Origin of the sequence: Streptosporangium sp. NPDC002524 (genome assembly GCF_040295985.1) — a bacterium.
Lineage (GTDB): Bacteria > Actinomycetota > Actinomycetes > Streptosporangiales > Streptosporangiaceae > Streptosporangium.
In genome coordinates this window covers 1-57,671 of record NZ_JBEOWK010000004.1, presented here as the reverse complement: position 1 = coordinate 57,671, position 57,671 = coordinate 1, and the positions used below count along the sequence as shown (strand labels likewise).

At 71.0% G+C, this 57,671-nt stretch carries 36 protein-coding genes; 15 read left to right on the top strand and 21 right to left on the bottom strand.

Annotation, left to right across the window (positions count from 1 at the left end):
• Positions 1 to 239 precede the first annotated feature (239 nt).
• Positions 240 to 2,420: an elongation factor G gene (locus ABT053_RS07320; RefSeq protein ID WP_350968016.1), complete on the bottom strand. Its 2,181-nt coding sequence runs from the start codon at positions 2,418 to 2,420 to the stop codon at positions 240 to 242.
• 1,065 nt (positions 2,421 to 3,485) lie between these two features.
• Between ABT053_RS07320 and ABT053_RS07315 the strand changes: the two genes are divergently transcribed.
• Positions 3,486 to 4,613: a pectinesterase family protein gene (locus ABT053_RS07315; RefSeq protein ID WP_350968015.1), complete on the top strand. Its 1,128-nt coding sequence runs from the start codon at positions 3,486 to 3,488 to the stop codon at positions 4,611 to 4,613.
• A gap of 172 nt (positions 4,614 to 4,785) precedes the next feature.
• On the opposite strand, the gene ABT053_RS07310 is transcribed toward ABT053_RS07315, so the two are convergent.
• From ABT053_RS07310 to ABT053_RS07290, 5 genes are all read right to left on the bottom strand, one after another.
• Complete coding sequence (locus ABT053_RS07310; RefSeq protein WP_350968014.1) at positions 4,786 to 6,084, bottom strand: erythromycin esterase family protein; 1,299 nt, start codon at positions 6,082 to 6,084, stop codon at positions 4,786 to 4,788.
• A gap of 327 nt (positions 6,085 to 6,411) precedes the next feature.
• The gene (locus ABT053_RS07305) at positions 6,412 to 7,479 is read right to left on the bottom strand and encodes a hypothetical protein (RefSeq protein ID WP_350968013.1); all 1,068 of its coding nucleotides are present in this window, start codon (positions 7,477 to 7,479) and stop codon (positions 6,412 to 6,414) included.
• A gap of 402 nt (positions 7,480 to 7,881) precedes the next feature.
• A complete protein-coding gene (locus tag ABT053_RS07300) occupies positions 7,882 to 9,252 on the bottom strand; it encodes a carotenoid oxygenase family protein (RefSeq protein ID WP_350968012.1) in 1,371 nt (456 codons plus the stop codon).
• Positions 9,253 to 9,355: 103 nt separating this feature from the next.
• Positions 9,356 to 9,568: a hypothetical protein gene (locus ABT053_RS07295; RefSeq protein ID WP_350968011.1), complete on the bottom strand. Its 213-nt coding sequence runs from the start codon at positions 9,566 to 9,568 to the stop codon at positions 9,356 to 9,358.
• Complete coding sequence (locus tag ABT053_RS07290) at positions 9,565 to 9,804, bottom strand: hypothetical protein (RefSeq protein ID WP_350968010.1); 240 nt, start codon at positions 9,802 to 9,804, stop codon at positions 9,565 to 9,567. The genes ABT053_RS07295 and ABT053_RS07290 overlap by 4 nt, the downstream gene beginning before the upstream one ends.
• A gap of 264 nt (positions 9,805 to 10,068) precedes the next feature.
• On the opposite strand from ABT053_RS07290, the gene ABT053_RS07285 reads away from it, so the two are divergent.
• A complete protein-coding gene (locus ABT053_RS07285) occupies positions 10,069 to 11,391 on the top strand; it encodes a sensor histidine kinase (protein WP_350968009.1) in 1,323 nt (440 codons plus the stop codon).
• Positions 11,379 to 12,038, top strand: a complete 660-nt coding sequence (locus ABT053_RS07280) for a response regulator (protein ID WP_350968008.1) — start codon at positions 11,379 to 11,381, stop codon at positions 12,036 to 12,038. The genes ABT053_RS07285 and ABT053_RS07280 overlap by 13 nt, the downstream gene beginning before the upstream one ends.
• 136 nt (positions 12,039 to 12,174) lie before the next feature.
• On the opposite strand, the gene ABT053_RS07275 is transcribed toward ABT053_RS07280, so the two are convergent.
• Both ABT053_RS07275 and ABT053_RS07270 read right to left on the bottom strand, forming a co-directional pair.
• Entirely contained in the window at positions 12,175 to 12,780 is a 606-nt protein-coding gene (locus ABT053_RS07275; protein ID WP_350968006.1) for a DUF6461 domain-containing protein, read from the bottom strand.
• 217 nt (positions 12,781 to 12,997) lie between these two features.
• A complete protein-coding gene (locus tag ABT053_RS07270) occupies positions 12,998 to 18,688 on the bottom strand; it encodes a DNRLRE domain-containing protein (RefSeq protein ID WP_350968005.1) in 5,691 nt (1,896 codons plus the stop codon).
• A 1,143-nt stretch (positions 18,689 to 19,831) separates the two neighbouring features.
• Here ABT053_RS07270 and ABT053_RS07265 point away from each other — a divergent pair.
• From ABT053_RS07265 to ABT053_RS07250, 4 genes are all read left to right on the top strand, one after another.
• Entirely contained in the window at positions 19,832 to 20,194 is a 363-nt protein-coding gene (locus ABT053_RS07265; protein WP_350968004.1) for a GntR family transcriptional regulator, read from the top strand.
• Positions 20,191 to 21,114, top strand: a complete 924-nt coding sequence (locus ABT053_RS07260) for an ATP-binding cassette domain-containing protein (RefSeq protein ID WP_350968003.1) — start codon at positions 20,191 to 20,193, stop codon at positions 21,112 to 21,114. Before ABT053_RS07265 ends, ABT053_RS07260 begins: the two co-directional genes overlap by 4 nt.
• Positions 21,111 to 21,815 carry a hypothetical protein gene (locus ABT053_RS07255; protein WP_350968002.1) on the top strand — a complete coding sequence of 235 codons (705 nt, stop codon included), beginning with the start codon at positions 21,111 to 21,113 and terminating at the stop codon, positions 21,813 to 21,815. Before ABT053_RS07260 ends, ABT053_RS07255 begins: the two co-directional genes overlap by 4 nt.
• Positions 21,816 to 22,291: 476 nt before the next feature.
• On the top strand, positions 22,292 to 24,397 hold the full coding sequence (locus ABT053_RS07250) for a hypothetical protein (RefSeq protein ID WP_350968000.1): 2,106 nt from the start codon (positions 22,292 to 22,294) through the stop codon (positions 24,395 to 24,397).
• Position 24,398: 1 nt separating this feature from the next.
• On the opposite strand, the gene ABT053_RS07245 is transcribed toward ABT053_RS07250, so the two are convergent.
• Positions 24,399 to 24,803, bottom strand: a complete 405-nt coding sequence (locus ABT053_RS07245) for a hypothetical protein (protein ID WP_350967999.1) — start codon at positions 24,801 to 24,803, stop codon at positions 24,399 to 24,401.
• 124 nt (positions 24,804 to 24,927) lie between these two features.
• Between ABT053_RS07245 and ABT053_RS07240 the strand changes: the two genes are divergently transcribed.
• On the top strand, positions 24,928 to 25,218 hold the full coding sequence (locus tag ABT053_RS07240) for a hypothetical protein (protein WP_350967998.1): 291 nt from the start codon (positions 24,928 to 24,930) through the stop codon (positions 25,216 to 25,218).
• A gap of 490 nt (positions 25,219 to 25,708) precedes the next feature.
• Here ABT053_RS07240 and ABT053_RS07235 read toward each other — a convergent pair whose 3' ends face one another.
• Complete coding sequence (locus ABT053_RS07235; RefSeq protein ID WP_350967997.1) at positions 25,709 to 25,972, bottom strand: Scr1 family TA system antitoxin-like transcriptional regulator; 264 nt, start codon at positions 25,970 to 25,972, stop codon at positions 25,709 to 25,711.
• A gap of 291 nt (positions 25,973 to 26,263) precedes the next feature.
• Between ABT053_RS07235 and ABT053_RS07230 the strand changes: the two genes are divergently transcribed.
• The 3 genes from ABT053_RS07230 to ABT053_RS07220 all read left to right on the top strand — a co-directional run bounded on the left by ABT053_RS07230 (position 26,264) and on the right by ABT053_RS07220 (position 35,076).
• Positions 26,264 to 29,713, top strand: coding sequence for a HelD family protein (locus ABT053_RS07230; RefSeq protein ID WP_350967996.1), 3,450 nt, complete (start codon positions 26,264 to 26,266; stop codon positions 29,711 to 29,713).
• 227 nt (positions 29,714 to 29,940) lie between these two features.
• Entirely contained in the window at positions 29,941 to 32,175 is a 2,235-nt protein-coding gene (locus ABT053_RS07225; RefSeq protein ID WP_350967995.1) for an N-6 DNA methylase, read from the top strand.
• 870 nt (positions 32,176 to 33,045) lie between these two features.
• A complete protein-coding gene (locus tag ABT053_RS07220) occupies positions 33,046 to 35,076 on the top strand; it encodes a hypothetical protein (protein ID WP_350967994.1) in 2,031 nt (676 codons plus the stop codon).
• Between the two features lie 257 nt (positions 35,077 to 35,333).
• On the opposite strand, the gene ABT053_RS07215 is transcribed toward ABT053_RS07220, so the two are convergent.
• From ABT053_RS07215 to ABT053_RS07205, 3 genes are all read right to left on the bottom strand, one after another.
• Positions 35,334 to 35,477, bottom strand: a complete 144-nt coding sequence (locus ABT053_RS07215; protein ID WP_350967993.1) for a hypothetical protein — start codon at positions 35,475 to 35,477, stop codon at positions 35,334 to 35,336.
• Positions 35,478 to 35,726: 249 nt separating this feature from the next.
• A complete protein-coding gene (locus ABT053_RS07210; protein ID WP_350967992.1) occupies positions 35,727 to 37,631 on the bottom strand; it encodes a LamG-like jellyroll fold domain-containing protein in 1,905 nt (634 codons plus the stop codon).
• A 288-nt stretch (positions 37,632 to 37,919) separates the two neighbouring features.
• The gene (locus ABT053_RS07205; RefSeq protein ID WP_502991713.1) at positions 37,920 to 39,440 is read right to left on the bottom strand and encodes a protein kinase domain-containing protein; all 1,521 of its coding nucleotides are present in this window, start codon (positions 39,438 to 39,440) and stop codon (positions 37,920 to 37,922) included.
• A gap of 331 nt (positions 39,441 to 39,771) precedes the next feature.
• On the opposite strand from ABT053_RS07205, the gene ABT053_RS07200 reads away from it, so the two are divergent.
• Together ABT053_RS07200 and ABT053_RS07195 are read left to right on the top strand one after the other, a co-directional pair.
• A complete protein-coding gene (locus ABT053_RS07200; protein WP_350967991.1) occupies positions 39,772 to 40,719 on the top strand; it encodes a D-isomer specific 2-hydroxyacid dehydrogenase family protein in 948 nt (315 codons plus the stop codon).
• Positions 40,720 to 40,833: 114 nt separating this feature from the next.
• Complete coding sequence (locus ABT053_RS07195; protein ID WP_350967990.1) at positions 40,834 to 42,609, top strand: serine/threonine-protein kinase; 1,776 nt, start codon at positions 40,834 to 40,836, stop codon at positions 42,607 to 42,609.
• A gap of 262 nt (positions 42,610 to 42,871) precedes the next feature.
• Here the strand turns inward: ABT053_RS07195 and ABT053_RS07190 are convergent, their stop codons facing one another.
• The 7 genes from ABT053_RS07190 to ABT053_RS07160 form a co-directional block, all read right to left on the bottom strand.
• On the bottom strand, positions 42,872 to 43,960 hold the full coding sequence (locus tag ABT053_RS07190) for an AraC-like ligand-binding domain-containing protein (RefSeq protein WP_350967989.1): 1,089 nt from the start codon (positions 43,958 to 43,960) through the stop codon (positions 42,872 to 42,874).
• A 436-nt stretch (positions 43,961 to 44,396) separates the two neighbouring features.
• Positions 44,397 to 45,560, bottom strand: a complete 1,164-nt coding sequence (locus ABT053_RS07185; RefSeq protein ID WP_350967988.1) for a M20 metallopeptidase family protein — start codon at positions 45,558 to 45,560, stop codon at positions 44,397 to 44,399.
• Positions 45,561 to 45,775: 215 nt separating this feature from the next.
• Entirely contained in the window at positions 45,776 to 47,056 is a 1,281-nt protein-coding gene (locus tag ABT053_RS07180; RefSeq protein ID WP_350967987.1) for an amidohydrolase family protein, read from the bottom strand.
• Between the two features lie 202 nt (positions 47,057 to 47,258).
• Positions 47,259 to 48,578, bottom strand: a complete 1,320-nt coding sequence (locus ABT053_RS07175) for an MFS transporter (RefSeq protein WP_350967986.1) — start codon at positions 48,576 to 48,578, stop codon at positions 47,259 to 47,261.
• Between the two features lie 377 nt (positions 48,579 to 48,955).
• A complete protein-coding gene (locus tag ABT053_RS07170; RefSeq protein ID WP_350967985.1) occupies positions 48,956 to 49,426 on the bottom strand; it encodes an ATP-binding protein in 471 nt (156 codons plus the stop codon).
• A gap of 454 nt (positions 49,427 to 49,880) precedes the next feature.
• Complete coding sequence (locus ABT053_RS07165; RefSeq protein ID WP_350967984.1) at positions 49,881 to 50,837, bottom strand: TIGR03885 family FMN-dependent LLM class oxidoreductase; 957 nt, start codon at positions 50,835 to 50,837, stop codon at positions 49,881 to 49,883.
• Positions 50,838 to 51,055: 218 nt separating this feature from the next.
• The gene (locus ABT053_RS07160) at positions 51,056 to 52,141 is read right to left on the bottom strand and encodes a hypothetical protein (protein ID WP_350967983.1); all 1,086 of its coding nucleotides are present in this window, start codon (positions 52,139 to 52,141) and stop codon (positions 51,056 to 51,058) included.
• A gap of 238 nt (positions 52,142 to 52,379) precedes the next feature.
• Here ABT053_RS07160 and ABT053_RS07155 point away from each other — a divergent pair, with 238 nt between their 5' ends.
• Positions 52,380 to 53,354, top strand: a complete 975-nt coding sequence (locus ABT053_RS07155) for an SCO6745 family protein (RefSeq protein WP_350967982.1) — start codon at positions 52,380 to 52,382, stop codon at positions 53,352 to 53,354.
• Between the two features lie 6 nt (positions 53,355 to 53,360).
• Here ABT053_RS07155 and ABT053_RS07150 read toward each other — a convergent pair whose 3' ends face one another.
• The gene (locus ABT053_RS07150; protein ID WP_350967981.1) at positions 53,361 to 56,306 is read right to left on the bottom strand and encodes a glycosyl hydrolase; all 2,946 of its coding nucleotides are present in this window, start codon (positions 56,304 to 56,306) and stop codon (positions 53,361 to 53,363) included.
• A gap of 529 nt (positions 56,307 to 56,835) precedes the next feature.
• Between ABT053_RS07150 and ABT053_RS07145 the strand changes: the two genes are divergently transcribed.
• Positions 56,836 to 57,222 (top strand): hypothetical protein, encoded by a 387-nt coding sequence (locus tag ABT053_RS07145; protein WP_350967980.1) that lies wholly within the window; start codon positions 56,836 to 56,838, stop codon positions 57,220 to 57,222.
• Positions 57,223 to 57,671 lie beyond the last annotated feature (449 nt).

The following is a 57,671-nucleotide window of genomic DNA, read 5'->3' as shown; positions in this document are numbered from 1 at the left end:
CCGACATGTCGGCATACCTGGCTTCTCGTGGCTTTTCCGCGCTTCGTAGGACCTGGCCTGAGTTCGAGCCTTTTCGCGTGGGTCTTCGGGATCTCGCACAGCCGCGCCCCTGCGCGTGCGGCCGGTGCCAGGACGATCGCGGCGGAGGCGGACGGACGACACGGCACGTCACCGGGCGACGGCCCCGCCCGAAGACGGGACCGTCGCCGGTTCCTACTGACTCCTGCCGGGACGGCGTCCTACCGGGACGGCGTCCCGCCGGGCACGGTGCCCGGCGGTACCGGGGCGTACCCGGTGGGCCGGGTGGTGAAGGTGCCCCGGCCCTGGGTACGGCTGCGCAGCCGGGTCGCGTAGCCGAACAGCTCGGCCAGCGGCACGGTCGCGGTGATCACCACCGTCCCGGCCCGCGCGGCCGAGCCGGAGACCCGGCCGCGCCTGGCCGCCAGGTCACCCAGCACCCCGCCGGCGGCGTCGGCGGGCACGGTGGCCGTGACCTCGACCACCGGTTCCAGCACCACCATGGCACTGGCCCGCAGCGCCTCGCGCAGCGCGAACCGGCCGGCCGCGCGGAACGCCATCTCCGAGGAGTCCTTGGGGTGGGTGGCCCCGTCGGTCAGCGTGACCCGCAGGCCGGTCACCGGGTACCCGCCGAGGGGACCCTCGGCCAGCGCGTCCCGGCACCCCGCCTCCACCGCCCGCACGTACTCCTTCGGCACCCGGCCGCCGACGACGGCCGAGCCGAACACGAACCCCGTCGCGTCCGGGGCGGCGCCCGACGGCTGCGGCGACTCCGGCGACTCCGGCGACTCCGGTGACTCCGGCGAGTCCGGCGGCCCCGGCGTCCCCTGCGGCTCCAGTGGCTCCACGTCGAGGACGACGTGGGCGAACTGGCCGGCGCCGCCGTCCTGCTTGACGTGCCGGTACAGCAGGCCGGACACCCCGCGCACGACCGTCTCGCGGTAGGCCACCTGCGGCCGTCCGACACCGACGTCCAGCCCGTGGGCACGGCGGATCTTCTCCACCGCGACCTCCAGGTGCAGCTCGCCCATCCCCGACAGCACCGTCTGACCGGTCTCGGGGTCGGCCCGGACCGCCAGCGAGGGATCCTCCTCGACCAGCCGCGCCAGCGCCGACGCCAACCGGCCGGTTTCGGTGCTCCTGCGGGCCTCGACCGCGACGGAGACCACCGGATCGGCCACGACCGGCGGTTCGAGGACCAGCGGCGCCGAGGGGTCGCACAGGGTGGCCCCGGTGCGGGCCGCCTTCAGCCCGACGACCGCGACGATGTCCCCGGCCACCGCCAGGTCCACCTCGGTGTTCCGGTCGGCCTGTACCCGCAGGATCCGGCCGATCCGCTCGGTACGCCGCGCGCCCGCGTCCAGCACCGTGTCTCCCTTCCGGATCGTTCCCGAGTAGACGCGCAGGTAGGACAGCCGCCCGGTGGTGGTCGAGTTCACCTTGAACACCAGGGCGGCGAACGGCGCCGCCGGGTCGGCGGTGCGCTCCCGCACCGCGCCTTCCCCGGTACCGTCCTCGGTGCCGCGTACCGGCGGCACGTCCAGCGGTGAGGGCAGGTAGGCGACGACGGCGTCCAGCAGCGGCTCGATCCCCCGGTCGCGGTAGGCCGATCCGCACAGCACCACCACGCCCTCGCCCGTACGGGTCAGGTCGCGCAGCGCGGCGGCGAGGGTCGGCGCGGAGATCTCCGACTCCGCGCAGAACTCCTCCAGCGCGCCCGGGTGCAGTTCGGCCACCGACTCCTCCAGCAGCCGCCGGCGCCGGCGCGCCTCCTCCAGCAGGGCGTCCGGCACCGGCCCCTCCTCGAACGTGTCGCGGCCTCCGGCCCAGACCAGCGACCGCATGCGCACCAGGTCCACCACGCCGGTGAACCCGTCCTCCCGCCCGATGGGCAGCTGGACGACGAGCGGGACGACCCGCAGCCGCTCGCGGATCGACGCGACCGCCGCGTCGAGGTCGGCGCCGGCGCGGTCGAGCTTGTTGACGAAGGCGATCCGCGGCACGCCGTGCCGGTCGGCCTGCCGCCACACCGACTCACTCTGCGGCTCGACGCCCGCGACGGCGTCGAACACCGCGATCGCGCCGTCGAGCACCCGCAGCGAGCGCTCCACCTCGTCGGAGAAGTCGACGTGGCCGGGGGTGTCGATCAGATGGACGCGGTGGCCGTCCCAGGAACAGCTCACCGCCGCGGCGAAGATGGTTATCCCACGGTCGCGCTCCTGGGAGTCGAAGTCGGTGACGGTCGTCCCGTCGTGCACCTCGCCACGTTTGTAGGTGGCGCCGGTGACGTACAGGATCCGTTCGGTGACGGTGGTCTTGCCCGCGTCGACGTGGGCGAGGATGCCCAGGTTGCGGACGCCGGTCAGCGATTCGGTGATGTGGTGACGCAGGTCGGTACGCACGGCCCGTGGCCTTTCGGAGTGATCCGGACAGGACGGCGCGATTCCCGGACGTCACGACCCGAGGCCGGGTCGTGGAGAGACCCCTGGCATGGCACGGCCACACCGGACCCCCGGGGTGGCACGGCCACACGGGACACGTCCCACCGGCGAGGCGGGCGTGGGCTCCCGGGGGACGGCCACCGGGGGACACGCCCGACCGGCGAGGCGGGCGCGGGGCGCGGGAGTGCCCGCTCGGCCCCGGCGTGACGCGGTCACGCGGGGACACGCCCTACCGGGCGGGGGTCAGGGGTTCGTCACGGGTGTTCGACGCGGGCCGCGCGGCCGGCGTCGAGGACCGACGAAGACACCAGGATCACGTCATAGCGTGACGGGGGAATGACCACGGCGGTGCGGTGACGCACGGCATGCTCCCCTCACTGGTACGAGACGCGCACCGCGATGTCGCGGCTACGCGTGATCTGTGGCGAGTGTACTGAGACCGCCACGAGCGGGAAAGCGATTTTCTCCCCGGCGCTACCCCCGGCCTGACCGGCGCGCGAGGCGTTCCGGCTCACACGGCACTCCTGACCTGACCGGTGCGCGAGGCTCCCAGCTCACGCGACACCCCTGGCCTGACCGGCGTACGAGGCTCCCAGCTCACGCGTTGGCCTTGGCCTGACCGGTGCGCAAGGCTCCCGGCTCACGCGGCACCCCTGGCCTGGCCGGTGCGCGAGGCGTTCCGGCTCACGCGGTGGCCCGCCGAAAGCGATCCACCGTCAGCCTGACCGGCTTCACCGGCTTCACCGGCTTCACCGGCGCGTGAGGGGCATTCCGGCCGTCCCTGAAAGTTTCATGTCTCAGGCGGCCGATGTCGCGGCCAGGGCCGTTTTCTCTGGTACCTCCGATTCCTCCGGGGGTGACATCGGCGTCGTACATCCAGCTGTGATCACTCGCACGGCTCGACTCCCCCTTGAATCGCGTCATCAGCGGCAAATCATGACTGTTGACACCTCTTTCTGATTTATCTAACTTCCAGGTGTTGCTTCGAAGGAAGCTTCTCCGCACAAGTGAACACGGGAGTGTGGCATGTCGCCCCAGAGTCCACTGTTCGGCCGGCGCCGGACGCTGGCCGGAGCCGCGGGCGCGGCCCTCGGCCTCGCGCTCGTCCCGGCGGTCGGAACGGAGGCCGGGGCCGCCACCCGTCACCCGTTCGGGCCGTACGGATCACCGCGGCACCGGCGGAACGAGCGCACGCTGTACGTCGACTCCCGGGGCCGGGGCGACCACCCGACCGTCCAGGCCGCTGTTAGCGCGACGCCCGACGCCCCGGAGCGGGGCTGGACCCTGGTGATCGCGGCCGGGACCTACCGCGAGACGGTCCTCGTACCCCAGGCCAAGACCGGCCTGACCCTCCTCGGCGCCACCCGCGACGCCCGTGACGTCGTCATCGTCTTCGACAACGCCGCCGGGACGCCGAAACCCGGCGGCGGCACGTACGGGACGAGCGGCAGCGCCACCACCACGGTCCAGGCCGACGGGTTCACGGCGGCGCACGTGACCTTCGCCAACGACTGGCTGCGCGCCGGCCACCCGGAGATCACCGCGACGCAGGCCGTCGCCGTGAAGGTCATGGGCGACCGTTCCGCCTTCGAGGCGTGCCACTTCCTCGGCCATCAGGACACGCTGTACGCCGACACCCTCAACCTGGCCACCTTCGCCCGGCAGTACTACCGGCGCTGCCACATCGAGGGCGACGTCGACTTCGTCTTCGGCCGCGCCACCGCGGTCTTCGACCGGTGCGAGCTGCGCGCCCTGACCCGCGACGTGTCGTTCCTGCCCTACGGTTTCGTGTTCGCGCCGAGCACCGCCGCCGCGAACCCGTACGGCTACCTGGCCACCAGGTGCCGCGTCACCGGCGAGGCCCCCGGCGGCTCCTACGGACTCGCCCGCCCCTGGCGGCCGAGCAGCGACCCGACCGCCGTCCCGATGCTGACCGTGCGCGAGACCTGGCTCGGCCCCGTGATCGACACCACCGCGCCGTACGTGAACATGAGCTCGGGTTACCCCTGGCAGGAGGCCAGGTTCGGGGAGTACCGCGACTCCGGTCCGGGCGCGGCGATCCCCGTCCCGGAGAACAGGCCGCAGCTGACCCCGGGACAGGCGGCCGGGCTGACCATCCGCGCCCACCTCGGCGACTGGAGCCCGCCGATCTAGACCGGCCCGGCCCGCGCGGTCAGGTCACACGCCCGGCCAGGACCGGCACAGGCCAGCGTCGTCCGGAACAGGCCGAGTGATCAGCTCACGAGCCCGGCACGGACCGGCCCGCGCGGTCAGGTCACGAGCCCGGCACTGACCGGGACAGGGCGGCGTCGTCCGCGCGATCGGGTCACGCGTCCACTCCAGGGGCGATGTGCTTGACGAAGAGGAGCCCGTCGGTCTCGCGCAGACGGCCGGGGTCCAGCGGGAAGTAGCCGTAGTCCGCCGACGTGTCGGTACGCGGGACCGGTTCGGTCCCCGTGGCGCCGAGAGCCTCGGCCAGGCTCGTCGAGCCGACGACGTAGCGGTTCCCCGGGAGGGTGGACAGGATCCCCTCAAGGGTGTCGGGGCGCGGAGCGTCGAGCCCCTGGTGCGGCGCGGCCCCCAGGGCCGACGCCACGAAGGCGTACTCGTCGCCCAGCCGCGCGGCGACGACCGCGCCCGCGCTCCACCAGCTCAGCGTCCGCCCCTCCAGCGGCCCCCACCCCGGCGGGAGGAGCCAGTGGCTCTCGTCTCTCTGGAGGTGACGGTTGTGGGCGTAGACCAGTGTCGGCCCGCGTCGCTCCCGCCGCTCCCGCTCCTCGACGGCCCACAGGTTGTCGGCCATCATCGCGTCGCGCAAACCCATGAGCCGTACCAGGCGCGCCTCGGACGTGTCGGCCATCACCGCGTGGTAGCGGAGCAGCCCGGTCGCGGTGCGCCCGTACAGGTGCGCCCGCCACCACTCGTCACGCGACGTCGCGCGGATCAGGCGCGGCGACTCCGCGGTGAGCAACGCCAGGAGGTCGTCCGCGATGAGGCGCAGCTCCCCGGCGTCGGCGGACAGTCCCACGGACAGGGAGGGATCCATCGTCACCGCGGGGTCGGTCCACCGGTCGTCGGAGCCGACCAGGTGATCGATGGTGCCCACGGTGTACGGGAGGAGGCCGATCTCCAGCCGGGCCGCGAGGTAGCCGTGCAGCGCGGTGAGGGCCCGCCGGGGACTGCCCGCGCCGGTCATCTCGAACGGGCCGTCGAACCCGAAGAACCGGACCCTGTCCGGCGCGGGACGGTCCCGGTTGTGCTCCCTCATCCACCGCACGAGCTCGCGGCTCGTCTCCAGTCCGCCCAGTCCGTGGCTGAAGCCGTCGCGCATGACGTCGTCGAACGTCCCCACGCCCTCCGTGACGTACTCGTCGACGATCAGGCCCGCGAGGCAGTCGCTCTCCAGCGCGATCGACCGGTAGCCCTCGTGCTCGACGAGGTGCCGGAGGACCTCGTTCCGCGCGCGCGGGAGCGCCTCCTCACCGTGCATGGCCTCCCCCAGGCCGAGCAGGCGGGGCCTGGCGGGCAGCGACCGGAGAAGTCTCGTCATCGCGGAGCCGAGATCGGCGGCGCTCTCGCCGCCGAACGCCCACGCGTCGTCCCGGACCGGCGGATCGGTGGCCATGGCGACTCCTGTCTTCTCGGTGATCCAAGCAACCCCTTAAACCGTATCGTTGAACCGACTGTGTAAACTTTCCCTCGCTCCTGCTCGATGGCGAGGTGGAAACCTTCAACATCGCGGTTCAGCCCCAAGCTTGGCGGACGCCCTCGCCCGACCATCTCGGTCCGACCCGCGAACCACGACCGGGCCGATCCGGCCCGTGAGCCGCGGCCCCTCGACGACCGCCTCCCCCTCCCCGCTCCCTCGCTCTTCCGGCCGTACCGGATTCGTCGGTGAAGCCAGAAGAGCGGTGAAGACCGGGAGGGCGGGAAGGCGCGGGAAGGCGCGGGATCAGTAGCCGATCCAGCCGAAGGAGATCGGCCGGTCGGCCACGCCGTGGTAGCCGGTCGTGACGTTCTCGTTCACGCCCCACCAGTGCCCCTGCGGCCGGTTCGCCGCGTCGGTGCGGATGAAGATCCAGCCGCGTCCCACCCCCGGGTTCTCGTCCGCGCCGTCCGCGCGGGAGTCGCGGAAGTTCTGGTACGGCGAGCTCGCCGAGGTGACCGCCACCCCGTGCGGGTTGCTGGTGGTGTCGACCACCGGGACCGCCCACTCCACGGTGGAGGCGTTGCCGTCCCTGTCGTACCGGACGGGGGCGCCCGCCACGATCATCACGTGGCCGGTGGAGTCACCGGTGCCCGGGGAGGCGCTGTTGTACTTGATCGCGATGATCACCCCGGCCCCGATCTCGGTGAGCTGGTCCAGGCCGGAGTCGGCGCTGGTGGTGAAGTACTCGGCGCCGGTGGTGAAGGTGTCGTGATACTGCGCCGCCGTCGGGCTGATCGACCCGAAGTTGCCGGTCAGGTACTGGTCGGTGGCCCCGGGCAGCACCCGCTTGATCACCTTCGTCACGAAGCTGCCGCACTTGCTGCGGTTGAAGTAGGTGGTCGGCGAACCGGGCGTGCCCCAGACCACGGACGTGCTCTGACCGCCGGTGAGGTAGATGTTGTAGGAGGCCTGCCCCGGCCAGCTCATGCTGTTGAGGTTGTCGGCGATCTCGGCCGCCGCCTGGTAGGTGCTGACCTCCATGGCGGCCCCCGCCGCGCGTGCCGCCGACACGGCGGCCGGCGTTCCCGTCGCCCCCGATGCCGACGCGATGGCCGTTGTTCCCGCCTCCGCCGTTCCCGCCCCCGCCCCCGCCGTTCCCGTTCCCGCTCCCGCCGTTCCCGCTCCCGATGCCGACGCCGACGCCGACGCCGACGCGGTGGCCGGCGTTCCCGCCGTTCCCGCCAGCACCAGTGCGACGGCCCCCGCCGCGGTGGCCGCGCGCAGCGGCCCGCGCCCGCCCCGGCGGGCGTGGGTGTCCCGGGTCGTCCCCCCGTGGCCGCCGGACGCGGCCATGATCGATCTCGTACGCATCGCGATGTCTCTTCCTAGATCGCGGACGGCGCGCACCGGCGCCGCCCTGCCCGTGACGCGGGACGGCGCGCGTCGGCGCCGTCCCGCGTGTGGTCTCGTGCCACCGCCCCGGGTCAGCCCCCGTGGACATCCCGGCGACGGGCACTCGGCAGAACCTACGCGGGGGCAGAGGAACGTTCTGCGCGATGCGCCGCAGACCGAACGTGCCCTTCTCCCTGGACGTACGGAGCCCCTGGACGTACGGAGCCCCTGGGCCTGTCGGACTCCTCCGGCTTCGTCTTCGGCCGTCGCCACCACCATCGCGATCCTCGACCGGCGACGGCCGTCACCCTCGGATGACCGGGGCGGCTCCGCTCGACGGCCGCCCCGGTCACCCCGACCACCTCGGCCACCCCGCGGCCGTCACAGGTCGGGGAGCCAGCTCCCGTGGAAGCCGAGCGGAACCCGGACCGGTAGGTGGATCCGCGCGACGGGCTCGCCGGTGAAGTCCTGGGCGGAGAGGACGACCAGGTCCGCCGCGCCGCGGTCCGGGTCGTGGACGTAGGCCAGGACGTAGCCGTCGTCCTCGCCGGCCCCCGAAGCGGCCCCCGCGGCGGCGAAGACGCCCTCGCCCACGGTGGCGTGGCGCCCGAAGCGGTGCACCTCGGCGGCGCCCCGGTCGTAGTCGTGCTTGATCAGCGCGTTGTCGAACGCCTCGTCGGGGAGCGGCCCGTCCACCGGGGGCATCGCGACCGCGTTCATCTCCCCGGTGACGGCGGCGTAGCCGTACCGGTGGCGGCGCGACAGGACGTTCTCGTTGACGCGGGGGAATTCCTGCGGGCGGTCGTCGACCGTCCGCCGGCTCATCGTTCCCGCCCCCGGGTCGATCGTCCAGCGTTCCAGCACGGCCGGTTCGGCGGTGTTGGTGCGGACGTCCATCCGCGGATACCTGACGAGGTCGAGGATCACGGAGGAGCCCTCGTCGTAGGCGTTGAGGGTGTGGGCGACGTAGCACGGCTCGATGTCGATCCACCGGACCTCCCCGCCCTCGCGCGGCATGACCCCGACCCGTGCCTGGTGCGCCTCGTTCCAGAGGTAGGGAACCGCCTCCCCGGCCTGCGCGAGTTCCATGCTGAACGTCACCGGCTGGTCGATCAGCACGACGTGCCGCTCGGTGAGCGCGAAGTCGTGCATCATCGGGGCGTCCGGGACCGGGATCCTGGTCGTGCCGATCGTCGTGCCGGTCCCGTCGATCACCAGGTGCCGGACGTGGTCCCACAGCGGGAAGTACGCGACGGCGTGCAGCTCGCCGTTGATCGGGTCGATCTTGGTGTGCGCGGTGAACGCGCCGTCGAGGGCCCCGCCGAAGTCGTACGGCCCGACGGTGCCGAGCTCGTCGTCCAGCTCGTACGGCCGCGGCCCCGACTCGATGAGCGCGAGCGTGCGACCGGCGTGCCGGATGACGTGCGTGTTCGGGGCGAGGTCCATCGCCGGGTCGACGTCGCCGGTCCGGCCGGGGCGGCGCGGCTCGCCGAGCCGGTCGGTCACGCCGGCCGAGCGCACCCACCGGTTGCGGTACCACTCGGCGCGGCCGTCGCGGAGCCGGACTCCGTGGATCATGCCCTCGCCGAGCATCCAGTGGTGGGCCGCAGGGTCCTCGATGTCCAGCGGGTTGGGGCCGTTGCGCAGGTACCGCCCGTTGAGCTCCGGCGGGATACGCCCGGACACGGGCAGGTCGTACGCGGTGACCTCCTCCTTCACCGGGGCGAAGGGGCCTTCCAGGTAGGGATTCATGGCGAACGTCCTTTGGTGGGAGTGACGTGACCGACGTGACCGACGTTCGCCGAGATGGCTGACGGCCCGCGTACCGGCCGCTGACGAGGGTCGCCACTCCCCGTCAGCCGTCGGACACGTCCACCGCGAACCGCGTCGACCGGGACGGTGCGGGGGCCGGAGCGGGCCGGGGCACGACGAGGCGGAACACGGGGACGGCGGCGGCGAGGCGAAGCAGGGGGACGGCGACGGCAGCGGCGACGGCGAGGATGGTGGCGACGGCGAGGCCGTAGGTGACCATCACCGTCGTCCGGCCGAACCCGGCCAGGGCGCTCACCGGCGCCGGTTCCGGTAGTGGTGGGCGATCAGGGCGGCGACGCACGCGAGGGTGGCCAGCCCGAACCCGATACCGGCGAGGACATTGGTGCCGCTGGACGAGAACACCATGTTGAGAACCGCGCTGACCATCAGCAGGAACCACAGCACGGGACGGACCATGCGGCCCCGGACGCCGGCGGGCCGTACCGGGCGTGGCGCCTCGGCGGCCTCTGGAATGGGGTGGAGATCGGTCACGGTGCGCTCCTCGCTCGACGGGCTGTGACAGGTTCGACGGTGGTTCGACAGGTTCGACAGGTTCGACGGGGTCGACGGGGTTCAACGGACTCGACAGGCCCGGCAGGCCCGGCAGGCCCGGCAGGCCCGGCAGGCCCGGCGGATCACCCCGTATCTGTCATGTGCCGACGCTACGAACGATCACCACCGACGGCCATCCCGCCCGCCGGACAACCGAGGTAGTGCAGGCTGTACTCCTTGGCCGATGATCTGACGATGGCCCGAATGGTGCCCTATCGTCTGCTCCAGGAGGTTCGCCTGGTCCAGGAGGTGCGGATGCCGGCCCCTGACCCCGCGGCCGTACGGAAACCGGCACGTCGGTGGGACGTGTTCGCCCGCGCCCGCGCCACCCTGGACGCGTTCGAGCACCTCGTCGGCGGGCTGGGCACCACGGTCCTGGCGCTGGTCGCGTTCCTGCTGGTGGCCGCCACGGCGCTGGCCTGCCTCTTCGGCGTGGGCGTGCTCCTGGTGCCCGCCGCGCTGCGCGGGCTGCGGGCCGTCGCCGACCGGGAACGCGCCCGGCTCTCCCGCTGGGGCCCGGAGATCATCGGTCCGGAGCCGGTGCCGCCCGGCCTGCGCGCCGCCCTCACCGATCCGGCCGTCCACCGGGAACTGGGCTGGATGGTCACCCACGCCACCCTGGGGCTGTTCCTCAGCCTGACCGGTCTCACGGTGTCCTTCAGCGCGGTGACCAACACCACCTTCCCGCTGTGGTGGCGGCTGCTGCCCCCGGAGGAGGCGTCCACCTCGGCCATGGGGCTCTGGACCGTACGCGACCTGCCCGGCGCCCTCGGGGTCAGCCTGCTCGGCCTGGGATGGATCGTCCTCGCCCTGCTCCTCGTACCGGGGATGGCGCGGCTGCAGGCGTGGCCGGGGCGGCGGCTCCTGCGGGCCGATCCCGGCACCGACCTCGCGCTGCGGGTCGCGCAGCTCACCGCGACCCGCGCCGCCGCGCTGGACGCGCACGCCGCCGAGCTGCGGCGGATCGAACGGTCGCTGCACGACGGGACCCAGAACCGGATCGTCGCCGTCACCATCCTGCTCGGCGCGGCCCGTCGCGCGCTGGCACGCGACCCGTCCGACGCCGAGGCCATCCTCGAACGCGCGCAGAGCGCCGCCGAGCAGGCGCTCGCCGAGCTTCGCGCGGTCGCCCGCAGCATCCTGCCCCCGGTACTGACCGACCGGAGCCTCGCCGACGCCCTCACCGGCCTGGCCACGACCTGCCCGATCCCGTGCCGGATCGACGCCGACATCCCCGTACGGTGCGCCGCCTCCGTCGAGGCCACGGCCTACTTCGTGGCGGCCGAGGCGCTCACCAACATCACCAGGCACAGCCACGCCCGGCACGCCACCGTCACGGTCCACCGCGACGCCGACCGGCTCCACCTCCAGATCACCGACGACGGCCACGGCGGGGCGGACGAGCACAGCGGGTCGGGGCTCGTCGGCATCCGCCGCCGTACCGAAGCACACGACGGGACATTCATGGTGAACAGCCCTCCCGGTGGACCCACCACCCTCACGGTGAGCCTGCCATGCGGATCGTGATCGCCGAGGACGACCCGCTCCTGCGCGAGGGCCTCGCGCTGCTGCTGCGCGCCGAGTCGCTCGACGTCGTGGCCACCGCCGCCGACCCCGACGGCTTCCTCGCCGCCGTCGACGCCCACAGGCCGGACGTCGCCATCGTCGACGTCCGGATGCCGCCGACCCACACCGACGAGGGGATCGTCGCGGCCGTCGAGGCGAGGCGACGCCGCCCCGACCTGGCCGTGCTCGTGCTGTCCGCCTACGTCGAGCAGGCGTTCGCCACCGAATTGCTCGCCCAGGGCAGCTCCCGCCTCGGCTACCTCCTGAAGGAGCGGGTCGGGCGGGTCGAGGAGTTCCTGAGCGCGCTGCACCGGGTGGCGGGCGGGGGTACGGCCATCGACCCAGACGTCGTCGCGCAACTCCTCACCCGCAGCCGGCCCGATACCCGGCTGGACCGGCTCAGCCCCCGCGAGCGCGACGTGCTGGCCCTGATGGCCGAGGGACTGGGCAACACCGCGATCGCCGAACGGCTCTTCGTCACCGACGGCGCCGTCCACAAGCACATCCGCAGCATCTTCGCCAAACTCGACCTGGCCCCCACCGACCGCGCGGACCGCCGCGTCACCGCCGTCCTGCACTACCTGGAGGACGCCCACCGCCGAGCCTGACCTCCCACGAGTCACTCCCCCGAAGCCGATCGTCCACCGGTCACGCGACGGGTTCCGTGCCGGAGAGGGCACCGCGAGGAAGTGGTCAGGCTTATCCGCCGGCGGGGCGGAGAAGATCGTGCTGCCGGATCGGGCCTCACCCTCCTGCCATCGGCATCAGCACGCAGGGATATCTCCCCGACAACCATTGGGACGTCAGCCGGAGCCCGGTCACCTTTTCGACGACGGCCAGAGCGCCCGCCTGCCAGTCGTCCCCGTCGGACGACGCTATTACCTCGGACAGAAGCCGTAATTCCGGCTGGAGGACGGCTTGGTCATCACCGTGGATGTCCTCGGGTTCCGCGGCGTCCACGCTGGCCAGAATCGCGCCTTCCGCGAAGTAGTTCAGCCGGCTGTTGCCGTCGATGTCCCAGCCCACGCCACACACACGGGCGTTTCTGCTTATCCTGCGCAGGACATTGGGCTTACGCCCCTGTGTCCCGATTCCTTCGAAGAGCGTCACCATGGAACCCGTCCGGTCGAAAGAAACGACCGTTTCGTCCTCCAGGTCGAACTCTCCTATGCCTCCGAAGCGCAGCTCCACCCTTCTTCCACCGCTCAGCCCCTGGATCAGCTCGTCATCGCTGATTTCGCCGCCGGTCGGAATGATCACGGTCCAGCACATGCTCACCTCGAGCCACTCTTCGGCACCGAGAAGCTCCCGGTAGTGGGACAACGCCTCGTCCCACACGAATGAACGCACTGGCAGCATGGTTTCCCGATTCAAGCTCAACGACGACATTGGACGTATTGCCGGGCAGGCGCGAAAGCGTACCCGACCGACCGGAAGAAGAACGATCCGGACTATACCTTCACCTCCGCCCGCTATTCAATACCCAGTCTCACGACGCTGGCGACCTCCGGCGAGAAACGTGTTTCCCGCCGGAGGTCGCCAGCGTCACAGATCTGCTAACGGTCGGCTAATCTTTGAAGCGGACGAAGAATTGATCGTGGTCGAGAATACGCTCCCGGTTGAACCATTTGTTCAGCGCGCTGCCGAAGTCCTGGTTCTGGGGCCCGTTGATCACCCGCACAGAGAAGTTCTTCAGTCCCTGCTTGTACTGGTAGGAGCCGTTGTAGGTGGCGTTGAAGGGGAACTCGTCGCAGTCGCCCTGGACACCGTCGTGATCTGGAAGGCCGTCCCACTCCAGCCCGAGCTGACTTTCCGAGACCCCGTTCGGGAGGGGTGCGTATTTCTGGGAGTACGACCACCCCCACTCCTCCCTGCACGCCTTGCGCGCCCAGGAGCGGTTGAGTCCTCTCTTGCCGCACACCCGGTTTTTCGCACATCGTTCGATCATGCTGTTCTTGCTGAAACCGGGGATGACTTTGAAAGGCAGCCGGGGGATTGTCTGGGAAGGCTGGTTCTTCGCCGTTTCAAGATGGGCGGTCTGCTCGTCCCAGCCGTCCCCGTAACCGACCATGACCGAAGGAGCGATCCCCTGGAACACGCATCCACCGTTTTTGGCGTAACCCTGGTTGATGTAACTCGCGGTGTCGCAGCGAATCAGGGATTTCGGCTCGTCCCAGGTCTTCGACGAGCGGACCAGGCTCGCGTCCCACCATGTCGTGAACGTCAGCGTGCAGCGTTGCCGCTTTTCCGCACCCTGCTGGGCCTCGTTCGGAGTCGATTTGAACTGGAAGCTCACCTCGTTGTTCGGCCAGTGTCTCGCCTCGAACTCCCCTTGGGGGTTCGGGGCGTTCGGGTCGCGACAGTCATTGGCGGTCCGCGTGCCGGCGGCGTTGTCCATCGACCCCGTGGACAGTGCGCCGATGCCTATCCTCGTGTTGTCGTTGTAAATACCGTAGGGATTGCTCGTTATTCTCCATTCGTCGATCCTCGCCTTGATCGTGAACGATCTGCTGATATTGCTCGTCTGGCCGACCAGCGTCACCCGGTAATCGGCGGACGCCCTTTCGGTTTTCCTATTACCTTGCACCTCGACGGCCTTGATCGTACGGTATGCCCAGAAGCACCAATGGAAACGGTTCTTGTGCCATCCGTCCGGGCGGTTCATCTCTTCGTTGGGGGCGAGGAAGGTTCCCTTGTTGTCGTCCCTGCACTCCTCCCATCCGTCCGCCGACGACAGGGCCAGTGGCCTGACCGGCGATGTGGACGCGGAGGGGGCGAGCCGTGGTGCCGGGGTTCCCGCGTCGTCGCTCCCCTCGGACATGGCGCCGATCTCGTTGGCGGCCAGCCATCTCTGATAGACCCGGACGTCATCGAGATCACCGCGCATGCTGGTACCCAGCGTCATCGGCGCGTCGGTGTTCCAGGTGTCGAAGGCGACCGGCTCGTTCTTGATCGCGGTGCCGTTGAGATAGAGCGTCGCGGTCTTGGCGGCGGCGTCGTAGACACCCGCGAGGTGGAACCATTCGTCGACCGGCGGTTCGACGCCGGAGAGCACCCCCTGGGTCGTCGCGTCGGCGTCGTCGGCGCTGGTGAACGTGAACACCAGTCCGTGCTCCGGGGTGTTGCCCAAGCGGAACGGCGCCTGGTGGGTGCCCTTCTGCTCGGCAACCGTGTAGGCGCCCTCCTTGTCGTCCCATCGCAGCCAGGCGGAAACGGTGAAGCTCTGGTCGGTGTGGATCACCGGCCCGGAGGTCTGCGCGAGTGGTTCCTCGCCCGGCCGGACGACGTCGACGGTGACCTGTCGCCAGTCCGACCAGGCCGAGGACAGCGGTCCGGCGACGGCGCGGGCGCGCCAGCGGACCTTCCATCCGTCGCTCAGCCGCCCCGCCGGGACGGCCAGGCCGGCCTGGGTGCCGGAGGCGACGTTGTCGACGGCTCCGGCCCAGATCTGGCCGGTGCCCTGCCCGGTGGCGGCCGGGTCGTGCTCGATCTCGTACTCGGCCCGCAGACTGCCGCCCGCCGGATCGCTCACCTGTGCCAGCAGGCGGGGGGTGAGGGTCGAGGTGACGGTTACGCCGCCCACCACCTTCGAGGGGGTGACCTGTAGCGCGCCCACGGCCGGGTCGGAGATCGGGCCGGGCACGTCGACGGTGGCGTTCTGCCAGGCCGACCAGGCCGAGGTGGTCGAGGCGGCGGCGTTGGCGGCGCGGGCGCGCCAGCGGACCTTCCAGCCGTCGGTCAGTTTCCCGGCCGGGACGGTGACGGTGGCCTGGGCGCCGGAGGCGACCGCGGCCGAGGCGCCGGCCCAGATCTGGCCGGTGCCCTGGCCGGTGGCGGCCGGGTCGTGCTCGATCTCGAACTGGCCGCTCAGGGTGCCGCCGACGGTGTCGGAGACGGTCGCGGCCAGTTGCGGGGTGAGGGAGGTGATCGTCGTGGTGCCGCCGGCGTTCTGCGCCGGGGTGACGGCCAGGGCGCTGACCGAGGGAGCCGAGGCCGGACCGGAAGTGGTGACGGTCAGCGTCGGCGGGCTGTCGAATTCGAAGGTCTCCTCCGAGGCGGGGAAGACCCGGAAGTTGTTGACGTTGGTCTCGGTCGGTGACTGCAGTACCAGGCCGTGGTTGGCCGCGCCGCCGGCCCAGTCCTGGGCGATGGCGGTGACCGGCCACTGCAGCGGCGCCGCGCCGCCGGCGCAGCTCATACCGTAGGCGGCCCGGTTGATCTGGGCGTCCTCGGTGGTGGAGGTGGGCTGGTTGGCCCAGTACAGGTTGTTCTCGTCCCAGGCCGAGGTCAGGCGCCGCACCTGGATGCCCGGTCCGGCGGTGGCGCCGCAGGCCTGGGCGTCGATGTTGAGCAGCGACAACCGGGCGTCGGTCACCGTGGTACCGGTCAGCGCCGCGGTGTCGAACCGCAGGTTCACCCGGTACTTCAGCTGGCCGGTCTGGGTGCCGGCCAGCAGGTACGGGCTGGTGGGGTCGGCCGGCCAGTCGGCGTCACTGAGGGTCGAGACCTCCACGTCGTGGTTGAACGGCAACGTGGTCGTCGGATCCACCCGCACCGGATACTTCGTCGCCGGATCCGACAGGAACGCGTGGTCGGGCTTGAGCACCAGCTCGGTGCGACCGCCGGTGGTGACCACGTCGGTGGCGATGCCGGCTCGCCTGGCCTGCTGCGGACGGCCCTTGGCGGAGGCGTCCCACATCACCGGCCGCGGCGCCGACGCCACCAGCTTCCTGTCCTTGCCGCCGGTGAGCAGCAGCCGTCCCCGCTTGCCCTCGGACAGGGTCAGGCCGCCGGTCTCCACGCCGATGCGCAGCTCCAGCGGTGCGGCGGGCCGCTCGCGCAGCACCACGTCGTGCCGGAACCCGGTCGGCAGCACGGTCACGACCAGGTCCGCGCCCCGCCCGGCCGCGTCGGTGAACGTGGCCACGTTCTTGCCGAGGACCGGCTTGGGCAGCGCGGTCGGCCAGCGCAGCGCGTAGGTCTGCCCGTCAGCGGCGGTCATCGTCACGAACGAACCCGTACCGCCGGTGGAGACCTCCACCGCGGCACCGTTCTTGATCGCCTTCGGCCTCAGCACACCACCCCGCTCCACGAGGGAGGTGTCGATCGGCACCCATTTGTTGTCCTGCTTCGTTCGTACCGGGCCCGCGGCGATCTCGGTCTTGAACGTCTTTCCGTCGGGCTGCGCGTAGGTGACGCTCGTCTCGGACGTCTCAGCCGCCACCTCCACGGGTGTGCCCAGCTTGACCGCCTCCGACAGGGCCGCGGAACGTGATCCACCGGCCGTCGACCCCTGTGTTCGTCCCTCGGGCGCGGCGTTCGAAACCGCGCTTCCGGTCTTCCCCGCGATCCATGTCGTGGTGTCGTTCACCGTCGCGTTGTGATTCTGCCCGGACGAGTCGGTGGCCGTGCTTCCCGTACCCTCGTCGAACTTCCAGTGCGCACGCAGTTCCGAGGGGTGGGGAAGCTCGAGTTCGTCGTCGTCGGACGGAACGCCGGGGTCGTCCTCCCAGCCGGGTGGTAGCCCGTCCAACAGGCCGGTGGGGTCCTGGGCCGCCTCTTCGGGGGTGGTGCCTTCGGGAGGAGAGATCGTAGCGAGATCCAGGCCGTAGTCCCACGGGGAGTTCTTGTCCGCGTTCGCTCCGTCCGCCGAGCCGGTGGTCGGCGGGTTGGGGGGACTCTCCTGGGTCGGCGCCTCGATCGCCAGGGCCTGGTCCAAGGTGAGCGGGCTGTTCGACGAACGAGGCCTGGTGGTGAGCGCCCGGAGTTCCGCCGGCTCCTCGTATTCGACGAAGAGGTGCGGGGGGTGGCCGTCGAAGTCGGTGTAGTTGGCCGAGCGGAACTCGCGCCAGTTGATGACGCCGCCCTCCTGCAGGGCGCTGATCCGCAGGCCGTGGTTGGGCTGGCCGCTGGACCAGTCCCGGACGATGTTCTCGATGGTGTAGTACACGTCCCGGGAGGTCAGATTGCCCGAACAGTGGTCGCCGACGGCGCTGCCCTTGACGCCCTGGCCGCTGGTGGTCACCGTGGGCTGGTTGCTCCAGCTCAGCGAGTTGACGTTCCAGGTGCTGGTGATGCGGCGCACGACGATGTCGCCCTTGGCGTCGCCGCAGGCGTGGGAGCGGTAGTTCCACGGCCGCAGGTCGGCGTTGAGGATCGTCTGCCCCATGAACGGCGCGCCGGTCAGGTCGAAGCGCAGATAGCTGCGCCAGACGGTGCTCGGGTCGTTGGTGGGGCCGTTGGAGATGGCGTTGCCGCCGTTGCCCACCAGCAGCTTGAACATGCCCTGGTTGGGGCCGCCGGTGTTCCAGGTCTTGTTGTTGATGAACGTGTCGTCGGGATAGCCCGCGCCGTACCATTCGGAGCCGGCCGCGGCCAGCGTCACCGGGTAGGTGACCCGCGGATCGGCGAGGAATTTCGCGTCAGGGGACAGCACCAGGACCGGGCCGCCGGATTTCTGCTCGACGGATGTCCTCGCCGCCCCCAGGTGGCCGGATCCGGGGACTTCGGCCGCCGTGGCGTCCAGCATCCGCACCGTGGCCAGATCGGTCACCGGCTTGTCGCCCGCCAGTACGGCCGCCTTACCCGCGGAGGTCTTCCCGTAGTTCATTCCCGCGGGCAGATCGACGGAGATCGGCAGCTTCAGCTGTCTGGCCGGCCGTTCCCGGATCACGATCTCCTGGTGGAAACCGGTCGGGGTCACGGTGACCACCAGGTCGGTCCCCTGGCCGTAGGCGGATTCGTACACCGCCCTGTTGCCCGACAGTCTCGGTGCGGGCAACCTGCCCGGCGCGGAGATCCTCACCTCCCCGGCTTCGCCCTTCTCGGTGCCCAGCGTTTCGCCTCTGGCGGTCAGCAAAGCGGTGTCACCGCCGTCGGACAGGCTGATGTCCAGCTTGGCCGCCCGGGGTTTGACGGCCCCGTTCTCCACCACCAGCGTGGTGTCGACCCCTTGCCAGGTGCCGTCTCGTTTGACGCGGACGGGCTGGCTGTAGACGTAGGTGCCCAGCGTCCTGCCGTCGCCGGTGGCGACCGTGGTCGAGTTCTCGGTGTGCAGAGCCTCGATCTCGACCTGCTTGTTCTGCCGCTTCGCCTCCTGCTGGGCCGCCTCCACCGGATCAGGGGTGGCAGCCGGTCGCGGCGCGGGAGAAGCGGGGGCGGGGGTGGGAGTGGGATCGGCCGCGGCGGGGGTCACGAGGAGCGAGGCGGACAGCCCCACCGCGGCTATCAGCGAGGTGCGGCGATAACGGTCCGGCACTCCGGATCTCGGTTTCTGTGGTTTCACTTCGACCTTTCCAGCAAGGTATCCAAAACCGGAGTGATCTTCACATGAAATCCACATCAAAGCAAAGGAATAATCACGGTCGCCCGATAATCGGGCATGCCGTACACGTAACCGGAATCTCACCTTCTGCTGTTTTGCATACAGCACGAAGGCCGCGGCGCACAGATTTTCGAGAGAACACGAAAAAGTAACCGCCGCAGTAATTATCCACATCTTCGCAGGTCAGAGAGCAGCATCAATCCATACCTCCATATGATCGGCAAGGAACAAGGAAAATCTCTAGGAAAAATGTAGGCGGTCCGCCCTACAATCCCCGCCTCATGGCGATTCGGACAGCGCCGTCGATACCTTGCGGACGGACACGCGTGTCCGTTAACGGCACGTTCGCCTTCCCGGCGAAACAGTGCTTCCGCTCACGCGGTGATCGTCGATCGGCGAAGCCCGCTCATCACAACGCCGGCCGACACCATTGCCCGAAATCGGTGGCACGCTCGACCGTGCCGTCACACTCCTCGTGGACAGCCGACGCCGATCCTCCCCGCATCCGAGAACCGGGGTCCGACGGTGGTCGCACAGCAGTACGAACTCCCGCCGGCCGACGGACCGGGGGCGGCATGGGTGAGCTCCGGGGGGGCGTCGGCCCCCGCCTGACGCGCAGGGTGGCCGACCTCGCACCGCGGTGTCCGCCGTCTTCCGGATGCGGACGGTTTCCGAGATCTCGGTCACAACGCACGTCGCGATGCCGGAGAGCACATCCAGATGTAACCGCACACTTCTTTTTCCAGCTTGTGCTGACATTCCCTCTACGGAATTCCCCCTTACCCGCCGAACGAGGAACGTTCGGGTGAACCGGTCGCGGCCTGGTCCGCGCGCGGTGGACGACGACGTCGTCCCCCCGTCCCGGGTACGCCATGATCGGCAGCCGCCGCCCGGCGCACTCCTCGCCCCTCCAGGGGAGCCAGGCGTATTGACGCGGATCCGGTGGGCGCCCCTGCCGCGCACGGCGAGATCGGGGAGCCCGGGGCCGCCCACCCCGCCGTGAAGCCGATGTTGACGCGCGACCTCTTCGCTCCTATGGTTCATTACAAGAGTAATGAACCAACTAAGCGGGTGCCCATGTTCGATGACCAGAGCCCGATCTATCGGCAGATCGCCGATCGCATCAAGACCGAGGTGTTGAACGGCACGTTGGGCGGCGGCGACCAGGTCATGTCGACCACCCGATACGCCACCTTCTACCGGATCAATCCCGCCACGGCGGCCAAGGCGTTCCAGCAGCTGGTCGACGAGGGCGTTCTCTACAAGAAACGAGGCATCGGCATGTTCGTCAGTCCGGACGCCCGGGAGGCGCTCAGAACCCAGCGGCGGGAGAGCTTCTTCGCCGAAGTGGTCGCCCCGATGGTGGCCGAGGCGAAGGTGATCGGCATCCCCCTCACCGACGTCGTCAAAAAGATCCATGAGCTCGAGGAGCGCGCATGAACATCGTGGCCGACGGCCTGCGAGTCGACTACGGCACTGTCAGGGCGGTCGACGACGTCACCTTCTCCCTTGACGGCGGCAAGATATACGGGCTCCTGGGGCGCAACGGATCGGGCAAGACCAGCCTGCTGTCGGTGCTGGCCGCCTTCCGCAGGGAGTCGGGGGGCACGGTGCGGGTCGGGGGCCGCCCCGTGTTCGAGAACTCGGACGTCACCCGCGACATCTGCCTGATCCGCGACGCGGGCGAGACGGTCGACATCGGCACCGCCGCGGACGCGCTCGACTTCGCCGAGTCGCTCCGCCCCAACTGGGACGCGAAGTACGCCCGCACGCTGATGGACAAGTTCACCTTGAAGGGGAAGACGAACGTCAAGGCCATGTCCAAGGGGCAGCGGTCGGCACTGGGAGTGGTGGTGGGGCTCGCCGCGCGGGCGCCGCTGACCATGTTCGACGAGTCCTACATCGGGATGGACGCCCCCTCCCGCTACGCCTTCTACGACGCCCTGCTCGCCGACTACACGGAGCACCCGCGCACGATCATCCTCTCCACCCACCTGATCGAGGAGGTCAGCTCGCTGTTCGAGGAGGTCCTGATCATCAACCGGGGCAGGCTGCTCCTGCACGAGCGGAGCGAGACCCTGCTCGCGCGCGGCACCTCGGTCACCGGGCCGGTGGCCGAGGTCGACGCCTTCACCGTAGGGCTCACGGTGCTGAACACCAGGACCCTGGGCCCGACCAAGGTCGCCATGGTCTACGGCGACCTCGACACCTCCTCGCGGGCCAGGGCCTCCCAGGCCGGGCTGGAGCTCGGCCCGATCGCCATGCAGGAGCTGTTCGTCCACCTCACCGACCCCGACGCCGCCACCCCCGCAGCCCCCGCAGCCCCCGTCCCCACCGAGCCCGCCGGAGACGTCCGATGAGATTCCCGACCCGCCTTCTGGGCGCCCCCCTGATCTACACCGCCCTCCTGTGGGCGGGGTTCTACGTGCTGGTCGTCCTGCTCACGGTCGGCGTGGCGATGTTCGGAACGCTCAGGATCAGCACGTGGGAGGTCGCCACGCAGATCCCCCGCTGGCTCGCCCTGTTCCTCGGCGTCTCCCTGATGAGGGAGTTCCTCCCGCTCTACATCGCGCACGGGCAGACCCGCAGGCAGTTCGGCGCGCAGGCCGCGGTGACCGTCGTGCTGTACGCACCGGCGTTCTCCGCCCTGATCACCCTGGGCTACCTGCTGGAAGCGCTCCTGTACAACCTGCTCGACCGGCCGCAGACCCTGATGAACGCCCACCTGTTCTCCTCGCCGACACAGGTGCCGCTGATCTTCACCGAGTACCTCGTCCAGGGCCTCGCCTGGATGGTCGCGGGAGCCCTCATGGGGGCGGCGTTCTACCGCTGGCAGGCCGGCGGGATGCTCTCCCTGCCGTTCGGCGTCGCGCTGGTCGTGCTGGGCGAGTCGGCCATCGGCGGAAACCTGAGGCTGCCGTTCTTCAGCTCGACCCTGGGCCTCCCCCTCACACCGGGCGTCGCGACGGCCTTGGCGGCGGGCCTCGGCTGCCTCCTGCTCGGCCTGGCGATGACCTGGCCGCTCATCCGCGACGTCCCGCTCCGCAACAGGATCTCTTGAAGTATGGGCCGCCTCACGGCGGGGCCCGGCACACATGCCGGGTCCGCCGCCCTCCGCCTCCTCGGCCCCGCCCCACCTCCGGCGACGGCGCGGCAGTCCGGACGCTCCGCGAAGCAGGCCGAAAAAGGATCACCGACTTGACAGGGATATCTCGCGCGAAGCGATTCACGCGCCCATTCCGGCCTGTCCATGGAAACGGAAATCAACGACGACGATCCAGCGTACGGCCCGAAATTCATTGAACGGACGGCCGGAAATATTCTCAACCGGTTTGTGAATGTCACCGCACCGCCGAGAGCCCGGACACCGGGATGGGCTGCTTTGAATCGAGTCATCACATCAGGCAGAGCCGATTACCGCACGGTGACGGCGTATGACGCCTGCCGGGCAGGTCAGAGCCTTGTCCGATCTGCTCCGCCGGCTGAAAATCACTCATTCTGGAACTAGAGTGAAACAACTGAAAATAGGCTGAGGAGATGGTGGAGCCGATGTCGCCGGGAGCGGGGCCCACGTCGCCGGACTTCACCGGAATCGACCCCGATCTGATGCGGAGCTTCGTCACCGCGCTGGAACGCGGCCGCGACGTGATCGGTGAGCAGTCCGAGCGGATCCGGCAGCTGCTCACGGCGGCCGAGGTGTCGGCGGCGGGGCTGGGGCCGATCAGGGAGATCGACGGCTGGGTCGGCGACGAGCTCCCGAAACTGCGCGAACGCCTGGAGACGATCAGCCAGGACCTCCCCATGCTGGGAGGAGCTCCCCACATCCCGAAACAGGGCTCGATGTGGACCGGCGACCCGCTCCAGGACCCGTTCCAGTGGGGGCTGCTGTCCTATGACGAGAAGACGGGAAAGTCCCCGGCGGGGAACGCCAAGAAGGGCACCGACCTCGCCGCCGAGTTCAGGCGTCTCCCCGAGCTCTCCCCCGGCCGGGCCGACGCCGCCTACGACCGGATCCTCGACAAACTCGCCGACGGGCGGAAGGACGCCTACCTCACCGCCGGGTTCTTCCGGTCCCTCGGCCCCGAGGGCATGCTCGGCATGGTCAGCCGCCTGGAGAGATACGACAAGAAGGCGGCCGACAAGCACCGCGAGGTCATGGGCGACGCCCTGGCCACGGCGGTCGGCGGGCAACCGGCACTCCTCGGCTCCGCCTGGCAGGCCGGCACCCTCAAGAAGGCGTCGGACTACGAGTTGACGACCCTGCTCCGGCACGGGATGTTCCCCACCGCGTGGCTCACCGAGATAGCGCGGAGCAGGGTGGGCAAACCGGTCGGTGACGGCGACGGCGCCCGCCCCCGGCGTTGGGAGACCGACCTCGCCCCGCTGCTGCCGACCCTGGCGAACAACCCCGAGGTGGCCAGGGGCCTGTTCAATGCAATGTCCCGCGAAGACCTCTGGGACCTGTTCACCGAGCTCAACCGCATGAGGAGCCCCGAACAGTCCTGGAAACGGGTGGGGGGCATGGACTTCGACATCAGCACGGAGTTCGGCCGGATGCTCGCCGCCGGGGGCGGGGCCTACGAGAAGGACCCGCACAGCCCCGAGGCCGCGAAGTTCGCCTTCAACGTCATGACCATCATGGGAGACCTCAAGGACACCGACGGCACCGCGGACTCCCCGGCCACCCCGATGCAGGTCGCGCCGAAAGCCAGGATCTTCATGTCGGCACTGGCCGGCGCCTACGCCGCCGAGATCACCGAGGGCGCGAACATCGGCGACGCCAACATGATCGAGGAGAGCGCGCTGAAGCCCTTCACCTCGGCCTTCGGCACGACGGCGGCGTTCACCCTGAGCCCGAGGGACACCTACCGCTTCCTGAAGACCTTCGCCGACTCCGCCGCGAGACTCGCCCCGTTCGACCGGGGAATGGGCGGCTTCTCCCAGCGACTCATCGCCGACGCCTCGGAGAAGGCGCGGCGCACGGGGGACGTCGACCACCTGGACCGGGTCTTCACCGCCCTGGGCAACGTACGCGGTTTCGAGCTGGCCGCCGTCGAGAAGGTCCAGGGCGACCTGGACGCGATCGATGAGCAGCAGAAGGACACGTTCAACTTCTTCCGCGACGCCACCATCGGAGTCGCGAGCATGTACGTCGGAGCCGGCCCGGTCGCGGCCTACGCCTGGTACGCACTGAGCACCGGCCTCTCCGGCTACGGCGCCTTCATCGAAGACGAGGAGACCCGGATGGACCGGGCCGACGAGGCGGACAGGGTGGCGACCCTCGGCCGCCAGCACATGTACGCGCAGATGCTCATGGCCAATGGATTCGTCCCCAAGGTGACACCCGCCGAGTTCCAGGCCGGCCGCGCGTCCATCGTCGACGCCAAGGGCAACCTCAAACCGTTCTCCGAGTTGATCAAGCCACCCGGCGTACCCCTTACCGACGCCAAGGGCAACCTGAGGCCGTCCTTCGAGCTGACCAAGGAGGGAAACGAGGGGCTTGAGGCTTTCGAGAGGTGGGCGGTGGCCAACGGGATGGGCAATAACGATCTGTCAGTGGGGGATCTCTCCGAAAAGATGGCGAGCCGCTTCGAGGGTGGCAACAAACGAGGTCGAGAGCGCGGGCTGGCCTACGACAGCTAGCTCACGAGATCGGAAGGCACTCGGTTTCACCCCGCACTCCGTACTGCCCGTTAGCCGGTGAATCCAAGACGATCACCGTCTTGTACGTGTCATTGGCAAGCCGAATGGGAGCATTGCCCCGGTCTTCGACAATCCGGTAGGGAGCAACCGAGGAAAGCTCACCGAGCATGTATGTATTGAGCCCGTCCGGCTCGCGTTGCGGTGCGGCGTCTCTGGCCGTAGCCGCGAAGGTCCTCTTGGCCCTCCCCTCACCACAGGAAATATCACGCCCACCGGAATCAGTGATACGGACATCCAGAACGTGGCTTTCCTTCATCAACTCGGTGATATGCGATTTGAGGGTCTCCCCCGCTTCGTCTGCCGTAGGGCCGCTTTCCCCACATCCAGACACCGCCAGCAGCGCCACCGCACAAATCGTGACGCCGAGCCGCATAGAACGTCTCATGAATTCCTCCGGGGCTGGCCGAGGTGCCGTAGATCCAATAATGTCCAATAGTCCGCCCGATGTATCGGCATCCGAAGAGGGATATATGAATCCTGGCCCGGAAGATCTGGTGCCCAACCCGCGGCGTCAGGTGCTGGAGCAGACATTGGTGGAGCTCAGGGCGAGAGTCGCCCTCCTTGAGGTCGCGCTCGACCCGGCCCACGGCCAGTTCACCGGCCAGCCGGTGTGGGTCGGGCCGAAGGCCCGGACCTTCACCGAAGACCTCACCGCCCGCCGCACCCGGCTGCGCCAGGCGGCCAGGGCGCTCGTCGACGCGCTCGAAGAGGAGATCCGGTCAGCCCCGGCGAAGGTTCCACCCTCCGCCGCACGGCAGTAGCACGCCAGGCTCGACACCCGGCCGCGAGCCGACGTCGCGACATACGTCACACCTCGTGAGGCGTGGCCAAGTCATCGAAGCCATCGCTCTTGATGCCGCCCAGAAAGGCCTCTCACTCGTCGCAGCCGAAAGTCGGCACCGGGCCGTCGGAGCCCTGGAGTCGCGGATCAGAACGAGCAGAGCGGCATCCGGACCAGACTCGGTCCGGCGGGTGCCGGCAAGCGCGGCTTCGACGCGATCCTGAACGTTTCCGCTCAGGGCGCTCTTGTTCCGGGCGGCAACCTCGACACAGTCCTTGTTCCGGGCGGGCAACCTCGACACAGTCCCGACCAGCGCCGCAGTGGGAGTCTTGCGCCGGACACCGACCTCAACGCGATTAGGTCCATCGCCACTACGGCTGCTTTTACGCGAAACAACGCGAGACGTGTCGAACGTAGACCCCTGCACCCTCTATTTGGGGATAGAGCCCTCGGGAAGATCGCTCAGCCATCTACGAGAGCAGCGTTCTCGACTCATCAGGGCTGAGTGCCGCAGCTCGTAGATGATCAAAAGAAAGCATGTATCGATACATTTCAACATCGCCAGCCACATACGGGATATTTGTCATGATATCGACATAAGTGACATCAGGGTCGCGTGCTTTCCGGAGCTCCAGAGTGGCGGCAGTTCCGGCAGTCGCAGGGCGAGCGCCCGCGACAGGCGACGGCACCTGAACCGTGCCGTTGTCGCGGGCGGCGAACTCAAGGGCGCCCACTTCCACCCTGTCGGGCCTCAGGCGCTCGCGAAGTCGACCGCTCAGAGGACGTTCCGGCACGGATATGAATCAACCCGCACACTCATCTCAATCCCATGTCAATGCAAAAAATCTCTGTGCACTTAGTTCACATTAAGCAGTAAATGGTCTACGTTCCATGGATGTGACGCGGCGCACATCCGATCGGGTTACCGAGCGGAGTCATTTCGCTCCGATCCGGCGCGGGCCGCGCGTCCCACCGAAGAAAGCCCCCGGCCGGTGACGTCGACGGGCACCGACCTCGGAGGAAACATGGGCACCACCGACCTCACCGATCTCACCGCTGCGGGAACCGCCGATCTCGCCGACCGCAGCGCCATGACGAACGTCGACCTCGCCGACCGCGGCGCCATGGCGAACGTCGATCTTGCCGAACGCACCACCGCGGCGAACGGCGACCTCGCCGAACGAACCCTCGTGGCGAGCGGCGACGGCACCGGTCGCGTCGCCGTCGCGGGCGGCGGTAACCGTCCCGCCGTACCGGTCGGTGGCAACCCCGCGGCTCTCGCGGCCAGTGCCGGACGTGCCGCGCTGGCGGCCGGTGGTGAGCGGGCCGCCGCGGTCGCGAGTGAGCGGGCCGAGGCCGTCGCCGAGGAACAGCGCGCCGTCGACCACGCGTACGACTGCGTCGAGCGGAGGCGGCTGAACGCCGGCCGGGTCAGGAACACGCACGGCCAGGAGCACCCCGACACCGGCCTTCCCTTCGTCCCGGACGTTCCCCCCGAGTTCGGTGTGGACGACGACCTCGGAGGGCAGCCTCTCGTCTTCATGCGCGTCGACGTCGCCGACGACCCCGACGGCCGGGAGACCTGGCGCATCGGGCGCCGTTCGGTCCGCGACGCCGAGGGCGACCTCGTGGTGATCAGCTGGACCTCCGAGCAGGCCGTACGGTGGATGAAGGCCCGTTCCTCGCGTCCCGGGGAGATCCGGCTCCGTCGCAAGCTGCGCCTGCACGAGCGCACGGTGACCGACTACCTCGACGACATCCGGCCCCGGGTCGCGAACCACAGGGTCCCGGAACCACTGGACAACCTGGAAGCCCTCGCCGAGCCGCCCGGCGAGGACGCCGACGCCTTCCTCCTCGCCGACCTCGACCGGGGACGCGACGGGCTGATGCGCGACATCGTGGAGACCATCCAGCGCGACCAGCTGGACCTGGTCTCCGACGGGCGGCCCGGGGTGCTGGTCGTCCAGGGCGGCCCGGGAACCGGCAAGACGGCGGTCGGCCTGCACCGCGTCGTCTGGCTGCTGGACCCGACGAACCGGGGGCTCACCCCGGACGACGTCCTCGTCGTGGGACCGCACCGGGGGTTCCTGCGCTACGTCAGCCAGGTCCTGCCGAGGCTCGGCAGCCGCGGCGTGGCCACCGTGGAGGTGTCGCGGCTCTGGGACGGCGAGGTCCGCGCCGAGGACACAACGCGGGCGCACCTGGTCAAGTCCGACGAGCGGATGGCAGAGGTGCTGCGCCGCGTCGTCGAGAGCGGCATCCGCCCCGAGGCGCTGGCGTCCCACATCAGCGACGACGTCTTCAGCACCCCGTACAAGGGCACCGCCCTGACGCTTCCGGTCGCCGAGATCGAGGCGCTCGCCGTCGAGGCGCGCGCCTCCAGCGGCCCCTACCTGGTACGCCGCCGCAAGTTCGTCGACACGCTCGTCGACCGGCTGCTGACCAGGTACGCCAAGGCGCTGCCCGGCCAGCGCCCGGACGGCGCCCTGCGGTCCGGCATCGAGAGGCACGGCCGGGTGGCCTCCCTGGTCAACGCCGTGTGGCCCGCGTTCGGCGCCGAGACCATCCTGCGCAGGACACTGCACGACGCGGAGGTGCTCCGGGCGGCGGCCTCCGGCCTGCTCACCGCCGAGGAGCGGGAGGCCGTCGCGCGCCCCCGGGTGGCTCGCGCCTCCGAGGAGCCGTGGACGCTCGACGACCTCGTCTGTCTTGAGGAGCTGCGCCACCTGCTGTCCGGGGACGAGCCGCGCCGCTACCGTCACATCGTCGTGGACGAGGCTCAGGATCTCACGCCCATGCAGGCGCGTTCCCTCGCCCGCCGCTGTCCCGGCGGCTCCATGACCGTGCTCGGCGACCTCGCCCAGACCACCGGCGCCCGCCAGTACGACGTGTGGGAGCGGCTGGCCGGGATCCTGGGCGGGCGCGACGGCTGGCACATGGCCGAGCTCACCGCGGGCTACCGGGTACCGGACGAGGTCATGCGGTTCGCGGCCCCGCTGGCCAGGGCCGTGTCCCTCTCCACCGCGGTTCCCGAGTCGGTGCGCGGCACGGATGAGACGTCGCTGACGATCACACGCACCGAACCGGACCGGCTGGCGGACGAGGCCGTCTCGCGGGCGCTGGACCTCGCCACGGCCGGTCTGGAGCGGTCGCGCTCGGTCGCGCTGATCGTCCCCGACGGCTCCGCGCTGCTGGAGGAGCTGGAGCGGAAGGTCGCGGAGGTCCAGGGGGTCGTCCCGGCGGACGGCGTCCCGCCGGTGAGCGTCCTGCCCGCGACCCTGGCCAGGGGCCTGGAGTTCGACCACGTCGTGGTGGTCGAACCGGCCGCCATCGCCGGGCAGGGACCCGCCGGGCCGCGCCGGCTCTACGTGGCGATCACCCGGTGCACCCAGTCGCTCAGCGTGCTGCACGCGGCGCCGCTCCCGGCCGTACTGGGCGGGCCCGCCGACCCGGCGCTCGTCGTCGCGGGTGAGCGAAGTGCCTCGCCCCTTCCCGAGCCGGGATCGACCCTTGCTGTGCCGGGCTTGCCTCTTCCCGGGCCGGGCTCGGCCCTTCTCGGGCCGGATCCGGGCCTTGGCGTACCGGGCTCGGTCCTTCTCGGCCCGGGTCCGGGACTCGGTGTACCGGGCTCGGCCTCTCCCGTACCGGATGAGCAAGCCCTCGCCGTATCAGGTGGGCAGGTCACCTCGACGCTCACCGTGACGAACGAACCGGCCGCTCCGACGCTCACCGTGCCGGACCAGCCGGAGCCGGCCTCTCCGACGCCGAGCGTGCCGGACGCGCCGGTCACCTCAGCGCCGACCGCACCGACCGCACCGACCGCACCGACCGCACCGATCATGCCGACCGCACCGGCTGTCCCGATCGTGCCGGTCACCCCGCTCGCCCCGCTCACCACCGACACGCCCAGCCGGGCCGCCGAGGAGCACACGACCATGGATTCCGGCACGGCGGTCACGAACGACGGCTTCCGGGACTTCGTCTCCTCGCTGGAGGAGCGCGTCCGCGCCGACAGGCGGTGCCACGTCCACGAGCAGCTGCGCCACATGCTCATCGCCGAGCTGCACGGGGCCAGGCTCGCCCCCTCGCAGTCCCCCTTCGCCGACATCACCTGCGAGGGACCGGAGGGGACGGTCCTGTACGAGGTCCTGGGAGAGGGCGGGCACACCTACGAGCGCATGCGTGAGGCCGTACTCCGGATCATGGAGGTCGAGCACGTCGGCGGGGAGCGCGCGGAGCACCGGTTCCTCGTGCTTCCCCAGGCTCCCGAGCCCGCGTGGGCTCCGGCGCTGGCGGCCACGGCCTTCGCCGTCACGACGATCTGGAGAGACGGTGCCGGGTGGGCCGGAGAGAACCTCACCGTCGCACTTGGCCGCACCTCTGCGGCCGAGACCGTCGCACGTGACCACATCTCCACGACCGAGACCGTCGCACGTGACCACACCTCCACAGCCGGGACCGTCACACTTGGCTGAACCTCCTCAGCCGGGACCGTCGCACGTGACCACGTCTCCTCGGCCGAGACAGTCGCGCTTGGCCGAACCTCCTCGGCCGGGTCGGCTCCCGAGTGAACTGAGTCAACGGATAAGCTGCCAGGGGATCTCCCCAGGAAGCCGCGGTGCCCGGCCGGCCGGGCGCATGCCGTCATCGTGCCTTCCGGCGGCGGGATCGTCACCGTCCTGTCCTGCTATCCGGAGACAGCATGCCTCCTTCTGCCGACCCGTCCGTCTCCGTCACCCTGGCGGAGATAGCCAGGATCGCCGGTGTCGGGCGCGCGGCCGTCAGCAACTGGCGCCGCCGTCACGACAGCTTTCCCGCGCCGGTCGGCGGTACGGACACCAGCCCGCAGTTCGCGCTGTCGCAGGTGGAGGAGTGGCTGAGGCGGCAGGGAAAGCTCGACGAGGTGGGCAGCCGGGAACGGCTGTGGCCGGAGTTCGAGGCGCTCGGGGACCGCGACACGATGGGAAGGGCGATCGCCGCGGCCGGTGCCCGGCTCGCCCGGGAGCAGGCGGCCCGCCCGGCGGACGCACGGCACGCGGCGGGGCCGCCGGACACCGGCGCGACCGGGGGACCTCCAGGCGACACCGGCACGGCCAGGGGATTTCCTGATACCGGGACCGGGGGGCTTCCGTGCGACACCGGCGCCGGGGCACTCCCGGGCGACACCGCTCTCTCCGAGGCCCAGCGGTCCCTGGTGGAACGCGCGGTCGGCCTGGCGAGGAAACACGGGGCCCTGGAGACCTTCGACTTCCTGCTCGGCCGCTGGCTCGACACGCACGTCCGGCAGATCGGTGTCACGCCGCGCCCGCTGGCCGCCCTGATGGCCGAGGTCGCCGAGCTGTCCCGTGACAGCCAGGCCGGCGAGGCCGGTGACGTGGGCAGCGTGTTCGACCCCGCGTGCGGCACGGGTGGCCTCCTGCTCGCCGCCGCCCGGCAGTGGGCCCGCGCGGTGGACGCGCCCTCCCCGGGCGTCCCGCTCAAGCTGCTCGGCCAGGACGCCGACCCGACCCAGGCGGCCCTCGCCGCCGTACGGATCCTGCTCGCCGGTCACTCGCCGGGGCGCGAGGACGGGTGGGAAGTGGACGTCCGGGCCGGGAACACGCTGCGCGCCGATCCCCACCCGGACGTCCGCGCCGACGTGGTGCTGTGCAACCCGCCGTTCAACGAGCGCGACTGGGGATACGAGGAGCTCGCCACCGACACCCGCTGGACGTACGGCCTGCCTCCCCGCACCGAGCCCGAGCTGGCCTGGACCCAGCACGCGCTGAGCCGCCTGGCGCCCGGCGGTACGGCGGTGCTGCTGCTGCCGCCCGGTGTCGCCTCCCGCAGGGCGGGGCGCCGCATCCGGGCCGGGCTGCTCCGCAGCGGCGTGTTGCGCGCGGTGGTCGCCCTCCCGCCGGGGGCCGCGCCCCCGTACAGCGTCGCGCTGCATCTGTGGGTCCTGCGGGCACCGGCGGAGGGCGGGACGGGCACGGAGGCCGGGGTGCTCCTGGTCGACGCGGCCGGGGTCCAGCCGGAGCCGCCGAAGGGAACGCAGCGGACGGGCAGGGCGGCGATCGACTGGCCCCTCCTGCGGCGGCGCGTGGTGTCGGCCGTCCGCGCGGAGGACGAGGACAGGGACCGGCCGGCCGACCACGCCGTGGTCCCGGTGATCGACCTGCTGGACGACGAGGTGGACCTCACCCCCGCACGGCACGTACCCAAGGTGGCGGCCTCGACGGACCTGGGCCTGCGGCGCTCGTGGAACCGGTTCGGCACCCTGCTCCACGAGCTGCGGGACCTGTCCGCGGCCCTGTCCGCGCTCGAACCGAACGGTGAGGAACCGGCGGGCCAGGGCACGGTGACCGTGGGCGACCTGCTCCGGGCGGGTGCCCTGACGATGCGGGCCGGGCAGCAACCGGCGGACGGCGCGGTACGCACCGGCGACGTCCCCGACGGCGCCGTACCCGTGCTCACCGTCACCGACGTGCTGGCCGGGGGCGGGCCGTCCGGCTGGCTGCCCGCGCACGAGACGTCGGCGGGAGAAGGCGCGGGCACCCTCACGGTGACCGTCCCGGAGGAGGTGGTGGTCGTCGGGGCCTACCGGGCGTTCGGCGCCTGGGTCGACACCGGCGCCCCCACGGTGCTGGGCTCGCAGCTGTTCGCCCTGCGGGTGGACCCGGCGCTGCTCGACCCGTGGTTCCTGGCCGGGTGCCTGCGAGCCCCGGCCAACGCGAGACAGGCGGGAACGCACGCCTCGACGTCCTCCCGCATCGACGTCCGCAGGCTGCAGGTGCCGCGGTTGCCCCTTGGGGAGCAGCGCCGCCACGGCGAGGCCTTCCGGCGGCTCACCGCGTTCGAGCAAGCCCTGCGGGAGGCGGGGACGGTCGGCGGGGAACTGGTCGACGGCCTGACCGACGGCATCGCCGCGGGCAGGCTTCCGGGAAGCCGGGCGTGATGTCCGCCCGTCGCGAGGCCGGTGAAGAGACCGTGGGCGGGTTTCCGGGAGCCGGGCGTGATCTCGGCTTGTTACGGAGCGGTTGAGGAGATCGCGGGCGGGCCTCCGGGAGCCGGACGTGATCTTCGCCCGTCACGGGACCGGGCGGGTGAAGGATCCGAACGTGACGGGGATGCGTTGACCGTGCTCCCCTGCGGCAGGCGGGGAAGGTCGTCGCCCGCGGGCGGCTGTGGTGGCCGGCCGCCCCAGGCCGGGTGTTCCGCGTCCCGGCGAGCCTGCTCGCCGGGATCGACCCCGGGGACGGTCCCGTACGCATCGGCGTGGAGACGTGACGCTCGCCGCCCATGAGAGACGATTCCCCGCACGTGGCACGAGGCGAGCGACGCCTCTTCGAACAGGCAATCCTTCAGCCCATGGAATGACGAACATGATGTACAGAACATCGCATTAAAGAGTTTTCACCGATAGCCGCTCCCCGGATTCAGGACATCCCGGGCGGTGAACTCCATCCGCCCAAACCGCGCCCCCGGGTACGCCGCCAGCCGGCCGGACCCGTCAAGGTCTCGTCCCGGGCGGTCCGCTGAGCGGCGATCTCGGGGAAAGACCGCGACACCAGGCCGGGAGGTCGTCACACTGGGGGCGACAAAGTCGGCCGATCGCGGCAACACCCCCGCTCGCTGAACCCGATTTTTGTCTTATGCGCGCTTAATTCAGCACTAAACACCATTTATGGTGCACAAAGCCCACTCGCCGGAACCGGTGAAGCCTGGCTGACATCCAACCCCGTACGACTGGCGTCCATTTATCGGACATGAGCCGTACATCCCCCAGGTTGATGACATATGAGGTGTCGTGACTATGGCGTCGAACGTGACGCGGTTATATCAGGCGGTGCTGCGCGACCCGGCCGCCCCCATCTCGATCCGGCTGCGCCGTACCTTCTCGGAGTGGGTCGAGCGGAAGGGGTTCCCGCCGCCGGGCGCGGCGCGGGCGATGGTCGAGGCCGAGGCCGGCCGGGCGCGGCTCACGATGGAGCGGCGCGGCGACTGCGGCCGCTACACGCTGGACGAGCCGGACGGGGAGGGGCACCTGCGGACCCGGGTGACCTACGCGGAATCGGTACCGGGCATGACCGGGTGGGTCATCGTCACCGTGGACCGGCACGAGGGCCGCGAGCCGGAAGGGCACCGGCGGGAACCGTACCGGCGCGGGAGGCGTGAGCGGGAGCGGCGCGAACCGGGGGTGGTGAGCGTGCCCGGTTTCCTGCCCGCGTACCTGCGCACCGCGCGCATCAGCGACGGCGGCGTCCAGGTGGAGGACGGCCCGGTGGTCCTCGACGAGGAGGGCATGGACCGGTTCGTCCCGGTGATGACCGAACCCCGCAGGAGGATGCCGATCCTCGTTCTCTCCGTGGACCCCCAGAACCCGGAGGCCGCGCGCTCCCACGCCGACTACCTGGCCGGCGCGGTCACCGGCGCGAGCCTGGTGGTACGGCTCGCCGACCTGCGCACCCAGAACCGGTTCAACAAGGTGATGGGCAAGGAACTGGGCGTGTTCGGCGGCGGGATCCGCACCTACCTCGCCCCCTTCGACCCCGCCGAGGAGCGCCACCCCCGCAGGCACCCGCCGATGGGCGCCGCCATGATCCGGGACCAGGGTGCCGCCGCCCTGGACCGGATCGTCACCGGAGCGGTCGGCGACACCGTCCACCGCGAGCTTCCCGAGGACGTCCGGCGGACGCTCCAGGTCGTCTACCGGGTGCTCGCCGGGCGCGCCGACCTGAGCGAGATCGCCGAGGCCGCGCTCCGGCCCGCGAAGACCGACTCCGCCCGCGAGGAGTTACGACGGCGGATGATGGCCATGACCCGGCGCCCGGCCCCCACCGCGACCACCGAGGTCTCAGCCGGGGAGTCCGGTCCGGACACGGAAAAGGACACGGCGGAGGCCACGGATACCGAGAAGACCGAGGAGACGGAGAAGCCCGGAGGAACCGGGGTGGAGGAGGTCGCCCAGGTGGTGGCGGACATGGTGGTGAAGGAGCTGCGCGGCGACCTGGACGCGGCGCTGGGGCTCGCCACGTCGTCGCAGTCGTCGCAGACCTCCGGCGGTGACCTCGCCAGGGTTCTCCGCGAGCTCCACACGCTCGGCGCGCACCTCTCCGGCCTGCGTGACGTCGTCACGGAACGGCGTGCCGGCACCTCCCCTCCCGGGGACGAGGAGGGCGACCGCCCGGCCGCCGAGGCCGGGCGCCTCCGCGAGGAGTACCGGCTGCTCACCGAGGAGCACGCCGAGGCCGTCACGAGCGCCAGGAAGCTCGCCGAACGGGTCCGCTGGCTGGAGGGCAGGCTCGCCGAGGCGGGCCAGCCGGTGTACGGCGTGCCCGAGGAGACCCCCGTCTTCGAACCCGCCAGCCTGGTCGAGGTCCTGATCGAGGCCCGCGAGAGCCTGCGCCACATCGTCGTCGGCGACACCGACAGCGCCGCCGCCCGGCTCGACCTGGACCACCCGGCCCAGTCGCGTACGTGGGCGGCGAAGGCGTGGGACTCGCTGCGCGCCCTGGAGGACTTCGCGAGGGCGCGGTCGGGCGGGGAGTTCTCCGGCGGCTTCTACGAGTGGTGCTCCCACGGCTCCTCCGGCCGCCTCACCATCCCCACCGGGATGCTGTCCATGCGCGAGTCGAAGAGCGTGGTCACCCGCGCCAAGTTCAGCGACCGCCGGACCTTCGCCGTCCCGCCCGAGGTGAACCCGGGCGGGCAGGTCCTGATGGAGTCCCACGTCAAGCTCAGGCCCGTCGGCTACCCCGCGCCCCGGATGTACTTCCACGACGACTCCGGCGGCGCCACCGGCAAGATCTGGATCGGCTACCTGGGCGAGCACCTCCCCAACACCCGTACGAACTGACCGGTGACGGGCGGGACGCAACGTCCCGTTCGATGTCACCACGATGTCACCCTCGTCCCGGAGCGTGTCACCCAGCTTGATCGTGTTCCCACGGTCGTGGTTCTGGAGGAGGGTCGTGGTTCCGGAGGAGTCCGCCGTCATCGTCGATTCTCCCGGTGTTCCCCTGTCCGGCGGCGCCCCGCGACCCCCTGATGTCGTGGCCGGCGACGGGAGCGATCCTGTGCCCATCGGCGGAAAACCCCTCCGCGACGCCCGGATCACCTGTCGAAGCCCTTGACGAGCAGCCACGACGCCAGCACCATCTCGCCGACCGACAGCGGCGCGATCAGCACGGCGTGCACCGGCGCGGACACCTCGACCACCCCGAAGAGCACGAGCAGAGCGTCCGCCGCGTACGGCACCACCGCGATCAGCGCCCATCCGGAGATCAGGCGTGAGCACCAGCGCGCCCCGCCACAGCGCCCCGTTGAGCAGCACCATGGCCAGGCGGAAGAACAGGGCACCGACCGGATAACCCCAGGTGCCGTACGTGCCGGACCACGAGGCGTCGGCCGCCGCCGTCCCCGCACCGGTACGGCCCGCGCGGGCGCGCGGGCCGTATCTCGTCCCTCGTCGTCCAGCCCCTCGTCATGGAGACACCGGTCCCCTCGTCAGGGGACCGGTGTCTCCATGACGGTCCTGATCTGGGCCGGGCTGAGGGCGGCGGTGTAGGCCCTGACCTCGTCGATCTCGCCGGTGAAGGGGTTGAGGTTCGAGCCCGCGACATCGAAGGACGCCGCGTCGCCGGCCGGGTGGAAGGAGTCCCTCCGGAACGCCGCCTGCTCCCCGTTGACGTAGAGGACGAAGGTGTTCGCCTCGTAGGTGACCGCCAGATGGCTCCAGACCCCGACGGGCAGGGTGCGGTGGCTCGACACCCCGGCCCCCTGGCTCGGCGTGTTGCCGAAGGCCACGACGGAGGGGCCCGGCGAGCCCCCGCCGGACGCGAACACCTTGAAGTCGCTCTCCGCGTTCTTCCACTTGAAGAGCATCTGCTTCGTCTCACTCTCCTGGGAGGGCTTGACCCAGGCGGAGACGGTCATGCCCTCGGTCATCCTCAGCGACGTGGACGGCGGCGCGGAGATCCGGCCCTCGCCGTTGAGGAACCGCACGGACCCGCCGAACCTGCCGTCCGTCCAGGCGGTGGCGTAGGCCGTGCCGTTGTTGCCCTTCCCCGAGGCGTCCCGCACGGTCGTGCCGCTGCCCTCGTTCAGGCCGTAGGCGAGGGCCAGGGTCTGCGACAGGCCGGGCTCGGGACGGGTCGTCGCCACCGCCTGCGGCGACGGCGCGCTGCGCTGACCGATCCGGTCCACCATGACGATCCGGTAGTAGTACGTGCCGGCCGTCGGCACCGGGTCCAGATGCTCCCATGTCGAGGGCTCGGGAACCGTGGCGACCAAGGTCGTGGCCGACGGGGTGAAGCCGGAGACCGTCGAACGGTGGACCTCCGAGGCGCTGAGTCCGCGGTCGTCGGTAGCACCCCACCACCACACGGCCGCCGACCCGCCGTGGCCGAGGGCCGAGACCGAGTAGGGAGGGGTGGGAGGGTTGTCGGGCTCCAGCACCTGGGCGGACACCGCCTCGGACATCGGCCCGAGCTGGCCCGAGGTGTCGATCGCGGCCACGCGGTAGTGGTACGTGCCCTGGGACGGGAGGACGTCCGCGTAGGAGGTGGAGGTCACGGTGCCCCGGAGGGTCGAGGCCGAGGGCGTGAAGTTCGCGGCCGTGGACCGGTGCACCTGATAGCCGGTGACCCCGGCGTCGTCGGTGCTCGCCCGCCAGGAGAGCGCGGCCCTGCCGTGCCCGGGGACGACGGCCAGGCCCTCAAGCGCGGTCGGCGGGCTGTTCAAGGCCCCGCCGGTCACCGGTGTGGTCATGTCGGCGTTGATCTGGGCCTCGCTGAGCGCCGTGTCGTAGACCCTCACCTCGTCTACGAGACCTCCCCATTGGGAGAGGACGAACGGGGCGGTGGTCGCCGCGATGGCGCCCTGCGCCGGCGCGGAGGCCACCAGCGCGCCGTTGACGTACAGGCGCAGGGCCTGGCCGTCATAGGTGGTGGCGAGATGGCTCCAGGTGTACGGGGGCAGAGCGGGACCGGAGATCTGAGTGGTGGCCGTGGTCTGGACGATTCCCGTGGTGGCCGCGAGGCGGTAGGAAGGGCCTTTGCCGACGATCACGTTCCGGTTTCCCCCTGCCAGGGGATTGACCCACGCCTCCAGCGTCACCGCCGAGGTGAGGCGCAGGGACGGGGCGTCGTTCGCGACCACCCTGCTCCCTCCGGCGGTCAGGTCGACGGCCTTGCCGTACTTCCCGTCCCTCCAGGTGGTGGTGCGGGTGGCGGTGCCGGTATTGCCGTGACCCGACGCGTCGGCGGCGACCGTGCCGGTGCCCTCGTCCAGGCCGTAGGCGAGCACCGGAACGGGCTCGGCCTCGGCGAGGGCCGCCGAGGGAACCGTCAGCAGTGTCGCGCCGAGCAGCATTCCCGCGCACGCGGCGAGAACCCCTCCGTACTTGCTCAATTTCGCTCCCCGTAAAAGAATCCCCCGATTCCCGTACGGACATTATGTGGCGCCGGGCGAAGCTCCGCGCGGCCTTAATCACCGGGAAGTGGCCCTGATTACCGGAAGGTTGCCTCGGTCACCGGGGAGCGGTCTTAACCGCCGGGAGATCGAGCCGCCCGGCACCGTCGCCGGAGACGCGTCGGGCCTTCGATTTCGCAGGTCTTTTCCATACGTCGGCACGCGTCCGGCCTTCGATTTCGCGGGCTTTCTCCGCGCGTCGTCACGGCCCGGCGGCGGCAGGGTGCGTCAGCGGTCGGTGAGCCCCTGGAGGATCGCGCGGACCTTTCCCGCGCTGTGGTGGTACGGGCCGTAGCGGCGTTCGAGGTCCGGCAGCAGCTCGCCGAGCAGCCGTTTGGCCCGTCCCTTGTTTCCCGCGTCGAGTTCCACCATCCCGATCTGGCTCCGGATCTCCAGGATCCTCTCCTCGCTCGCGCCGAACCGCCTCTCGTCGGCCAGCAACCGCCGGAGCTGGGACAGGGCGAGATTCGTCTCCCCGATCGCCGCGTGACAGCCCGCCTCCATCAACCGGCACCGCAGGGCGAGGTTGTTGTCCGGCCCCTCCACCCTGGCGACGTCGGCGGCGAGCCGCTGGAACTCGGGCGCCGCCCGGCGGTAGTCGCCGCCGAGGAAGAGGGCCTCGGCGAGCTCGATCCGCAGGTCGACCACGGCGGAGCTCGTCGAGCCGAAGGAGCCCGCGGCGGGCCCGACCACCTCCGCCAGGAGGTCGGCCGCCTGGCCGAAACGGGCCTCCGCCTTGAGGAGGTCGGCCTCCTTGCGGGCGCGCTCGATGTCGGCCCGCTCGATCTGCGCCAGGCTCGCGGTACGCCTGATCCGCGCCGGCCTCGCCGGGTGGGCGGGCCGCCGGTTGTCGGCGCGCGGGGAGGAGATCCGTCCGAGGACGGTGGCGTACATGCGCGCCGGGTGGGACGTGTCCAGGTCGACGTAGCCGGGAAAGGGCGGCAGCTCGCGGCAGAAGTCGAGCAGCCGCTCGTAGACGACGTCCGCGCTCGCCGGCCGCTCCTCCGGCGTCTTCGCGAGCAACCGCAGGACGAGCCGCTCCAGCCCCTCGGGGACGTCCTGCCGTCTCGCGCGCAGCGGCCGGGGGGTGACGTCGGTGTGGTTGCGCATCGCGGCCAGCGGGGTGGGCGCGGCGAACTGGTTGTTCCCGGCGAGCATCTCGTCCAGGATCACACCGAGCGAGTAGAGGTCGCTCCGCGGCCCCGCGGTCCCGGCCATGGCCTGCTCCGGCGCCATGTAGGCCGGGGTGCCGAGCACCTCGCCCGTCCTCGTGAGGTTCGTCGTGTCCGCGGAGGCGAGCGCGGCGGCGATGCCGAAGTCGAGGACCTTGACCGTGCCGTCGGGGCAGAGCATCAGGTTGCCCGGTTTGAGGTCGCGGTGGACCAGCGAGCTGGCGTGGGCCACGGCCAGGACCGAGCACACCTGGGCGGCGATCGCCACGGCCCAGGCGACGGGCACCTCCGTCTCGTCGAGCAGCGTCGCGACGGAACACCCCCTGACGAGTTGCATGACCATGTAGAGGTCGTCGCCGTGTGGCCCGCAGTCGTAGATGGTCGGCACGCCCGGGTGCTCCAGCCGGGCGGTGATCCGTGATTCGCGGACGAAACGCCTGGCCAGTTCCTCGTCCCGGCGGCCATCGGGAAACCTGTCGGCTTTGATGAATTTGATGGCGATCTGCCGATCCAAACGTTTGTCGTAGCCGAACCAGACCTCTCCCATTCCGCCGGAACGACGTGACGTGGGATCCAACTCGTAACGGCCGCCGATGATCGTTCCTCTGCCCAAAACGATTCGCCCTCCAGAAACGCCCCGTCTTCCCCAGGAAAATGTAGCGCTCCCGGAGTCCCGTCGTCGTGGGCGAAAGTTTCCCCAGGTCACAGCCTCGTCATTGGGCCGGTTCACAGTGGATGAGGCCGTCGAATGCGTCACACGTCCTCGACTTGGCATTTCACACGCCCGCGTGATAGCGGTCAATTCCCGTGTTACTTCCGGACTTCCGGACTTCCGGGAAGTGATCGTCAAGGTGCGATCGCCTCCGGCCGGTGATACGCGGCAGGTGATCTACGACAGAATGTCGTCCATGGAAGCCCGCATCGCGATAGCCCCCTCCGCGCCCCGCTCCGCCGACGCCGGGCTCGACCGGCTGCGGCTCGGGATCGAGGAGGCGGTGTCCCGCGGCGGCGGTGTCAACGTCCCGCTCGCCGACGCCGACGGCCTGGTGTGGCTCGTTCCCGGCGAGCCCGAGCTGCTCGGGGCGACGCTGGAGGCCCATCCCCGGATCGGGTGGGTGCAGTTCCCCTGGGCGGGGGTGGAGAGGTTCACGTCGTCGGGGGTGTTCGACCGGCCCGTGGTCTTCAGCTGCGCCAAGGGGTCGTTCGCCGGGCAGGTCGCCGAGCACGCGCTGATGCTGATGCTGGCCTGCCTGCGCGACCTCTCCCGCCAGGCGCGGACGCCCGGCTGGTCCCGGACGGAGCCCCGCTCCCTGCACGGCCGGCGGGTGACGATCCTCGGCGGCGGCGGCATAGCCACCGAGCTCGTCCGCCTCCTGCGGCCGTTCGAGTGCCGGATCCGGGTGATCCGCCGCCGCCCCGAGAAGGTCGAGGGCGCCGGAGAGACGCTCCCGCCCTCGGCTCTGCCATCCGTGCTTCCCGAGACCGACCTCCTGGTGCTGGCCCTCGCCCTCACGCCGGAGACGAGGCACGTCGTCGGCGCCGCCCAGCTGGCGCTGCTGCCGCCGCACGCCGCCGTCGTCAACGTCGCCCGGGGCGCGCACATCGACACCGGCGCGCTCGTCGAGGCCCTCCGCGCGGGAACGATCTCCGCCGCCGGCCTGGACGTGACGGATCCCGAGCCGCTCCCCGACGGGCACCCCCTGTGGGCCGACCCCCGGGTGCTCGTCACCTCGCACTCCGCCGACTCCGCCGAGTACGTCGCGCGGATGCTCTGCGAGCGGGTCGAGCGCAACGTGGGCAACCTGCGCGCGGGCCGCCCGCTGGAGGGAGTGATCGACCCGGCCACGGGATACTGACCGCCGCCCCCCTCCCTTCCCTCTCTCCGCCCGCCGCCCCCTCACCTCCTCACCCGCTCACCCCCTCGCCCGCCCGTCCGCCTGCCCGCTCCTCCGAACGGTAGGTTCGTCCGCATGCCGGAAGATCCCTCGTACGCTCCGGAAGACCCGTCGCGGGTGCTGGCGGGCCGGTACCGGTTGCTGACCGCCCTCGGGGCGGGCGGCATGGGCGTCGTCTGGAGGGCCAGGGACGAGCTGCTCCACCAGACCGTGGCGGTCAAGGAGGTGACGCTGCCCTCCCGGCTGACCGCCGAGGACCGCGAGCGGCGGCTGCGCCGGACGCTCCGCGAGGCGCGCACGGCGGCCTCGCTGAGGGGTCATCCCGGCATCGTCACCGTCTACGACGTGGTCGAGGAGGACGGCCGCCCGTGGATCGTCATGGAGCTGGTGGAGGGCCCCTCCCTGGCGAAGGTGATCAAGGACGAGGGGCGGCTGACCGAGGCCGGGGTGGCGCGGATCGGGCTGCGGGTGATCTCCGCGCTGATCTCGGCGGAGGCGGCGGGGATCGTGCACCGGGACGTCAAGCCCGCGAACATCCTGCTCGGGGGCGACCGGGCCGTGCTGACCGACTTCGGGATCGCGGCGGCCGTCCACGACACCACCGACCTGACCGGTACCGGACAGGTGCTGGGCACGATCCCCTACCTCGCGCCCGAACAGCTCGGCGGCGAGCGCGCCTCGGCCGCCTCCGACCTGTGGGCGACGGGCGTGACGCTGTACGAGGCGGTGGAGGGGCGCAGGCCGTTCGACCGGGAGAGCCCGGTGGCCACGATCGCGGCGATCGTCAACCAGCCGCCCGCGCCCGCCCGGTACGCCGACCGGCTCCTCCCCGTGATCGAGGGCATGCTCAGGAAGGACCCCGCCGAGCGGCTGACGGCCCAGCGGGTCACCGCGCTGCTCACGCCGATCGCCGCCGGAGCCCCGCGAGAACGCCCGCACCTCGTCGAGGACCCTGGCACGACGGACGGCGGTGGACGGATCCGGGGCGGATCCTCCGGCGTGACCGGTCCGGCGCGTCAGGGAGACCGGGTCCGGCCCGGCGCCCCGCGGCGGCCCTCGCGGTGGGCGCCCGCGGCCGTGAGCCTGGCGGTGGCGGCGACGGCCGTGGCCGCCGTGGTGATCTGGTCGCCGGACACCTTCGGGCTGGGGAACACCCCGTCGCCCACGTCCGGCGGAGCCGCGACGTCCGCCGGGAAGGACCCGGCGACCTCCCCGGACCCGGCCGGGGGTTCGGCGACCTCCGGCGACCCCCGGCAGACCCCGGCGTCCTCCCCCGGCCAGGACCCGCCACCCTCCCCGGGTCAGAACCCGCCGCCCTCCCCCGGCCAGAGCCCGCCGCCCTCCCCGGGCCCTTCGGGCCGGAGCCCGCTGCCGCGGGGTTTCACCCTCCACACGGACCGACGCGGGTTCTCCGTCGCCGTACCGGACGGCTGGAAGAAGGACGAGACCGGGGACGGGGAGCAGGTGAGCTGGGAGCGCCCCAAAGACTCCATCCTCTCCCCGTCCTCCTGGTACCTGGGCGTCTTCGCGAACCCGAAGAGGAAGGAGAGCAGGGACCCGGCCGACATCCTCGACCAGCTGCGCGACGCGCTCCAGGACTCGATGATCGCGTCCGGCTCCTACCGGGAGTTCACCCGGCGCCAGGTTCCCGTCGCCGGGGGCAAGGGCGCCGAGCTGGAGTTCGGCTTCGCGCACAAGAGCGCGTCGAACCTGCCCCACCGCCTCTACGCCCGCTGCGTCACCCGCGACTCCGGCGGCACCGCGATGTTCTGGTTCTTCACTCCCGCCGGGCAGTGGGCCGAGGCGGACGGGCACGTCGACACGTTCGTGAAGACCTTCCGGCTCGACTGAGCACGTCGCCCCGCCCGGCACCCGCCTCGACGCAGACCCGCGCCACACGGCACCCGCTTCAGTACAGACCCGCGCCGAACGGCGCCCGCGCTCGATACAGGCCAAGCCCCGCACGACATCCGCCTCGGTACGGGCCCGCGCCGGACGGCGTCGTCACCACTGAAGTCACCGCTGGAGCCACCGCCGGAGCCACTGCAAAAGTCACCGCCGGAGTCACTGCCAGAGCCACCGCGTCACTCGTGGCCGGTTGTCTCCCCGGTCGTCATCCGTGGCGTCCCCACGGCCCCGAGCCCTCCGGGTGGACGTCGACCGGCGGCACCCCCTCTTCGGAGGCGTCCGCCGTGCCCCTCAGTTCCTGGAGGTGACGCCGGTAGGCCGCGGGCGAGGCCCCGTAGGCCGCGCGGAAGGCCCGGCTGAAGTGGGAGTCGCTGGTGAAACCCCAGCGGGAGGCGACCGTACGGACGGGCAGGTCGTTCGTCAGGGGATCGGCCAGGTCACGGCGGCAGCGTTCGAGCCGTCGCAGGCGGATCCAGCCCCCGACGGTGACGCCCTCCGGCTGGAAGAGCCGGTGCAGGTGGCGGAGGGAGATGTGGTGGGCCGCGGCGATCGCCGAAGGCGACAGGTCCGCCTCGCCCAGCCGCTTCTCGATGAACGCCTGGACCCGCATGAGGAGGACCCCGTGGGGGTTGGCCAGGGAGTCGGACACGTCCGTGTCGAGTTCGTGGGCCAGCAGGGCGGCGACCAGGTCGAGGGCGACCGTCGACAGCCGCAGGGCGTCGGAGGGCGAGCGCCGGGCGGGCTGCGCGAGCAGCTGGTGGAGGTACCCGCTGAGCAGCCCGCCGATGCCGTCCTTGCCCGACATCCGCACCGCCAGCAACCGTTCGGCCGCCGAGGCGGGGAGCGGCAGGACGTCGCGTGGAAACTGCAGGATCAGCCCGTCGGCCACGCTCGGACGGGATCCGCGCGGCGTCCCGGGACCCGGTTCCTCCGCCACGGTCCAGGCGTGGAACGTTCGTGAGGTGTCGTACAGCGTGATGTCGGTCGGCGCCAGGCCGGCCTCCCGGCCCTCCTGCTGGATGCCCGACCGGCCGCGAAGGGTGAGGGAGAGCTGGTAGTGGCCGGGGTCGGAGTGGCGGATCCGGCTCGGGCTGCGGCGCGCGTCGAACGAGACGCACCGCACCCGGGACAGCTGCGCCACCCCGAGGTCGAGCATGCGCATCTCGGCCCAGAAGTCGGCGGCCTGGTCGCTGGAGACGTCCACCGAGACCACCGACTGCGCGACGGCCTCCCACCAGAAGTCGAACCGCTCCCGGGCGGGGACACCGTCAAGCCGTAATACGGAAGGAACCACCAATATTTCCCCCGATCAACACCACAAAAGGGACTAACAACAAACCGTCGGAAGTCTCGAGGTTTCGGGGTGTCGTTCACCGTCGGCGGCGGAGGGCGGAGCGGCCCGCGACCGGGCGCCGATTCGTTCGCCACCGGCGGCGGAGAGCCGAGCGGCCCGCCGCCGGCCGGGCGCCGACGCACTGGAGCAACCTGTTCGCCCACCAGCACCGATTGTTTGTCCACCACCGATTGCTCGTCCGCCACCGGTGGCGGAGAGCCGAGCGGCCCCGCCCGGCGAGCGGAACGTCACCGTCGTCGGCATCTCACCCCCGCGTGGGCCCGGCCACACCCCCGGTGACCGGTCTCACCCACGTCAACGATCCTCACACCTCCAGCGTTCCAGACATTTTTCGGCAACCACCCGTTAATAACTGTAAAAAATGCGAAACACCTATTCAGCCGCCCGCGCCGATCACCCGCGCGGCGGCGAGGTAGGCGGCGAGCAGGCTCTCGGCGACCGCCGTCACGGTCTCGTCCCCGGGCAGGAAGTACGGGCTGTGCAGCCCCGAGGCCGTGTCGGTGCCCACGAACAGCATCAGCGACGGCACGACCGACGCGAAGTGGGCGAAGTCGTCGGCACCGCAGGAGCGCAGCGTGGCGGGCATGTGGTGGGCGACGTCGACGAGAATGCAGCCCGTCTCCTCGGCGAGGCGGGCGTCGTTGACGAGCACCGGCTCGCCGTGCGTGATCCGTACCTCCGCCTCGCAGCCATGGACGCGGGCGACGCCCTCGGCGATCTCGCGGAAGCGGTGGTGCAGCTGGTGGCGCCACGGCTCCGACATCGTACGGAGGGTGCCGCGGGCGGAGGCCTGCCCGGGGATCGCGTTGGGGGCGCTGCCCGCCGCCACGGTGCCGAAGGTGACCACGGTCGGCGTCATCGGGTCGGCGTCGCGGCTGACGAGCTGCTGCGTGGTCACGATGATCTGGGCGAGCGCCAGGACCGAGTCGCGGGACAGGTGGGGATAGGCGGCGTGCCCGCCCTGCCCCCGGACGGTGACGGTGAACTCGTCGGAGGAGGCGTTGACCGCCCCGGGAGTGCAGGCCGTCTCACCGGCGCCGAGCACCGGCTGGACGTGTGCCGCGATCATCGCGCCGACCCGGTGCCTGCGGAGCGCGCCCGAGTCGACGATGTCGCGGGCCCCGGAGGGGTGGGTCTCCTCGCGCGGCTGCAGCACCGCGACCATCGGCGCGGGCGCCCGTACCCGGTCGACCGCCCGGGTCAGCGCGACCAGGGCCGCGAGGTGCACGTCGTGGCCGCAGGCGTGCATGGCGCCGTTGCGCGAGGCCCAGGGCACGCCCGTCTCCTCCGGGATCGGCAGGGCGTCCAGCTCCCCGCGTACCCCGACGGCCAGGCCCTCGCCGCCGACGCGGAGGAGCGCGCCGGTCACGGCGACCCGCTCCGTCGCGTCGCCCTCGGGCAGCGCGTCCAGCACGCGCTTGAGCGTCGGCTCCTCCTTGCCCGACACGCACGGCTCGGCGTGCAGTTCCCGCCGCAGCTGGAAGGCCGCGGGCAGCTCGGCGTGCAGGGCGGCGCGGAGCCGCTCGTGGATCTCGTTCATCGCCGCTCCCCGAACCGGTGAGCGTCGCGGTTGACCCTCACGCGTCCCCCCCGGCGAGTGCGGCGAGCGCTGCGAGCGCGCGGACGTGAGTGTCGATCATGGATCTCCCTCTGACTGTGCGTGGTGCCGTTCCGGTGGTACATGGGTGACATGGGCGCCGTTCTCGTCGTACGTGATGGTCGTTCTCGTCACCGGCCCCGGGGCCGGTCAGCCGGTTACCCGGTCTCTCCGAGGCCGTAGACGCGGCGGGCGTTCCCCGCGCCGATCATGGCGGCGACCCGGATCGCCCGAGGCTCGCTCCACTCGCCGTCCGCGACGAACCCGCCGAGGACGCGGGCCGTCGCGCGGCGCCAGAGCAGCGCGCCCAGGTGGTGGAGCTCCGCCGGGCCCCAGGCGTCCGAGGAGAAGAGGATCTTGGCGAACGGCGCCAGCTCCAGGCTCTCGGCCACGACGGCCACGCCGCGCGCCCCGGTGTGGTTCACCCCCAGCCCGACGTCGAAGTGGACGTGCGGGTAGGCCTGGGCGAGGTAACCGGCGTTGCGGTGGTACGGGTAGCAGTGCAGCAGGAGCAGCGGGACGCCCCTGGGCTCGGCGAGCTCGATGAGGCCGCGCAGCAGCAGGGGGTCGGACCGGCGCAGGTCGAGGTCGGGGTCGCCGTACCCGGTGTGGAACTGGAGCGGCAGCCCGCGCCCGATGCCCGTCCAGATGAGGTGGCGCAGCAGCACCGGGTCGCCGACGCGGATCGTCCCGGTCCGCTCGGACTCGCGCAGCCAGCGCCCGGCCGCCGCCACCACCTCGGCCGGGGTGGGCGGGGCGGGGTCGAGGTCGAGCCCGTACCGGTAGGCGGCGACGCTCTTCAGCCCGCGCGCCGTACGGCAGCGTTCCCACAGGGCCGCCTCGAAGCGGGCGGCGAACCCGGCGGCGTCGGTCCCCTCGGCGACGACCCGCTCGGCGACCGACTCCAGCCGGACGATCTCCTCGACGGGCCGCCCCGTGAGGGCCGCCATCGGCGCCGGGCCGAGGATCTCCTCGCCCCCGTAACCGGTCTCCAGGAGGAAGTGACCGATCCCGGACGCGGCCAGCAGGCGCCGGTTCGCCTCCCCCGCTCCCAGCTCGGCGCGGCGGGCGAGGTAGGTCTCCGGGTCCGGGTGCGGGTCGAGGCCGAGGACGGGCGCGCAGTGCCGCAGGACGGCGAACCCGAGCTGCGAGTCGAACTGGGTCATCCAGCCGGGCACCGGCCGGTCGGACTCGGTGATCAGCTCCTCGAACCGCCCCCGCGACAGGTCTCCGTCCAGGGCGCCGTGGACGTGGTGATCCACCAGCGGCATCGTCTCGATCGCCCGCTCCAGGTCCCCGGCCGCCGCCGTCGCGGCCACGCGCCCCGGAACCCCTGCCTCCCCCGCCCGGGCGGCGCGTTCCGGGATCCCGGCCTCCGCCGTCCCGGCCGCGCCCTCGCTCGCGCCCTCGGTCACGCCCTCGGTCACGCCCTCGGTCACGCCCCCAAGAACGGCCGCCTCCCCGAGAACGGGCGCACCTCCAAGAGCGGTCGCACCCTCAAGGGACCCGGCACGCGCCGGAGAGTCCATGGGTGCCGGGGTCATGGTCGAACGCTCCTCGAGTGTGCGGTGCCGCTGGGATACGAGGTGCCCATGAAAAGGGGATGTCATGCCCCGGCACCCCATCCGGCTGTCCCCCGGCTCACCCGCCGATCGGGCGCTCCACCTCACCCGCCGCCTCACCGGGCGTCCCGCCCGGCGCCGTACCAGCTGTACCCGCCGTACTCACCGCGCCCCGCCCCCGGATGCCGTACGCGAGCGTGAGGGCGACGACGGCGAGCGGGAAGGCGGTGGCGACGAGGAGGCCGGTGCGCAGACCGGAGCCGCCGTCGTCGGGGAGCGCGTCCGACAGGGTGGTCAGGAACCCTCCGGCGGCGGAGGAGGCGTCCGCGGCGGCCCCGGCGATCCAGGGACCGGCCGCGCCCCCGGCGTCGCCGAAGACGGCCAGCACGCCGAACATCGCCGCCCCGCCGAGGGGGAAGCGGGCCGCGGCGAGGCTGAAGGTCCCCGGCCACAGGAGGCTGACGGCCAGGCCGCACACCGCGCAGCCGACGAGGCTCACCACCGGGTTGGAGGACAGGCAGACGACGAGATAGCAGAGGGTCGCGAGCGCGCCGCACGCGGCCATCGCGGGTACCAGCGGGATCCTCTCGCCCCACAGCCCGTAGACGATGCGGCCGATCCCCATCAGGACCGCGAACAGGCACGGGCCCGCCAGGTCGCCCCACACCTTGGAGACGCCCAGCCCGTCCTCCGCGAAGAGGGAGGACCACTGCGACATGGTCAGCTCGGCCGCGCCCGCGCAGAGCATCAGCACGACGGCGGCGGCGAAGGCGGGGGCACCGAAGAGCGCCCGCAGGGAGGTACGGTGCTCGTCGGGCACGGTCGCGGGCAGCGGCACCCTCAGGAACGCCACCATGTTGACCAGCGGGACGAGCGCCCAGACCACGGGCAGGACCTGCCAGGCGTCCTGGCCGATCCAGGCGAGCAGCAGCGTGCTGCCCGCCACCACCGCGACCTGTCCCCAGCAGTAGAAGGAGTGCAGCAGGCTCATCGCCGCCGCCTTGCCCTCCTGCGGGCTGGGCAGCGCGTCCACGACGGGGCTGACGAGCACCTCCAGCAGGCCGCCGCCGACGGCGTAGACGACGATCGCGACGCACAGCCCCAGGTACGGGGAGGGCGACACCGCCGGGGCCACCGCCAGCAGCACCAGTCCCAGCGCCGCCAGGATGTGCGCCAGCACCAGCGGGACGCGGTAGCCGGTCCGGTCCACGAACTTCACGGCCACGATGTCGGTGACCAGCTGGGTGGCGAAGTTGAGCAGCACCAGGCGCCCGAGCATCTCCAGGGGCAGCTGGTAGCGGGTCTGGAACACGATGAACAGCAGCGGGGCCAGGTTGTTGACGATGGCCTGGGTGACATAGCCGGTGTAGCAGGCGCGGCGGGTGTGGTCGTACGTCATGGACGATGCGTTTCTCTCCCTGGAGGGCTGGCCGCCCCGCACACTACGGGGCCGGACGACACGGCCGCACACCCGCCCCCGGCGAAGACCACCAGGTCACCACGGGCGGCGAGCCGCCCCGGGCACACGTCCGCTCGAACCGCGGGACGGGGACGGCACCGGCCGCTCTAGGCACGTGCCTGCTCGAACCGCGGGACCGTGGACGACATCGGCCGCTCCGGGCACATGCCTGCTCGAACCGCCGGACCGGGACGGCACCGGCCGCTCCGGGCACGTGCCTGCTCGAACCGCGGGACCGTGGACGACATCGGCCGCTCCGGGCACATGCCTGCTCGAATCGCGAAATCGGGACGACATCGGCCACTCCGGGTGCGCGCCTACTTGAACTGCAGGACCGGGGCGACGGCGGGACGGGGGCGGGCGGGGGCCGGGCGGCCGAGGACGAACCAGACGATCTTTCCTCCGGAGGGGGGACGGGCGACACCCCAGTCGTCGGCGAGGGAGTCGACGATCTGGAGGCCCCGGCCGCCGGTGGCGTCCATGTCGCGGGCGCACACGCGGGGAGCCCCCTCCCCCGGGTCGAAGAGCTCGCCGCGGACGAAGCTCCCGCCGCCCTGGATCCGCAGCGCGCACGCGGCACCGCCGTACCTGACGGCGTTGGTGACCAGCTCGCTGACGATCAGCACGCAGTCGTCCACGAGGTCGTCGGCGCCCCACAGGGAGAGCTCCCGGCGGACCAGCGCGCGAGCGTCGCGCACGCTCGTGGGAACGGCGGGCAGCAGGCACTCGCCTTCGTACTCGGGGGCGACGTCGAGGGACGCCGCGGATGAGTCGGGCTGGAGAGACACTGCGCCTCCTTTTGATGGGAGCGCTCCCATGACAAATGTAGAACATTCACTCACATCTGTGAATTGATTCCTCCCTAATTGTTTCCATCACATGTCGTGAAAAGTGAGGAAGATCCACTTCGTGCCATACCCCAGCGGCCGAGGAAGCCGGACACCCGGCTGGAAACCCGCCCGTGTCGTCTCCCCCGGCCGCGGCCCCGTCGCCCCCTCCGGCCCCGGCCGGGAACCCACCCGCGCGTCACCCCCGACGGCCGCGCCGACATCGGCTCGACCAGCAGCATCGGCTCGACCGACATCGGCTTGACCGACATCGGCTCAACTCGACCGACATCGGCTTGACCGACATCAACCCGGCCGACATCGGCTCGACCCGGCCGGCATCGGCTCAGCTCAGCCCCGCCCAGCCCCGCTCAGCCCAATTCAGCCCAGCTCAACCCAGTGCGGCTCGTTCGGTTCAGCTCAGCTGGGGAAGCACCTTCGCGCCGAAGGCGTCGATGTAGGTGGCCTGCTCCTGGCCCACGTGGTGCAGGTAGATCTCCTCGAAGCCCAGTTCCGCGTACTCGTTGATCCTGGCGGCGTGCCAGCCCAGGTCCGAGGAGACGTTGACGGCCTCGGCCACCTTCTCCGGCGAGACGTCCGCGGAGACCACGTCGAAGAGCTCGGCGGTCTCGAGGTCCCAGCTCACCGGCGGCGAGAAGACGTTGCTCCGCCACTGGTCGTGGGCGATGGCCATCGCCTCGTCGTCGGTCTCGGCCCAGCTGAGGTGGACCTGGAGCGCCACCTTGCCCTTGCCTCCGGCGTCACGGTAGGCACCGATGACCTCGCGCAGCCGGTCGACGGGTCCTCCCACGGTGATCAGGCCGTCGGCCCACTCCGCGCACCAGCGGGCCGTGTCGGCGCTCACCGCCGCGCCGACCAGCTTCGGCGGGGTCTCGGGGCGGGTCCACAGCCGGGCGCGGTCGACGGTCACCAGGCCGTCGTGGCTGACCTCCTCCCCCGCCAGCATCGCCCTGATGACGTCGACGCACTCACGCAGCCGCTGCTTGCGGAGCTCCTTGCGCGGCCAGTGGTCGCCGGTGATGTGCTCGTTGCTCGCCTCGCCCGTGCCGAGGGCGGCCCAGAAGCGGCCGGGGTACATCGCGCCGAGGGTGCCGATCGCCTGGGCGATGATCGCGGGGTGGTAGCGCTGGCCGGGGGCGTTTACCACGCCGAACGGCAGGTTCGTGGCCTGGAGCGCCGCGCCCAGCCAGGACCAGGCGAACCCCGACTGCCCCTGACGCTCGCTCCACGGGGAGAAGTGGTCCGACGACATCGCCGCCCCGAACCCCGCCTGCTCGGCCCGCGTGACCGCCTTCAGCAGCTCTGCCGGATGGATCTGCTCGTGTGAGGAATGAAAGCCATAAGTCGCCATCGTCTCCGGCTACCCGGGAGAGGGGCGTCCATTCGGACGAGCGGCGCGGTACCGCCCGGGGGACGTCGGGCGGTACCGCGCCGAGCCTTCGGAAGGCCGGGGTTCCTTCGAAGCCGAGGTGCCTTCGGAAGGGCCGAGGCGCCTTCGGAGGACCAAGGCTCTTCGAAGCCGAGGTGCCTACGAAGGGCCAGGGTGCCTTCGGAGGGCCGAGGGTGTCCTTAGAAGGCCGAGGTGTAGGTGACCAGCGAGGGCTGGGCGACACGGGTGGCGGCGTTGTAGCAGACGACGTTGCGGACGAACGCGTTGCTGCCGCTGGTGTTCCAGATGGTCTGCAGGTTGCAGAACTCGGGGCCGGGACCGTACGCGGTGACCTGGACCTGGTCCTGCAGGACGCCGACCCTCGGGAAGGTCACCAGACGCTGGCCGAGTCCCGAGCTCTGGACCGTGTTCACGCCCGCCTGGGAGTTGAAGTTCACGGGCGGCGGCACCGGGGCGTACGGGCCGGGGTTGGCCGGGGTGTTGTCGAAGGTGTAGGCGAAGTTCTTCGGCGGGATCGCCGCGCCGGTGATGGCGCGCTCACGGTGGTAGGTCAGCGTCCACCCGGTGTTGAGCGGCACGTTCGTCGCGTTGTGGCAGCGCACCTGGACCGCCTGCGCGCCCACGCCGGGAGCCCAGGCGCCGACCTTGCAGCGGGCGGGCTGGCTGGGGTTGACCGCGGTGACCTGGAGGTTCCCGGCGAAGCCCGACGAACCCAGGCCGGGCAGGGTGACCGTCCAGACGCCCCCGCCCCCGCCGACGGTGTTCAGGCCCGCGGCCGAGTTGAACTGGGAGGTGATGCCGCCGCCGTTGTAGTGCACGTAGCCGAACGCCTGCGGCGGCGGCAGGGTGCCGGTGCTCTGCTCGAAGACGATGCTGTACGGGGTGAAGACCGGAGCCCCTCCGTACCGGTAGCACTGCACCGCGACCACCACGTCGGTGCCCGAGGGGCCCCAGTTCTGCGCCTGGCACCAGTAGGCGGTGTCGGAGATCGCCGTGACGTGGACCACGCCGCCGGTGATCGCGATCTGCGGGAACCGCACGAACGTCTGCCCGACACCGCCGGGCGTGACGCTGACGTTGAAGCCCGGCCCCCAGCTGCCCGCCTGGTGGTTGAGGTCGGGGATGCCGGAGGTCACGTTGACCACCGCGAAGCCCCACCGGTTGGGTACGGAGGCCTGCGCGCCCGTGGCCATCGCGGTGACGCTCGCCGCGAGCATCGCGATGACGCACAGGAGGTGGAACATGACTCTTCGTAACTGCCGCATGCCGTACTCCATCGGTTCGGGGGGTGGGGCGGTCCGGCGCGACCGTGGTACCAGCGAGTGGGAATGTCTGGAATCACAGTTCGTCCTGAGCTCTTGATAACCCGCCCGTCCCCCCTTGAGAAGACCCAACCTGACGGGTGAGATGACTTCGTCTTCCCAGATCAGGTCAGGGATCCGACCAGATGACAGCTCTCTCATCGAGAGATCGTCCGGTCGTTCCGCCGAGTACCGTATGAACATGCGCAGCCGATCCGCCAGGATCCACGAGACGGGGTGTGAGACCGTGCCGGAGCCCGAACCGAACGTTCCGCGTGTCATGTGGCAGTTGCTGGAGCCCCTGCACGCCGTCACCTACTTCGCCCCCGAGGCCCGGGCCGCGGCCGACGCGGTCGGCATGCGCGGCTTCTGGATGGGCTACTTCGCGGGCAGGGCGGCTCCGCTCGGGCCGGTCGGCCCCGGCGTCGTCACGGCGGCCTTCCACGGCTTCCCCCCGGCCAGGGTCGCGAGGGCGCTCCCCGACGCGTGGACGTTCGCGACCCCCGGCGACGTGCTGCGCGCCCGGCTCGACGGGGCGGGGGCGGCGCTGCGGACCCTGCTCACCGACAAGGTGACCGGCTCCGACGACCTGCGCGCGGCGGCCGAGCTGGCCTGGGAGGCGGCCGGGCTCGCCGACACCGCGGGCCGGGTGCTCGGCGCGGCCAACCAGGCGCTGCCCGCGCCCGACGAGCCGCACCTGCTGCTCTGGCAGGCCGCGACCACGCTGCGCGAGCACCGGGGCGACGGGCACGTGGCCGCCCTCGTCTCCCACGGCGTCTCCCCCGTCCAGTCCCACCTGCTCAAGGTCGCGGCGGGCGAGACGGACGTGGAGCAGCTGCGCCTGGCGCGGCGCTGGGACGACGAGGAGTGGGAGGCCGGTGCCGCCGCGCTGCGCGAGCGTGGCTGGGTCGACGACTCCGGCGTCCTGACGGCCGAGGGCACGCGGGAGCGCGAGCGGATCGAGCGGCTGACCGACGAGGCCGCGGCCGTTCCGTGGCGGGCCCTGGGCGACGGGCGCACCGCCGAGCTCGCCCTGCTGCTGCACCCGCTGACCATGGCCGTCCTGGAGTCGGGCATCATGCCGCCCGCCAACCCGATCGGCCTGCCGCCGCCCCCCGGGGACGGCGAGAACGGCCGGGGGCTCACGCTCCCGGCCGTCCCTTCACCGATCGGCTGAGGGGGATCAGCCGAACGGCAGCCGTACGATCGACTGGTTGCCGACGCCGAGGTTGACGGCGCCGTTGCCGATGGCGTTCCAGACCTCGACCCTCACCTGGCCGTTCGACAGGTTGCCGAGCGCGCCCGAGGCGGACTGCGGGCCCGTTCTCTGCGTGTAGTGCTCCCAGCCCGTCACCGGGTCGGTGGCGAAGTAGCCGTAGGTCTCCACCCTGTCCCAGCTCCCGTTGCCGGTCAGGTCGTAGGAGACCCTGACCTGGGTGCCGTTGGCGACCGACGTTCCCGCGTCCACGAAGAGGTCGAACGCGGTGGTGCCGCCGTTGTGGGCGGCGGTGAGACCGGTCGCCGTGAAGACCCGGGCGTTGGTCGGCACGCCGTCGTGGTTGCCGTTCGCGGCGGTCACCGCGAGGCTGCCCGCCGCGCCGGCCGTGCCCGGCAGGCCGCCGCCGCTCTGCAGGTAGCGCGTCGCGGCGAAGCCACCCGGGTCCGGGGTCGGCGTGGGGGTCGGGGTCGGCGTGGGGGTGGGCGTCGGGTCGGGGTTGGTGGTGCCGCCGCCCGCGTTGCCGCCGCTCCAGGTGAAGGCGCCGGAGGTGACCGTCTTGCCCGCCGGGACGTTGAGCACGGTCCCGTTGGAGAAGTTCACCGTGAGCGCGCTGGCGGTGATGTTGGAGGCCACGTAGGTGCGGGCCCCGTTCTTGCTGAACACCTTGGCGAGCGGGTGGTTGGCGGTGACGGTGGTGTCCACCGTGCCGAGGGCGGCCAGGTTGCGGATCCAGTGGAAGGTGTGCGCCCTGCTCTCCCCCTCCTCCGGGGTGTAGGCTCCGGCGGCCCGCAGGTTCGCCAGGGCCGCGTCACCGTTGCCCAGCGCCTGGAACTGCCAGAGGATGTCCCGCCACACCGTGGGCGGCCCGCCGTTGTTGCGTACCAGCTCGGCGTAGTTGGTGTTCACGTAGGCGGGGTTGTCGCCCAGGTAGAAGTGCCCGCCGGTGATCGGGAGCATGTTGATGCCCTGGATCATCTCCGGCTCGCCGCTGAACCAGGTGGCGTACGCGCCGCCGCTGCCCCAGACCATGCCGACCGTGCTGTGGCCGAAGGCGGCGGGGAAGTTCTGGTTGCGCACGTCGAACCAGTACTCCTGGATCGCCGCGTTCTGGGTCGTGTAGATGAAGATGCCCGCGTCGCGGACGGCGGTGTTGCCGGTGGCCTGTCCCCACTGGATGAGGGCGTTGGCGAAGTTCATGCCCTCCGAGGACGACTCCTGGTTGTTGCCGGAGCCGAACGAGCCGTGCCCGGCCGCCCAGTCGTGGCCCGCGTAGATGTCGAAGTCACGCAGGTACGGGAAGCGGGTGTCGTTGCGGTCGTAGTTGTTGGCGTCGCGGATCAGCAGGTCCACCATGCCGCCGTACTGGCTCGTCCTCGCCCAGTTGGGGTCGAACTTGGCGAGGGTCGCGGCGGCGGCGATGTAGTAGCCGTAGTGGAAGTGGTGGTCGTTGAGCTCCAGGTCGGAGCCGTACGAGGCCGGGTAGCCGAGCAGGGTTCCCCAGCTCGGGTTGTAGTAGAAGACCCGGCTGGTCTTGCCCGGCGTGGCGGTGAACCAGTCGTTGAGGCGGGTGCGGATGGCGTTCAGCGCGGCGGTGCGCACCGACGTCAGGTTGAGCTGGTCGGCGATCTCCGCGATGCGGGTGGCCCGGCCCAGGCCCTTGCCGGTCCAGTAGGTGTCGTCGCCCCGGATGTCCATCGGGTTACCGAGCTCGGCGTTCAGCTGGTTGGTGATCGTGGTGAGGTCCGCGCCGGAGCTGTCGGCCACCGCGGGGATCTCGGGCAGCACGCCGGTGTACTTCATCGACGTCTGGAACTGCGTCCCGGTGACGATCTTCATCTGGCCGCGCGCCGACACGTACGTCTGCGCCAGCGGCGTCGAGCCGGTCAGGTAGTTCCACTGGTGCGGGTAGAGCGCGATGACCGTGCCGGTCTGGCTGCCCTGCCTGGCCGTGGTGGTGAAGGCGTACGTCGTGGTGAGCGAGCTCGCGGCCTGGTTGTAGGCGTACGAGACGCGGGTGCCGGTGACGTGGGCGTGCGCGTACTGGCCGTAGGTGCTCGCCAGGGCCGCGCGGTCGCCGCCCGCGGGGAGCGCGGCCACGGAGAAGAAGCCCCTGCCCGCGAGGGCGGAGCTGATCGTCGTGCCGCTCACCGACCAGGTCGCGCCGGTCGGCGCGTAGGCGACGTAGTCACGGCCCCCGGCGGTGAAGCCGATGGTGGCGCCGCTGTTGGACCACACCGTGGGGGTGCCCGCGGTGGTGATCTGCGCGTCGCCTCCGGTGACCTGGAAGTACGCGAACGGCAGCCCGTGGCCGATGGTGGCCTTCATGGTCCGGCCGGCGCCGCTCCAGTACGGGGTGACGGTCCAGTCGCTCCAGCCGTCGACCTTGACGTCCGGCGAGCTCATCCCCGCGACGCCGACGCGGATGTTCTCGACGTACGGGTAGTGGTACTCGCCGACGCCCGTCGCGGTGCCGCTGATGGCGGGGGTGGTGTTGTAGGAGAAGCCCAGACCGTTGGCGAAGGTGTCGTACGCGATCGGGTGGGCGTGGAGCGGCTCGCTGTACGCGCAGTCGGTCCTCTTGTAGAGGAGCGACGACCACCAGTCGTTGGTGGGCACGGCCCCGGCGGGGGCGTTCGACGTCACCCACTGGCGGGGGTTGGTGGAGATGGAGCCGCAGCCGGCGGGCAGTGAGCGGCCGGCCGGGAGGGTGTCGGCGTAGCTGCCGGCGCCGACCGTGGCGGCCTCGGCCGTGCGGGCGGCGCCGAGGCCGAACAGTCCGGCCACCATCGCGACGACCACACCGGCGGCGAGGGTGCGGCGGCGAGCCCTGATGCGGGCCGCCGGCTGGGCGGGGCGTCCTTCACGGGGGTGCGCGCTGTCCGGACCCGTGGTCCGGATCGAGGGATCCATTGGGGGGTGCCTCCGGGGAGAGGAATCGGGCTCTGAAGCTGACCGATACGAGAGAGCGCTCTCTCACCGAAAAGTAACGGGCTGCGTCACGGCAGTCAATGTTTCACGTTAGTAACGAATAGGTAAAGTACAGAGATGCAGGCGAGAGGGCGTAAGCACAGAAAATAGGGCGTTCCGCCGCGCGGCGATGCCGCCCTGGAGCCACACGCACCGCATCGATTCCCGTCCAACGATCAAGAAATGGACCTATCCTGATCTGAGAGCGCTCTCTCCCGTTGATCGGCTTCAATCGCCGGTCGACCTCCTGGCGGCGCCCGCCCTCCACTCCCGGACGCGCCGGGGAAGACCGCGAGCCGGGGGCCGCGAAGGCCGGATCGCCGCGCGAGAACCCCGGGCCCGAGGCCGCGTATGCCCGATCTCCCGGCCCGGCGCAACTGGCGCGACGGTGACAAAAACAAGGCTGGACACGCAGCGTGACGAGTAATTACGTTACGTAATCACTCAGGCACCCCCTGCCCCAGGAGAGAACATGCGAAGCAGGAAGCTCACGACCGTCGCGCTGAGCGTCACCGCGGCCGGTGTCGCGGGTCTGGCCGCGATGACGATCGCCGCTCCGGCCACGGCCTCCGTACCCGCCGCCCCAGCCGTACCCGCCGTTTCCGCGAGTGCCGACTTCACCGGCTACCAGCTCGTCAAGCTGCCGAACGCCAACGTCCCCAACTTCCAGCGCCGCGTGGTCCGCTGCCCCGGCGGGAAGAAGGCCGTCGGCGGCGGCGCCGAGGCGCAGGGCAACGAGGCCGTGCTGGTGGGCTCCTTCCCCACCGACGACGGCGGCGGCTGGATCGGCCTCGGCCGCCAGCCCGGCCGCGGCGACGTGGGCATCAGCGTCTACGCGATCTGCGCCAATGTCAGCTGACCCCCTCCCTCGGTGATCACCGCCGCTTCCCCACGACACCCGCTTCCCCGCCCCCGGTGATCACTGTCCCCCTGTGACCACTGTCGCTTCCCCGCGACACCCGCTTCCCCGCCCCCGGTGATCACTGTCCCCCTGTGACCACCACCGCTCCCCGCGTCCCCCGGCCATCACCCGGTGATCACTGTCCCCCTGTGACCACCACCGCTCCCCGCGTCCCCCGGCCATCACCCGGTGATCACCGTCCCCCTGTGGTCACCACCGCCCGATCACCTTCCCCTGATCGGCGTCCCCGAGGAAAGACCGGCTCCGGCCGGGCCCGGAAGGGTCCGGCCGGAGCCGTTTTCGCGCGCTCGTCTAGTAGTACTTCGTTAGGTTGATTTGATCGTGGGTGCTGGGTTCGGCATGCTGCTCTCGTGGACTTGGGGGAAATCGAGCGGCTGCGGGGTGAG

Coding starts and splice junctions, on each gene's coding strand:
- ABT053_RS07200 (WP_350967991.1), top strand. CDS start 39,772: ATGGAAGCCCGCATCGCGATAGCCCCCTCCGCGCCCCGCTCCGCCGAC.
- ABT053_RS07240 (WP_350967998.1), top strand. CDS start 24,928: ATGAATCCTGGCCCGGAAGATCTGGTGCCCAACCCGCGGCGTCAGGTG.
- ABT053_RS07145 (WP_350967980.1), top strand. CDS start 56,836: ATGCGAAGCAGGAAGCTCACGACCGTCGCGCTGAGCGTCACCGCGGCC.
- ABT053_RS07185 (WP_350967988.1), bottom strand. CDS start 45,560: ATGAACGAGATCCACGAGCGGCTCCGCGCCGCCCTGCACGCCGAGCTG.
- ABT053_RS07230 (WP_350967996.1), top strand. CDS start 26,264: ATGGGCACCACCGACCTCACCGATCTCACCGCTGCGGGAACCGCCGAT.
- ABT053_RS07155 (WP_350967982.1), top strand. CDS start 52,380: ATGCGCAGCCGATCCGCCAGGATCCACGAGACGGGGTGTGAGACCGTG.
- ABT053_RS07165 (WP_350967984.1), bottom strand. CDS start 50,837: ATGGCGACTTATGGCTTTCATTCCTCACACGAGCAGATCCATCCGGCA.
- ABT053_RS07265 (WP_350968004.1), top strand. CDS start 19,832: ATGTTCGATGACCAGAGCCCGATCTATCGGCAGATCGCCGATCGCATC.
- ABT053_RS07195 (WP_350967990.1), top strand. CDS start 40,834: ATGCCGGAAGATCCCTCGTACGCTCCGGAAGACCCGTCGCGGGTGCTG.
- ABT053_RS07225 (WP_350967995.1), top strand. CDS start 29,941: ATGCCTCCTTCTGCCGACCCGTCCGTCTCCGTCACCCTGGCGGAGATA.
- ABT053_RS07260 (WP_350968003.1), top strand. CDS start 20,191: ATGAACATCGTGGCCGACGGCCTGCGAGTCGACTACGGCACTGTCAGG.
- ABT053_RS07175 (WP_350967986.1), bottom strand. CDS start 48,578: ATGACGTACGACCACACCCGCCGCGCCTGCTACACCGGCTATGTCACC.
- ABT053_RS07315 (WP_350968015.1), top strand. CDS start 3,486: ATGTCGCCCCAGAGTCCACTGTTCGGCCGGCGCCGGACGCTGGCCGGA.
- ABT053_RS07250 (WP_350968000.1), top strand. CDS start 22,292: ATGGTGGAGCCGATGTCGCCGGGAGCGGGGCCCACGTCGCCGGACTTC.
- ABT053_RS07150 (WP_350967981.1), bottom strand. CDS start 56,306: ATGGATCCCTCGATCCGGACCACGGGTCCGGACAGCGCGCACCCCCGT.
- ABT053_RS07305 (WP_350968013.1), bottom strand. CDS start 7,479: ATGCGTACGAGATCGATCATGGCCGCGTCCGGCGGCCACGGGGGGACG.
- ABT053_RS07310 (WP_350968014.1), bottom strand. CDS start 6,084: ATGGCCACCGATCCGCCGGTCCGGGACGACGCGTGGGCGTTCGGCGGC.
- ABT053_RS07160 (WP_350967983.1), bottom strand. CDS start 52,141: ATGCGGCAGTTACGAAGAGTCATGTTCCACCTCCTGTGCGTCATCGCG.
- ABT053_RS07285 (WP_350968009.1), top strand. CDS start 10,069: ATGGTGCCCTATCGTCTGCTCCAGGAGGTTCGCCTGGTCCAGGAGGTG.
- ABT053_RS07280 (WP_350968008.1), top strand. CDS start 11,379: ATGCGGATCGTGATCGCCGAGGACGACCCGCTCCTGCGCGAGGGCCTC.
- ABT053_RS07300 (WP_350968012.1), bottom strand. CDS start 9,252: ATGAATCCCTACCTGGAAGGCCCCTTCGCCCCGGTGAAGGAGGAGGTC.
- ABT053_RS07255 (WP_350968002.1), top strand. CDS start 21,111: ATGAGATTCCCGACCCGCCTTCTGGGCGCCCCCCTGATCTACACCGCC.